The 57,671-nt window shown below is 45.0% G+C and carries 49 protein-coding genes (1 of these 49 only partly in view); 19 read left to right on the top strand and 30 right to left on the bottom strand.

Annotated features, from left to right (window positions below; all coding sequences use genetic code 11):
* From R7Z10_RS15665 to hrpB, 6 genes are all read right to left on the bottom strand, one after another.
* On the bottom strand, positions 1 to 63 hold the beginning of the coding sequence (locus tag R7Z10_RS15665; RefSeq protein WP_005386570.1) for a P-II family nitrogen regulator. The gene continues 276 nt to the left of window position 1, outside the view; only the first 63 of its 339 coding nucleotides appear in the window; the start codon lies at positions 61 to 63; the stop codon falls past the left edge of the window.
* 188 nt (positions 64 to 251) lie between these two features.
* Positions 252 to 620 carry a YacL family protein gene (locus R7Z10_RS15660; protein ID WP_017635908.1) on the bottom strand — a complete coding sequence of 123 codons (369 nt, stop codon included), beginning with the start codon at positions 618 to 620 and terminating at the stop codon, positions 252 to 254.
* Positions 621 to 719: 99 nt separating this feature from the next.
* Entirely contained in the window at positions 720 to 3,317 is a 2,598-nt protein-coding gene (gene acnB, locus R7Z10_RS15655; RefSeq protein WP_005380009.1) for a bifunctional aconitate hydratase 2/2-methylisocitrate dehydratase, read from the bottom strand.
* A gap of 268 nt (positions 3,318 to 3,585) precedes the next feature.
* Positions 3,586 to 5,916, bottom strand: coding sequence for a patatin-like phospholipase family protein (locus tag R7Z10_RS15650; RefSeq protein ID WP_005380018.1), 2,331 nt, complete (start codon positions 5,914 to 5,916; stop codon positions 3,586 to 3,588).
* A gap of 122 nt (positions 5,917 to 6,038) precedes the next feature.
* Positions 6,039 to 8,411 (bottom strand): penicillin-binding protein 1B, encoded by a 2,373-nt coding sequence (gene mrcB / locus R7Z10_RS15645; RefSeq protein ID WP_005380020.1) that lies wholly within the window; start codon positions 8,409 to 8,411, stop codon positions 6,039 to 6,041.
* Positions 8,404 to 10,905, bottom strand: a complete 2,502-nt coding sequence (gene hrpB, locus R7Z10_RS15640; RefSeq protein ID WP_206169861.1) for an ATP-dependent helicase HrpB — start codon at positions 10,903 to 10,905, stop codon at positions 8,404 to 8,406. Before hrpB ends, mrcB begins: the two co-directional genes overlap by 8 nt.
* Positions 10,906 to 10,938: 33 nt before the next feature.
* Here hrpB and sfsA point away from each other — a divergent pair, with 33 nt between their 5' ends.
* The 7 genes from sfsA to panC all read left to right on the top strand — a co-directional run bounded on the left by sfsA (position 10,939) and on the right by panC (position 16,885).
* On the top strand, positions 10,939 to 11,655 hold the full coding sequence (gene sfsA, locus R7Z10_RS15635) for a DNA/RNA nuclease SfsA (protein ID WP_017635909.1): 717 nt from the start codon (positions 10,939 to 10,941) through the stop codon (positions 11,653 to 11,655).
* Positions 11,656 to 11,791: 136 nt separating this feature from the next.
* Complete coding sequence (dksA, locus tag R7Z10_RS15630; protein WP_005386584.1) at positions 11,792 to 12,238, top strand: RNA polymerase-binding protein DksA; 447 nt, start codon at positions 11,792 to 11,794, stop codon at positions 12,236 to 12,238.
* A 95-nt stretch (positions 12,239 to 12,333) separates the two neighbouring features.
* Positions 12,334 to 13,197 carry a tRNA glutamyl-Q(34) synthetase GluQRS gene (gene gluQRS, locus R7Z10_RS15625; protein WP_047102653.1) on the top strand — a complete coding sequence of 288 codons (864 nt, stop codon included), beginning with the start codon at positions 12,334 to 12,336 and terminating at the stop codon, positions 13,195 to 13,197.
* A 102-nt stretch (positions 13,198 to 13,299) separates the two neighbouring features.
* Complete coding sequence (gene pcnB / locus R7Z10_RS15620; RefSeq protein WP_005386589.1) at positions 13,300 to 14,667, top strand: polynucleotide adenylyltransferase PcnB; 1,368 nt, start codon at positions 13,300 to 13,302, stop codon at positions 14,665 to 14,667.
* The gene (folK, locus tag R7Z10_RS15615) at positions 14,664 to 15,149 is read left to right on the top strand and encodes a 2-amino-4-hydroxy-6-hydroxymethyldihydropteridine diphosphokinase (RefSeq protein ID WP_213872707.1); all 486 of its coding nucleotides are present in this window, start codon (positions 14,664 to 14,666) and stop codon (positions 15,147 to 15,149) included. Before pcnB ends, folK begins: the two co-directional genes overlap by 4 nt.
* Positions 15,150 to 15,173: 24 nt before the next feature.
* Entirely contained in the window at positions 15,174 to 15,968 is a 795-nt protein-coding gene (gene panB, locus R7Z10_RS15610) for a 3-methyl-2-oxobutanoate hydroxymethyltransferase (protein WP_005386592.1), read from the top strand.
* Between the two features lie 11 nt (positions 15,969 to 15,979).
* The gene (gene panC, locus R7Z10_RS15605) at positions 15,980 to 16,885 is read left to right on the top strand and encodes a pantoate--beta-alanine ligase (protein ID WP_005380005.1); all 906 of its coding nucleotides are present in this window, start codon (positions 15,980 to 15,982) and stop codon (positions 16,883 to 16,885) included.
* A 53-nt stretch (positions 16,886 to 16,938) separates the two neighbouring features.
* Here panC and R7Z10_RS15600 read toward each other — a convergent pair whose 3' ends face one another.
* The 4 genes from R7Z10_RS15600 to R7Z10_RS15585 all read right to left on the bottom strand — a co-directional run bounded on the left by R7Z10_RS15600 (position 16,939) and on the right by R7Z10_RS15585 (position 21,605).
* Positions 16,939 to 17,868 (bottom strand): Kdo(2)-lipid IV(A) acyltransferase, encoded by a 930-nt coding sequence (locus R7Z10_RS15600; protein WP_149192420.1) that lies wholly within the window; start codon positions 17,866 to 17,868, stop codon positions 16,939 to 16,941.
* Between the two features lie 127 nt (positions 17,869 to 17,995).
* Positions 17,996 to 18,766 carry an ABC transporter permease gene (locus R7Z10_RS15595; protein ID WP_005386598.1) on the bottom strand — a complete coding sequence of 257 codons (771 nt, stop codon included), beginning with the start codon at positions 18,764 to 18,766 and terminating at the stop codon, positions 17,996 to 17,998.
* Complete coding sequence (locus R7Z10_RS15590) at positions 18,767 to 19,684, bottom strand: ABC transporter ATP-binding protein (protein ID WP_005380000.1); 918 nt, start codon at positions 19,682 to 19,684, stop codon at positions 18,767 to 18,769.
* A gap of 250 nt (positions 19,685 to 19,934) precedes the next feature.
* A complete protein-coding gene (locus tag R7Z10_RS15585; RefSeq protein ID WP_005379997.1) occupies positions 19,935 to 21,605 on the bottom strand; it encodes a SulP family inorganic anion transporter in 1,671 nt (556 codons plus the stop codon).
* Positions 21,606 to 21,886: 281 nt separating this feature from the next.
* On the opposite strand from R7Z10_RS15585, the gene can reads away from it, so the two are divergent.
* Positions 21,887 to 22,555 (top strand): carbonate dehydratase, encoded by a 669-nt coding sequence (gene can, locus R7Z10_RS15580; protein WP_005379996.1) that lies wholly within the window; start codon positions 21,887 to 21,889, stop codon positions 22,553 to 22,555.
* 76 nt (positions 22,556 to 22,631) lie between these two features.
* Here the strand turns inward: can and hpt are convergent, their stop codons facing one another.
* Complete coding sequence (gene hpt / locus R7Z10_RS15575; protein WP_005379995.1) at positions 22,632 to 23,162, bottom strand: hypoxanthine phosphoribosyltransferase; 531 nt, start codon at positions 23,160 to 23,162, stop codon at positions 22,632 to 22,634.
* Positions 23,163 to 23,481: 319 nt separating this feature from the next.
* Here hpt and opaR point away from each other — a divergent pair, with 319 nt between their 5' ends.
* Positions 23,482 to 24,096, top strand: a complete 615-nt coding sequence (opaR, locus tag R7Z10_RS15570) for a transcriptional regulator OpaR (RefSeq protein ID WP_005379994.1) — start codon at positions 23,482 to 23,484, stop codon at positions 24,094 to 24,096.
* Between the two features lie 145 nt (positions 24,097 to 24,241).
* On the opposite strand, the gene lpdA is transcribed toward opaR, so the two are convergent.
* The 5 genes from lpdA to ampD form a co-directional block, all read right to left on the bottom strand.
* On the bottom strand, positions 24,242 to 25,669 hold the full coding sequence (gene lpdA, locus R7Z10_RS15565) for a dihydrolipoyl dehydrogenase (protein ID WP_005379993.1): 1,428 nt from the start codon (positions 25,667 to 25,669) through the stop codon (positions 24,242 to 24,244).
* Between the two features lie 267 nt (positions 25,670 to 25,936).
* A complete protein-coding gene (gene aceF, locus R7Z10_RS15560) occupies positions 25,937 to 27,835 on the bottom strand; it encodes a pyruvate dehydrogenase complex dihydrolipoyllysine-residue acetyltransferase (RefSeq protein WP_171345769.1) in 1,899 nt (632 codons plus the stop codon).
* A 19-nt stretch (positions 27,836 to 27,854) separates the two neighbouring features.
* On the bottom strand, positions 27,855 to 30,518 hold the full coding sequence (gene aceE, locus R7Z10_RS15555; RefSeq protein ID WP_318105232.1) for a pyruvate dehydrogenase (acetyl-transferring), homodimeric type: 2,664 nt from the start codon (positions 30,516 to 30,518) through the stop codon (positions 27,855 to 27,857).
* A gap of 48 nt (positions 30,519 to 30,566) precedes the next feature.
* Positions 30,567 to 31,334: a pyruvate dehydrogenase complex transcriptional repressor PdhR gene (gene pdhR, locus R7Z10_RS15550; RefSeq protein WP_005379989.1), complete on the bottom strand. Its 768-nt coding sequence runs from the start codon at positions 31,332 to 31,334 to the stop codon at positions 30,567 to 30,569.
* Positions 31,335 to 31,739: 405 nt separating this feature from the next.
* Positions 31,740 to 32,291: a 1,6-anhydro-N-acetylmuramyl-L-alanine amidase AmpD gene (gene ampD, locus R7Z10_RS15545; protein ID WP_318105229.1), complete on the bottom strand. Its 552-nt coding sequence runs from the start codon at positions 32,289 to 32,291 to the stop codon at positions 31,740 to 31,742.
* Between the two features lie 92 nt (positions 32,292 to 32,383).
* On the opposite strand from ampD, the gene nadC reads away from it, so the two are divergent.
* The 8 genes from nadC to yacG all read left to right on the top strand — a co-directional run bounded on the left by nadC (position 32,384) and on the right by yacG (position 39,586).
* Complete coding sequence (nadC, locus tag R7Z10_RS15540; RefSeq protein WP_206970627.1) at positions 32,384 to 33,271, top strand: carboxylating nicotinate-nucleotide diphosphorylase; 888 nt, start codon at positions 32,384 to 32,386, stop codon at positions 33,269 to 33,271.
* Between the two features lie 263 nt (positions 33,272 to 33,534).
* Positions 33,535 to 33,972: a pilin gene (locus tag R7Z10_RS15535; protein WP_203346929.1), complete on the top strand. Its 438-nt coding sequence runs from the start codon at positions 33,535 to 33,537 to the stop codon at positions 33,970 to 33,972.
* Between the two features lie 11 nt (positions 33,973 to 33,983).
* Positions 33,984 to 35,669, top strand: a complete 1,686-nt coding sequence (pilB, locus tag R7Z10_RS15530; protein ID WP_318105226.1) for a type IV-A pilus assembly ATPase PilB — start codon at positions 33,984 to 33,986, stop codon at positions 35,667 to 35,669.
* A gap of 23 nt (positions 35,670 to 35,692) precedes the next feature.
* Positions 35,693 to 36,916, top strand: coding sequence for a type II secretion system F family protein (locus R7Z10_RS15525; protein ID WP_017635918.1), 1,224 nt, complete (start codon positions 35,693 to 35,695; stop codon positions 36,914 to 36,916).
* A gap of 64 nt (positions 36,917 to 36,980) precedes the next feature.
* The gene (locus R7Z10_RS15520) at positions 36,981 to 37,850 is read left to right on the top strand and encodes an A24 family peptidase (protein WP_025768182.1); all 870 of its coding nucleotides are present in this window, start codon (positions 36,981 to 36,983) and stop codon (positions 37,848 to 37,850) included.
* A complete protein-coding gene (gene coaE / locus R7Z10_RS15515) occupies positions 37,851 to 38,465 on the top strand; it encodes a dephospho-CoA kinase (protein WP_017635920.1) in 615 nt (204 codons plus the stop codon). It abuts the gene before it with no gap.
* Between the two features lie 27 nt (positions 38,466 to 38,492).
* Complete coding sequence (gene zapD / locus R7Z10_RS15510) at positions 38,493 to 39,233, top strand: cell division protein ZapD (RefSeq protein ID WP_005373086.1); 741 nt, start codon at positions 38,493 to 38,495, stop codon at positions 39,231 to 39,233.
* A 158-nt stretch (positions 39,234 to 39,391) separates the two neighbouring features.
* Complete coding sequence (yacG, locus tag R7Z10_RS15505) at positions 39,392 to 39,586, top strand: DNA gyrase inhibitor YacG (protein ID WP_017635922.1); 195 nt, start codon at positions 39,392 to 39,394, stop codon at positions 39,584 to 39,586.
* Positions 39,587 to 40,396: 810 nt separating this feature from the next.
* On the opposite strand, the gene rplS is transcribed toward yacG, so the two are convergent.
* The 5 genes from rplS to ffh form a co-directional block, all read right to left on the bottom strand.
* Positions 40,397 to 40,750, bottom strand: coding sequence for a 50S ribosomal protein L19 (gene rplS, locus R7Z10_RS15500; RefSeq protein ID WP_005379971.1), 354 nt, complete (start codon positions 40,748 to 40,750; stop codon positions 40,397 to 40,399).
* Positions 40,751 to 40,791: 41 nt separating this feature from the next.
* Positions 40,792 to 41,553, bottom strand: coding sequence for a tRNA (guanosine(37)-N1)-methyltransferase TrmD (trmD, locus tag R7Z10_RS15495; protein WP_005385420.1), 762 nt, complete (start codon positions 41,551 to 41,553; stop codon positions 40,792 to 40,794).
* A gap of 27 nt (positions 41,554 to 41,580) precedes the next feature.
* Positions 41,581 to 42,129, bottom strand: a complete 549-nt coding sequence (rimM, locus tag R7Z10_RS15490; protein WP_005379964.1) for a ribosome maturation factor RimM — start codon at positions 42,127 to 42,129, stop codon at positions 41,581 to 41,583.
* A 29-nt stretch (positions 42,130 to 42,158) separates the two neighbouring features.
* On the bottom strand, positions 42,159 to 42,407 hold the full coding sequence (rpsP, locus tag R7Z10_RS15485) for a 30S ribosomal protein S16 (RefSeq protein ID WP_005379962.1): 249 nt from the start codon (positions 42,405 to 42,407) through the stop codon (positions 42,159 to 42,161).
* 209 nt (positions 42,408 to 42,616) lie between these two features.
* Positions 42,617 to 43,999, bottom strand: coding sequence for a signal recognition particle protein (gene ffh / locus R7Z10_RS15480; RefSeq protein WP_005385423.1), 1,383 nt, complete (start codon positions 43,997 to 43,999; stop codon positions 42,617 to 42,619).
* A 224-nt stretch (positions 44,000 to 44,223) separates the two neighbouring features.
* Here ffh and R7Z10_RS15475 point away from each other — a divergent pair, with 224 nt between their 5' ends.
* Both R7Z10_RS15475 and R7Z10_RS15470 read left to right on the top strand, forming a co-directional pair.
* The gene (locus tag R7Z10_RS15475) at positions 44,224 to 45,018 is read left to right on the top strand and encodes an inner membrane protein YpjD (RefSeq protein ID WP_005379950.1); all 795 of its coding nucleotides are present in this window, start codon (positions 44,224 to 44,226) and stop codon (positions 45,016 to 45,018) included.
* Positions 45,019 to 45,142: 124 nt separating this feature from the next.
* The gene (locus R7Z10_RS15470) at positions 45,143 to 46,423 is read left to right on the top strand and encodes an HlyC/CorC family transporter (RefSeq protein WP_005379948.1); all 1,281 of its coding nucleotides are present in this window, start codon (positions 45,143 to 45,145) and stop codon (positions 46,421 to 46,423) included.
* A gap of 67 nt (positions 46,424 to 46,490) precedes the next feature.
* Here R7Z10_RS15470 and luxS read toward each other — a convergent pair whose 3' ends face one another.
* The 9 genes from luxS to R7Z10_RS15425 all read right to left on the bottom strand — a co-directional run bounded on the left by luxS (position 46,491) and on the right by R7Z10_RS15425 (position 57,043).
* The gene (gene luxS / locus R7Z10_RS15465; protein ID WP_017820391.1) at positions 46,491 to 47,009 is read right to left on the bottom strand and encodes an S-ribosylhomocysteine lyase; all 519 of its coding nucleotides are present in this window, start codon (positions 47,007 to 47,009) and stop codon (positions 46,491 to 46,493) included.
* 84 nt (positions 47,010 to 47,093) lie between these two features.
* Positions 47,094 to 47,699: a hypothetical protein gene (locus R7Z10_RS15460; RefSeq protein WP_318105224.1), complete on the bottom strand. Its 606-nt coding sequence runs from the start codon at positions 47,697 to 47,699 to the stop codon at positions 47,094 to 47,096.
* 23 nt (positions 47,700 to 47,722) lie between these two features.
* A complete protein-coding gene (gene gshA, locus R7Z10_RS15455) occupies positions 47,723 to 49,291 on the bottom strand; it encodes a glutamate--cysteine ligase (protein WP_005385430.1) in 1,569 nt (522 codons plus the stop codon).
* 156 nt (positions 49,292 to 49,447) lie between these two features.
* Positions 49,448 to 52,291 (bottom strand): pitrilysin family protein, encoded by a 2,844-nt coding sequence (locus R7Z10_RS15450; protein WP_017820389.1) that lies wholly within the window; start codon positions 52,289 to 52,291, stop codon positions 49,448 to 49,450.
* Positions 52,292 to 52,300: 9 nt separating this feature from the next.
* Positions 52,301 to 52,762, bottom strand: coding sequence for a YqaA family protein (locus R7Z10_RS15445; protein WP_005379938.1), 462 nt, complete (start codon positions 52,760 to 52,762; stop codon positions 52,301 to 52,303).
* A complete protein-coding gene (locus R7Z10_RS15440) occupies positions 52,756 to 53,706 on the bottom strand; it encodes an NADP-dependent oxidoreductase (protein WP_005385434.1) in 951 nt (316 codons plus the stop codon). The genes R7Z10_RS15445 and R7Z10_RS15440 overlap by 7 nt, the downstream gene beginning before the upstream one ends.
* A 123-nt stretch (positions 53,707 to 53,829) precedes the next feature.
* Complete coding sequence (locus R7Z10_RS15435; RefSeq protein WP_005379935.1) at positions 53,830 to 54,960, bottom strand: sodium ion-translocating decarboxylase subunit beta; 1,131 nt, start codon at positions 54,958 to 54,960, stop codon at positions 53,830 to 53,832.
* 9 nt (positions 54,961 to 54,969) lie between these two features.
* On the bottom strand, positions 54,970 to 56,754 hold the full coding sequence (gene oadA / locus R7Z10_RS15430; RefSeq protein WP_318105222.1) for a sodium-extruding oxaloacetate decarboxylase subunit alpha: 1,785 nt from the start codon (positions 56,752 to 56,754) through the stop codon (positions 54,970 to 54,972).
* 31 nt (positions 56,755 to 56,785) lie between these two features.
* Positions 56,786 to 57,043: an oxaloacetate decarboxylase subunit gamma gene (locus R7Z10_RS15425; RefSeq protein ID WP_054579070.1), complete on the bottom strand. Its 258-nt coding sequence runs from the start codon at positions 57,041 to 57,043 to the stop codon at positions 56,786 to 56,788.
* Between the last annotated feature and the right edge of the window lie 628 nt (positions 57,044 to 57,671).

The raw sequence follows: 57,671 nt of genomic DNA, 5'->3' as shown, positions 1-57,671 counted from the left end.
AGCCAATGCTTCTCGTACATCGTCTAATTTAAACGGCTTAATAATGGCATTGATTATTTTCATTGAGTTATCTCCGAAGCTTTCATCCTGAAACACTTCTTATAATCCAATCTACGTGCCAAGTTTTTAAGTTATTGAATAATAAAAACTAACCTCAATTTACATATCTATAAACAAAAAGGGCGCACCATATCGGTGCGCCCTTTTCACAAATTTAAAGCAACGGCAGAGAAGTTACCCAAAACTGTGCATTAAATGTTCAAAAAGTCTTTCCACTGTTCGATAAGTGCCATGAAATCCTCTATCCCACAACTTGCTGTACTTTCTGCATTGTAGAAGTCGAACTCACTTTCCATCTCGACATCATACTCATGGGCTAATGCGTTTTCTTGTACAAGAACTTCGTCGCCCTGAATCATCAAGCTAATTTCCGTGCCTGTAAGGTTATGCTCCTGAGAAGGCGCTGAAAATGACCGCTCAATTAGCTTTTCAACCTGTGCAATCTTCATCGGATCTTTACCAATTTCTTCTTGCAACCAGCGCCCTACAATCTCATGTCCCATGCTACATTTTACATAGTACTCGCCCATCAACGTGTTACGAATGAATTCAAATTCCACCGAGATTGCCTATTTCGTATCAATTTGGTGCGAGTATAGCGAATTGCTCCCATAAAAAAAGCACCTCATGTGAGGTGCTTTTGAATTGTGCATTTCTGATTATGCCGGTTCTTGGAAGATCACTTCGTCCGCTTTCTTGGTGTATTGATCCATTTTATGGAAGTTCAAGTAGCGGTACGTATCCGTTGCCGTAGCGTCGATTTGCTTCGCGTATTCTAGGTATTCTTCTTTGGTTGGAATCTTACCTAGGATTGCACCTACTGCAGCTAGCTCAGCTGACGATAGGTAAACATTCGCACCAGTACCCAGACGGTTCGGGAAGTTACGCGTTGAAGTCGACATTACTGTTGATTTATCTGCAACACGCGCTTGGTTACCCATACAAAGTGAACACCCTGGCGTTTCAATACGAACCCCTGCACGTCCGAAGATACCGTAGTAGCCTTCTTCAATCAGTTGGTCTTTATCCATCTTTGTTGGTGGCGCTACCCAAAGGCGCGTCGCTAACTGGCCATTGAACTTATCAAGCAATTTACCTGCTGCGCGGAAGTGACCGATGTTCGTCATACAAGAACCGATGAACACTTCATCAATCGCTGTGCCTTGTACTTCAGACAACAAACGAGCGTCATCTGGGTCATTCGGTGCACATAGTACTGGCTCATTGATTTCAGCCATATCGATTTCAATCACATGTGCGTATTCAGCGTCTTTATCTGCTTGCATCAGCTCAGGGTTTGCTAGCCACTCTTGCATTGCAGTAATACGGCGCTCGATAGTACGGCGATCACCGTAGCCTTCAGAGATCATCCACTTCAGCATCACGATGTTAGAGTTTAAGTACTCTTCGATCGACTCTTGAGACAATTTCACAGTACAACCTGCCGCCGAACGCTCTGCAGATGCATCAGAAAGCTCAAATGCTTGCTCAACCGTTAGCGTTTCTAAGCCTTCAATCTCAAGGATACGACCAGAAAATTCGTTGATCTTGCCCGCTTTTTCTACCGTTAGTAGACCTTGCTGAATCGCGTAGTAAGGGATGGCATGAACAAGATCACGCAGTGTAATACCCGGTTGCATCTCACCTTTAAAACGAACCAAGATTGACTCTGGCATGTCTAGCGGCATAACGCCTGTCGCAGCTGCAAAGGCAACCAAGCCCGAGCCGGCTGGGAATGAAATACCCAGAGGGAAACGAGTATGTGAGTCACCACCCGTACCGACAGTATCCGGTAGTAGCATACGGTTTAGCCATGAGTGGATAATACCGTCACCAGGACGAAGAGATACACCACCGCGGTTCATAATAAAGTCCGGAAGTGTATGGTGAGTGTTAACGTCTACTGGTTTTGGATAAGCCGATGTGTGACAGAAAGACTGCATGACAAGATCAGCAGAGAAGCCGAGACACGCCAAGTCTTTAAGTTCATCACGAGTCATAGGGCCAGTAGTATCTTGCGAACCTACTGTCGTCATTTTCGGCTCACAGTAGGTTCCAGGACGGATGCCTTCTACGCCACATGCTTTACCAACCATTTTCTGTGCAAGCGTGTAACCCTTGCCAGAATCTGCGATTTCACCTGGTTTGCGGAATACGTCCGAAGGCTCAAGACCTAGCGATTGACGCGCTTTGTCTGTCAAACCACGACCGATGATCAATGGGATACGACCACCAGCACGAACTTCATCAATCAGTACTTCTGTTTTTAGCGAAAACTCAGCTAGAACCTCACCAGTTTCGTGGTTGCAAACTTTACCTTCATATGGGTAAACATCGATAACATCGCCCATGTTGAGCTTAGTTACGTCAACTTCGATTGGTAGTGCGCCAGCATCTTCCATTGTGTTAAAGAAGATAGGGGCAATTTTGCCACCAAGCACATACCCACCAGCTCGTTTGTTTGGAACGTAAGGGATATCATCACCCATAAACCAAAGCACTGAGTTGGTTGCAGATTTACGTGAAGAGCCAGTACCAACAACATCACCAACGTAAACCAATTGATGGCCTTTGTCTTTTAACTCTTCAATTTGCTTGATCGGGCCAATAGTACCCGGTTGATCAGGGTTTATTCCTTCACGCTCGTTTTTAAGCATCGCCAGTGCGTGTACTGGGATATCAGGGCGAGACCAAGCGTCAGGTGCAGGTGAAAGGTCATCCGTGTTCGTTTCACCTGTTACTTTAAATACGGTTAGAGTGACTTTTTCTTCAAGCTTAGGCTTAGAAAGGAACCACTCAGCATCAGCCCATGATTGAAGTACTTTCTGTGCATGCGCATTGCCTGCTTTCGCTTTCTCTTCTACGTCATAGAAAGCATCAAACATCAGCAGCGTATGAGACAGCGCTTTTACTGCGATCTCTGCCAGTGCTTCATCATCCAATAGCTCAACTAGCGGTTCGATGTTGTAACCACCTTGCATAGTGCCTAGCAGTTCAGCCGCTTTTTCACGACTCACTAATGGTGATTTAACTTCACCTTTTGCTACTGCTGTTAGGAAACCCGCTTTTACATAAGCAGCTTCATCAACACCTGGAGGGATACGGTTTTCAAGTAGGTCAAGAATGACTTCTTCTTCACCTTGCGGGGGATTTTTCAGAAGTTCTACAAGTCCAGCAACTTGTTCTGCGTCTAGCGGTTTAGGAACAACTCCTTCAGCAGCACGCTCTTCGACGTGTTTACGGTAGGCTTCAAGCACGACTTTTTCCTCTCATTGCGGTTCCTCCTCTATTATTACTATTGTTAAAGTAAAGGAGTGAACATCCTTGGAAACTTGGCTCTCCATTGCCCTTGTTTTCATTCAATTATGATTGAGAAACAGCGCCGTAGAGGCCAAACTGTGGGCAAAATAATAGCAAATTTAACCTTAAATTAAAATCTTATCATTTTGACCAACATAGCAACTTACGACTAAAGTTCTGCTAATTTTGACCAAATATGCCAAGTTTTTGCTTTCTCATACCCGATTAATTAAACGATGTTCCTACGATCAAATACACAGCATCCAAATCTTGCTCGGTACGACCGTATGCCAACATTATTGGTCCTATTGGTGAGTCAACACCAAAGAAGATGGAGCCAGCATTGTAAAGCGGCGCTTCGTTTAGTTTCAGATCATTATCAGACCAAACACCGCCATATTCGACCGATGCGCCCAGGTAGACTGGAGCTTCAAACAATCCGAAATCATTATCAAACCACTTATATCGGTACACCAAACTGCTGAAAAATAAGTTCTGTCCGATCAGGCTATTTCTTGGGATTCCCGATAGGCTTAAGAAGCCGCCCAACTCTCTGGGATCAAGCGGTAAAGATGAGTTTTTACTCTCTACAAAACTATATTCAGCATGTCCGACTAAAGTATGACGCTGATGACTCACTGCACCTTTAAATCGTGCAGAGATTTCATAAACGGTATCTTCAATAATTTTGTCAGTTTCTAAAAGGCTAACGCCTTGAGGACTTTGATCATGAGACACTAAATATTCGAGATCGACTAAAAGCCCACGAGTCGGAAATGCGAAATCATCAAGTGTATCTAGGCGATAATTGGCAAACAGGCCACGACGTTCAAAATCCAATTTACCAGCAGAAGCCAAAGTAGAAAGCTCAATATCTCCGGTTGAGTAGCGAGCGCCAAATCGAAGTTCTTGCCACAATGTGGGTTGGATACCTATCGCTAACTCTGTTGTAAAATCATCGTAAGTGACCGGAAAAAAGTCATTTACTGACTCTAAATCTGGTGCTTGAGGCTCTGTTAAAGGTAAGTTTCGGCTCTCACTACCATAGGAAATTCGCCCCGAAACAAAAAGTTCTTGGCTAGATAAAACAGGGGAATACAACTCAGCTTCAATCAGCTTATCCGTGCCCATTTCTACGTTGAACGCCAACTCCGCGCCATGAGAGTTTAAATTGGTAAAGTTGGTCGATATTCCTATGCCGTACTGGCTATCTGTATCGAAGTCATCTTCAAGAAAAAATCGGAAGTTGAGATAATTAGGCCCCCACGACTTCTCGTTAACATCAAAAACCAACAATGTCTCACCATCAACCTCTTCAAAGTGATAAGTGATGAGCTCGAACCGATCTAACGCGTAGAGGTTTTCAACGGCTTTCTCAATTTCGGCCGTTGAAATACGACGTCCGGTTTCTAATTCAATACGATTCGTCAACAACACATCGCTGTAGTGCGTGTTATTAACAATCACTATGTCATCAACCACACGCTGATCGCCATAAATCAAAGTTTTACGAACTTCTTGTTTGCGATCGATGTATTTTTGATAGTCCGCATTGGACAAGCGCAACCCTTTCAGCTTGTCTTTTAACTGCTTGGTAATATCGTACCCAGCTTGAAAAGCCCAAGGCATTTTGTCGAACTCGACAGTTTCCATGGTGCCCACATTGGGACGAATATAGATATCTTGAGGTTCAAGCTCGTCCACTTGCTGTTGTGTACTACGACGAACGAGATAGTTAGAGAGTTGGTCCGCGACAGTAAACAGCCCCGTAAATTCATCTTCGGTTTTGTAGTCGGTGCTAATATCGACGGCAATAACGACATCAGCCCCCATGGCGCGAGCCACATCGACAGGCATGTTATTGACGACACCGCCATCGACAAGCATATGGCCATTGAGCTTATAGGGAGGAAGCGCTCCTGGTACAGACATGCTAGCCATCATGGCGTCCACAAGGTAACCATTGCCCAGTACGACTTCTTCTAGGGCAAGAATATCTGTCGCAACAGAACGATAGGGAATGGCAAGATCATCAAAAGAATCGAATCGCCCTAAGTTCCCTGTAGTCTCACGCAATACTCGCAACATGTTCTGGCCTTGCACCACACCCGTTGGTGCTCGTACCTCACCGAATCTTAAGCCGAGGTCGGTATTAATTTGATAGCGGTCTTCATACTCTTTGTCACGAACTCTACGTTGGCTACGGTCAACACGATCTCGATAACCGCTGCCCCAATCGACGGTGTAGATAAAACTCTCGATTTCATCAGCACTCATCCCCGTGGCATAAAGCCCACCCACATAGGCGCCCATACTGGTACCGGTCACAATATCCACAGGAATCTGCATTTCTTCCAATGCTTTTAAAACTCCAATGTGTGCCGCCCCTTTCGCTCCGCCACCAGCGAGCACAACCGCCACCTTTGGTCGAGGTTCCAAGTCATCCGTTTTTGTTAGAGAGTTTGCGAGGGAAACAGAAGGAGTGATCATCAAAAAGGTACTAACCCAAAGCGCAAAGTTGCGAACCGATGGGCTTGATAACAGCTTTTTGAACATTCACTTCTTCCTTTATTGAATATCTGATCAAGTAGGGCGTGCTAGCAGTACTGTACTAACACGCCCTAATATGTACTAAGAATTAATCAGATAAACAAGCTAATGTTGTTGATTTGGCGATGCTACCAATCAAATATGCTATTTAACCAGTTTGATTTCTTCTCACACTGTTGCTTTATCTGACCGGTTTTATCCCAAACCGGCAGTTTGTAATCACTACGGCAGTTCATTTCTAAACCTCCATCAGATGTAGGCTTGAACCCTAATGTGGTGATTTCTCTTGGCCATGGGAGCTCTAAGCGCTCAGGAATACGCTGCTTCAAGTACTCTGCGTACACTCGTAATGCACCACTCGACCCCGTTAGATTCACGGGTTTATTATCGTCGCGGCCTAGCCAAATTGTCGTCACCTCACGACCATCAACACCGACAAACCAACTATCGCGGTTGTCATTACTGGTACCCGTTTTTCCTGCCAATGCAGCCCAACCAAACTGGCTTTGTAAGAAGCGGCCAGTGCCTTGAGCAACCCCTTGTTTCATCGCGTAGGTCGTTAGCCATGCAGCTTGTTCATCCACGGCTCTTGATGAACGAGGCAAGGATTGATACAGCACATTACCTTCCATATCCATGACTGAGCGCAGAGCGGTCAGTTTTGCACGCTTACCTGAATTCGTCAGAGTCTGATACATCTGTGCAACTTCGAATGGCGTCAAAGAAAACGAACCCAAAAACATCGAAGGCACTGGGCGAATTTCGTCTTTGTTCACGCCCAAACGCTCTAAAGTATTGGAGACTTCAGGAATGCCAAGTGCCATACCTAAGCGCACGGTTGGTACGTTGAGTGATTTCGCTAAAGCAATGTAAAGTGGTACATCACCACGATATTTTCTATCGTAGTTGCGCGGCGTCCACACGTTACCTTTACTGCTCTTCAGACTTAACGGCGTGTCGTGTAGCGTCGTGCCTAGGTTGTATTTATCCGGTTGTTCTAGAGCCGTTAAGTAAATCGCTGGTTTCACTAAAGAACCAATCGGACGACTGGCATTGAGCGCGCGGTTAAAGCCTTCATAACCGACACGTTTACCACCTACCATCGCACGGATTTCACCACTATGGCGATCAACGGCCACAGCTGCGGCTTCTAACTCTTTACCACCCCGTTTAGCTAGTTCTGGGATCTTTTTCGCGATAGCTTGTTCCATTTTGCTTTGCGATACTGGGTCCAGAGACGTAAATACGCGCAGTCCGGTCTCTGCCTTAAATCGCTCCCCAACTTTTTCTTTTAATTCAATACTCAATTGTTGGAAATAAGCTGGCTGACGGCTCGCAATACGTGGCTTGCTTTGCGTATCGAGTGGACGACTTACAGCTTGTTCATACTGCTCTGAAGTCAACATGTTTTGCTGCATTAACAGGCGCAGAACGAGATCACGACGCTCTTTCGTTCTCTCAGGGTAACGAATTGGGTTGTAGTAAGACGGTCCTTTTACCATCCCAACTAACATCGCCAGCTGATCGATTCGCAACTCCTGAATTGGCTGCCCAAAATAGTAACGCGACGCCAAGCCAAACCCGTGGATCGCTTCACCTCCACTTTGACCTAGGTACACTTCGTTGAGGTAGGCTTCTAAGATACGATCTTTGCTGTAACGGTAATCCAAAATTAGCGCGATATACGCTTCTCGAACTTTACGCCACAGTGTTTTATCACGAGTCAAAAACAGGTTTTTTGCCAATTGCTGAGTCAGCGTACTACCACCTTGAACAGTACGGCCGGCCTTAATGTTCGCAACCAATGCACGTGCAATCGCCAGCGGTGACACCCCGTCATGTTGATAAAAATCCCGGTCTTCGGTCGCAAGCAGTGCATCCACTAAAATTTCAGGGAACTGATCACGACGTAAGAAAAGACGCTGTTCATCACGGTCTTTCTCCAGCATGCCCAACATCTTCGGTTCTAGGCGCAAGTAACCAAGGTCTCCTCGAGATTCTAAAGACTGAATACGTTGCAAGCCGGAATCAGAGAAATGCAGCATAATGTGACGATCCGGCTCGGGACCATCGGCAAACTCGAATGGACGACGAATCAATTCAATCCGAGTGGAAGAAGAGGAATATTCGCCTGGGTAACGAGGTTGACTCACTTTACGGTAATTCAACACATCTAGCTCGTTGCGCAGTTCTTGGATGGTGATATTCTCACCAGGGCTTAGATTCAAGATACGGGCATAAACCACCGTTGGCAGCTCAAACAGCTGGCCTTCAAAGCGTTCTTTCACCACACTATCTAAGTAAATCCCAACAAACAGCAAAACAGCGGCAAGTGCAACGCCAGCTTTCCAGCTAAACGACCACAGAACTTTCAACCACGAACGTTTCTCGTTAGTCGGCTTTTTACTCGGCGTACGTCGAGTCTGTTTTGCGGTTCCTTTATTGGTTGTACTTTTCTTCGCTGGCGCTTTTTTCGCGCTAGGCTTCTTGCTGTCAGTCATTATTCAATTGTCTTTTTGTTTTCGTTGTTGCTACATGATTGGCAGGATCATCTGGCCAAACGTGTTTTGGGTAGCGCCCTTTCATCTCTTTTTGAACGTCTTTGTAGCTTCCGTTCCAGAAAGCCGCCAAGTCCGACGTTACTTGCAATGGACGTTGTGCCGGTGAAAGCAGTTCAAGCACCAAACGCTTGCGGCCAAGAGCCACCGTTGGGGAACCACTCTCCCCAAATACTTCTTGCATACGCACCGATAATATCGGCTCGTGGCCATATTGGTAACGGATACGCTTCTTTGAACCTGTGGGTAGTTGGTAATGCTCAGGTAACCATTCATCCAGTTGTTGATTGAGTGGCCAACCTAATAGAGCATTAAGCGCTTCGACCAAGTTTATCTTGCTCAGGTCTTTAACCGAGCTGACAGACGTCATGTATGGTTCTAACCACTCCTCTAATGAATCCAGCAAACTGGCTTCATCAAACACTGGCCATGACTGCTCAGGTAACCATTCCACCGCACAACGAATCCGAGCCAACAAGCTCTCCGCTGCCGGTGTCCAGTTTAGACTCTGTAAGCCCTGGCGGCGGACATACGTGAGTAAAGCTTGTGTCATTTTTTCTTTGCCCGGGCTTGGCAACGGCTCGCTTTCAACGACTAGCAGGCCGAGTTTTGTTTGTCGCTCAGCTATTAGACGGCCTCTTTTTTCATCCCAGCCCACTACTTCTTCAGACGAAAATAGCGTATCAAAGGTCGTTCGCAATATATTGACATCCAATTCACATGCCGAATGAATTTGACTTGAGTTAGAATGAGAACGCATTAAGTCAACGGCAACCAAATACTCACAGCCACCTAGCATGTCTTCCTGACGACATTCTGCACCATGACCATTAGCCAAAGTAAATCGCCCAAATTGATTTGTGCGCTGCTGCGCAATGCGATCTGGAAATGCCAAACTTAACACCAGCGGTAATGCATCTTCATCCACGCCTTTCAGGTCAAATACCGTATCCAATTTGTACGCTAGAGATTGAGCACGCTTGAACAACATCGACTTTTTTGGATGAGTACCAACAAGCCAACGATGCAAGCTATGAGCGATATTGGTAACACTCCTCTCTGGCTCTTCAATCAGTGCGACCGCCGTCAAAGCAGCATTTAACATCTTATCACTGTAAGATTGCGCTTTAATTAGCATCGCAGCCGCACGAGGCTCAACGCCTAGTTCATGCGCCTGTTTTCCTTCGGACGTTAATTGCCCTTTTTCCGTCAGTAGTCCCAATGACACCAATAGCTGCTTCGCTTGTTCCAATGACGCATTAGCTGGAACATCAAGCCACTTTAGAGCGTGGATATCACTCGCTCCCCAAAAGGCAAGCTCCATAACTAAACTAGCCAAATCGGAATGCAAAATTTCGGGTTGGGGAACCAGCGGTTGCTGCTTGAACTGGCTTTCAGAATAAAGACGAACACAAATGCCCTCTTCTATTCGTCCCGCTCGTCCTGCACGCTGAATCGCTGAAGACTGTGCAATGCGTGTTTGCTCTAAGCGTGTTAAACCGTTTTTCAAATCAAAGCGGGCAACACGCTCTAACCCAGAATCAACGACGAGGCGAATGCCTTCAATCGTTAGTGAAGTTTCTGCAATGTTGGTCGCTAGAACGACTTTACGCTTACCTTGTTCTGCTGGCGTAATCGCTTTTTGTTGATCTGCAAAACTCAGTTGACCATAAAGTGGGCATACGTCGATATCATCCGCTAAATGAGACAACCGCTCTTCAACTTGTTTTATGGCACCAACACCCGGTAGGAAAGCTAACAAAGATCCAGACTCTTTGTTCATAAGACTTTCTATTGTTTTTGCCATACTCGTAGGTAAATGCTCGTTCACACCTAACGGCTGGTAGCGCATTGCCACATCAAAGCTGCGCCCTTCAGATTCAATGTAACTGGCTTCTGGCAACAACGATTGTAATGCTTGTTGGTCAAGCGTTGCCGACATTACCACCAGCTTGAGATCGTCTCGCAATGCCTCTTGAACTTCTAAACTGAATGCCAAAGCGGTATCGGCATGAATGCTGCGTTCATGAAACTCATCAAAGATCAGTAGATCAACCCCATCCAACTCCGGGTCCGTTTGAATCATCCGAGTCATGATCCCTTCGGTCACGATCTCCAGCTGCGTTGCAGAACTTACCTTTGCCTCACCACGGACTCGATAACCCACGCGTTGACCTACTTGCTCTCCCAATTGCTCAGCAAGATAACGGGCAATGTTACGCGCCGCGAGTCGTCTTGGCTCAAGCATGATGATTTTTCCAGCAACCGAATGATTTAAGAGTAACTGCAAAGGGAAGTAAGTCGACTTACCGGCACCAGGCGCCGCTTTTACGATCACTTGATGTTGATTTTTGACCGCCGTCAGCAACTCAGGCATCACGGCTTCAATCGGCAATTGTGACAAAGGAAATACCTTATGGTGTAATGATGGCAACATTGTACATAAAAAATTTTTTGTCTAAATAAGCAAATGCATTTCACACCCGCTTTAGAGTCCGCCACTCTACTCAAACGCTATAAACGCTTTCTTGCCGATATCGAGCTCGATACTGGTGAAATCCGTACAATCCACTGCGCAAATACAGGTGCAATGACGGGTTGTGCAACGCCCGGAAACAAGGTTTGGTTTTCTACTTCCGACAACCCGAAACGAAAATACCCCAATAGTTGGGAGTTGAGTGAGACCGAACAAGGCCACCGTATTTGTATCAACACCGCGCGTGCCAATCAATTAGCCGTAGAGGCTATTGAAAATAATGTCATTTCAGAGCTTTGTGGTTATGACACACTTCAAACTGAGGTGAAATACGGCAATGAAAATAGCCGAATTGATATCTTGCTCAGCGCAGACGACAAGCCAAAGTGCTATATAGAAGTGAAAAGCGTCACTCTTCTTGATGAGACCGACTCTACTGGACAAGGATACTTCCCAGATGCGGTCACGACTCGGGGACAAAAACACCTGAGAGAGCTCACAGAAATGGCACAAAATGGAAGTAGAGCCATACTTTTATTCACTGTTTTACATTCAGGTATTGAAAAAGTATCCGCGGCGCACCATATAGACGCGAAATATTCACTATTACTCAAACAAGCACAAGACGCTGGAGTGGAAGTTCTCTGCTACAAAGCTGAACTGAGCGATACTGGAATGAAGCTGATTTCCGCTATTGATTTTATCAATTAAGAGAAAAAATGATGTCGTCTTCACATTGACGATAACTTTGCGATTCAGTATTTGCTTGCACCGCCTCTTTTTGCTATAGATACCCGCCTTAAATTGACTGCGTAGCAGTTGACTAGGTGTAAGTAGGAGATGCTGTATGCCAGAATCAAAGAAGAAAACGATAGGCATCCTAGCCATTGCCGGCGTGGAGCCATATCAGGAAAAACCTGGTGAAGAGTACATGTCACCAGAGCAGGTTGAACACTTTACGAAAATCTTAACAGCTTGGCGCGACCAGCTAAGAGCTGAAGTGGATCGTACTGTTCACCACATGCAGGACGAAGCAGCAAACTTCCCAGATCCAGTTGACCGCGCCTCTCAAGAGGAAGAGTTCAGCCTAGAACTGCGTAACCGTGACCGCGAACGCCGTTTGATCAAGAAGATTGAAAAGACTTTGGATAAAATCAAAGAAGACGATTTTGGCTTCTGTGAGTCTTGTGGCGTAGAGATTGGCGTTCGCCGTCTTGAAGCACGTCCAACCGCTGACCTTTGTATTGACTGTAAAACACTTGCAGAAATCAAAGAGAAGCAAATGCAAGGTTAATCACCCAGCATTATGATTGTTGAAGGGAGCTCAGGCTCCCTTTTTGTTTTGGCTATCTTCGCACCCTATTTGTTTACTAAATTCGAGATACACGCATGACACGCTATGTAGGTCGATTCGCCCCATCTCCTTCTGGTCCACTGCATTTTGGTTCACTGATTGCCGCTCTTGGCAGTTATTTTCAAGCGAAAGCACAAAACGGAGCTTGGTTAGTACGTATTGAGGACTTAGACCCACCAAGAGAAATGCCAGGTGCAGCGCAACTTATCCTAGAGGCACTCAAGGCCTATCAGCTGCATTGGGATGGAGAAGTGGTATACCAGAGCGAACGTCACGACCTTTACCAAGCTCAAATAAACAAATGGCTCGAAAATGGAGAAGCCTATTATTGCCAATGTACTCGTAAGCAAATTAAAGAGCATGGCGGTTTTTATCCTGGCACTTGCCGCGATAAAAACTTGAAAGACGGCGCGATTCGCCTAAAAATGACCAAGCCTGTCGCTCATTTCCTCGACCAAAAGCAGGGAACCATTACGATTCCAGAGCAACTCGTTAATGAAGATTTCATTATTAAACGTCGAGATGGATTATTTGCTTATAATCTTGCGGTAGTATTAGACGACATCGACCAAGGCGTCACAGAAGTCGTGCGAGGTGCAGACTTAATCGAGCCGACAGGGCGTCAAATTAGCCTGTACCAAATACTTGGTCAGCCTGAAGTTAGCTACTTGCATTTACCATTGGCGATGGACAACAACGGCAATAAATTGTCGAAACAAAATCACGCGACGGCTATTGATATAGATACACCAAAACCTACTCTATTGCGCGCCATGACATTTTTAGGTTTCGAGATACCTGAAACCGTAAGGGCGGCCAACATAGAAGATATTCTTCGTTGGGGCTGCGAAAACTGGCGGTTGGAACAGCTTCCAGCAGAGATCGAGATCACACCGTGATTCTCAAATGGCATTGTGTAGGCTATCATTAGCCGCAAATTAGGCCCTAGAGGCGTATAAAACTAACCAAAGCAAGATTGGATTAAACCCAGTTATTGCCAGATGCACATGAATACAAACGACTATACACCAAGCGAACCTGCCACAATTCCAGAGCTCGCTCTCAATGTAATAACTCGTGAAGAGCACAACATTTCGCGTAAGCAGATCAGTGATAATGCGCTGAAGGTACTGTACCGCCTAAATGGTGCTGGTTTCGATGCTTTTCTTGTGGGTGGCGGGGTTCGAGACTTACTGCTTGGACAAAAACCAAAAGATTTTGACATTGCGACCAACGCAACGCCGGAACAGATCAAACAGCTATTTCGTAACTGCCGTTTGATTGGTCGCCGCTTCCGCTTGGCTCATATTATGTTTGGCCGAGACATCATTGAGGTTGCGACATTCCGTGGTCACCACCAAGAGCAAAAGAATAAGAGCATTTCTCAGCAATCAAAAGAGGGTATGCTGCTGCGTGACAACGTCTACGGCACCATCGATGAAGATGCTGAGCGCCGTGATTTCACGATTAACTCGATGTACTACAACATCGCAGATTACTCGATTCACGACTACGCACGTGGTATTGAAGATTTAGAAGATCGCCTAATTCGACTGATTGGTGATCCAGAAACACGCTACCGTGAAGACCCTGTGCGCATGCTGCGTGCGGTTCGTTTCGCGGTAAAACTAGACTTCGATATTGAAGAAGACACCGCAGCGCCAATCGAACACATGGCACCGTTGCTCGGTGACATTCCGTCAGCGCGTCTTTTTGAAGAGTCACTCAAATTATTGCAATCCGGTCATGGCTTAGAAACCTACCACCTACTGCGTGAGTACAACCTATTCCAACAACTATTCCCGACGATTGCAGCGCACTTTACAGAAGATTACTCCTCTCACACTGAGCAGATGTTGGATCTTGTCCTAGATTCTACCGACATGCGCATCGAAGATGGGAAACGCATCAATCCAGCATTTATGTTTGCTGCAATGCTGTGGTACCCACTGTGTGCGAAAGCCGATGAACTGATGGAAGAGCGCAACTTAGGCCATTACGACGCCATTATGGAAGCGAGCAACATCATTCTTGACGAGCAAGTTCGCACAATTGCCATTCCAAGACGCCACACGGCAACCATTCGCGAGATTTGGCAGTTACAGCTTCGTCTTCCACGACGTAACGGTAAACGTGCATTCCGTCTTATGGAGCTCAATAAATTTAGAGCTGGCTTTGATTTTCTTGAAATGCGCGGTGAAATTGAAGGTGGTGACACTCAGAAGCTTGCCAAGTGGTGGGAAACTTTTCAAAATGCAGGCCGAGAAATGCGTCAAGCAATGGCTGCCGACTTAGACGGTCAATCACCGAAAACAGGCCAGCGCCGCCGTAAAACTTATCGCAAGAAAAAGAGTAAGCCCAAATCATGATTACAGCGTACATTGCGGTAGGCAGTAACTTGGCTGATCCTGTCAGCCAAGCGAAGCAAGCGATTGAAACATTAAAAACGCTGCCTAAATCAGAGTTTGTTCAAGCTTCTTCGCTATACAGCAGCACGCCAATGGGGCCACAAAACCAACCGGATTACATCAATGCGGTTGTGTCTATTAACACCAGTTTGACGCCTATTGAATTGCTCAATTGCACACAAGCCATAGAGCAAGAACAAGGGCGTGTCCGTAAAGACGAACGCTGGGGACCAAGAACCTTGGACCTCGACATTGTGCTTTATGGCAATGAGGTGATTAATTCCGAGAGGCTGATCGTTCCTCATTATGGAATGAAAGAGCGTGAATTCGTACTCTACCCTCTTGCGGAAATTGCACCAAGTTTACAACTCCCTGATGGGACCGAGGTCTCTAAACTACTGGAACAAGTAGATAGAAACGGCCTCAGTATCTGGCAGTCATAGCCAACTCCTAGTAAGGATAAAACCATGAAAAAAATGACCATCAACGACCTAATCAAGTGGAAGCAAGAAGGTCGTAAATTTGCTACTTCAACCGCTTATGATGCGAGCTTTGCCCAACTGTTTGAAAGCCAAGAAATGCCAGTACTTCTTGTTGGTGATTCTCTAGGTATGGTTTTGCAAGGTCACAACGATACTCTGCCAGTAACGGTCGATGATATCGCTTACCATACTCGTTGCGTACGCGCTGGTAGCCCAAATTGTTTGTTGATGGCAGACATGCCATTCATGAGCTACACCACCCCAGAGCAAGCTTGCGAAAATGCGGCTAAACTGATGCGTGCTGGTGCCAATATGGTAAAAATTGAAGGTGGTGACTGGCTTGTCGACACGGTGAAAATGCTCACTGAACGATCAGTTCCAGTTTGTGCTCATCTTGGTTTAACTCCTCAAGCTGTTAATATTTTTGGTGGTTACAAAATCCAAGGTCGCGATCAAGAAAAAGCAGACCGCATGGTAAAAGACGCATTAGCGCTGCAAGAAGCAGGCGCTCAAATCGTCTTACTAGAATGCGTACCAGCTGAGCTTGCTGAACGTATTACGCAAGTGCTTGACGTTCCTGTTATCGGTATTGGTGCAGGTAACGTAACAGATGGTCAAATTCTCGTAATGCATGATATGTTTGGTATTTCTGCCAACTACATGCCGAAATTCTCCAAAAACTTTCTTGCTGAAACAGGTGATATGCGCAAAGCCGTTACTAAATACATTGAAGATGTAGCCAACGGTGTATTCCCAGACGACGCTCATACCATTGCCTAGAGGATAAATGCATGCAAACTTTTGCGGAAATCTCAGCAGTTCGTGAACACCTTAAAACCTTTAAACGTGAAGGTCGTAAAGTGGCGTTTGTCCCTACCATGGGCAACCTTCACGAAGGCCACTTAACTTTAGTGCGTAAAGCACGCGAATACGCTGATATCGTTGTCGTAAGCATCTTTGTTAATCCGATGCAGTTTGATCGTGCAGACGATTTAAATAATTACCCACGCACGCTAGAGGAAGACTTAAGCAAGTTAACCTCTGAAGGGGTCGATGTGGTATTTACGCCAACACCAGAAGTTATCTACCCTGAAGGTCTGGATAAGCAAACCTTCGTCGATGTCCCTGGCCTATCAACAATTCTCGAAGGCGCGTCTCGACCAGGTCATTTCCGTGGCGTGACGACGATTGTGAATAAGCTGTTTAACATCGTACAACCGGATGTCGCGTGCTTCGGCGAGAAGGACTTCCAACAACTTGCTGTTATCCGCAAGATGGTTGATGACCTAGCAATGGACATTGAAATCATCGGTGTACCAACCGTACGTGAAATGGACGGTTTAGCAATGAGTTCACGCAATGGCTTGCTTACGCTGGACGAGCGTCAACGTGCGCCTGTACTTGCTCGTACAATGCGTTGGATCAGCAGTGCCATTCGCGGTGGCCGCGATGACTACGCATCGATCATCGAAGATGCAAGCGACCAACTTCGAGCTGCAGGTCTGCACCCTGATGAGATCTTCATTCGTGATGCTCGTACATTACAAGTGATCACACCAGAAACGACACAAGCTGTCATTCTGATGTCTGCGTTCCTAGGCAAGGCTCGTCTTATCGATAACCAAACGGTAGATATGGTTGTCGAAGCGAAGGAAGAAGCTGAATCTAACAATACAAACTCAGAGAGCGCAGAGTAAGCTCTGAGTCATAAAAGTAAAAAGGTCGACTCTTAGTCGACCTTTTTTATACTCTACGTATAGACGCAATCTAACCCTTCAGGGCGAGTTTTAAACCGCTTGTGCAGCCACATCCACGCTGGAATATCACGTTTTATCATTTTCTCAAGCTCTTGGTTCAAGATGCTTGCCGCTTTAACCGCATTACGTCTCTCGAAACGCTCGCTAATGTCTTTTCCAATGTACAGCGTGTAATGGTGATTTTTACTCACTGTAACGCCAGATATAACCGCGCACTTTGTTGCATCAATGAGAACACTAGACCCGACTGTACTCGCCGCTTGTTCAACAGCAAAAAACGGCGCAAAAACAGAATGGCTAACGCCATAATCATGGTCGGGCAAATACCAAAGTCGATGACCACTCTTCAGAACTTTGAGCATTGATTTCACGTCTTTTCGATCAATCATTTGATGTCCAAAACGAGTTCGACCTCGATGTTGAATAAACTCATAAGCAGGATTCGAATTTGGGCGATAAACGCCATAGCCTTGGGCAAACTGGCTAAAAATACGAGCGGTTATCTCCAAGTTTAAATGGTGACTGCACACCACCAACACACCACGTCCATTCTTTTCCTCAGCGAGTAAACGATCTTTTCCAACAATAGAGGTTATCCGACGTATCCGCCAATCTGGCCAAAACCAAGCGATACCGGTTTCGATGATCGCCATACCAGTATATTGAAAGTTTTTTCGTACTACGTCCTTACATTGCCAATCCGTAAAATCAGGGAAACACAGCTGGAGATTACGCAGAGCGATCTTGTATCGGCGCTTCATTACATGCATCGCAATACAGCCGATGCTTCTACCTAAGATTCGCAATACTACGTATGGCAGTACATTAACAAGAATCGCTAAAGATCCAAATGCCAACCATACAGACCAATATTTGGGCTTAAGTAACTGATAGGAGAAAGGCGGCGGCGGGACAATATTCATAGGATCACTCATTTATTACAAATGATTGAAACCTACCATGATAAAAACCGAAAAATTGTAAGGGTATGTATTGTTATGCACGCGAAAGAGCAGCGTGAATCGCCGCTCTTTGCTTTATGAGAATGGCTTAGCTTCTTAGCCCAATCCCTTTGGTTACTAGATAATGCGCAATGGCATACAGTGCAACAACAAATACTGCAAGTACACTAAATGAAGTGACAATGCCCACATCCGAGACACCTAAAAAGCCGTAGCGGAACGCATTCACCATGTAGACGATTGGGTTGATCTTAGAAACGCCTTGCCAAAATTCAGGCAGCAGACTAATCGAATAAAAGACTCCTCCCAAGTAAGTTAAAGGAGTCAATACAAACGTAGGGATGATCGAAATATCGTCAAACGTTTTTGCGTAAACCGCATTGATCAAGCCACCGAGAGCAAATACCACCGACGTCATGAAGACAGTCGCGACAATAATGCCCCAGTGCTCCACTTGCAAATCAACGAACAAAAGTGACACACAAGTAACAATTGCACCGACCAACAAACCTCGAGTCACGCCGCCCATCACGTAGCCAGCAATAATCACATAGTTTGGTACCGGTGCCACCAGCAGTTCTTCAATGTTCTTCTGTAGCTTTGCACTAAAGAATGACGACGCCACGTTCGAGTATGAGTTGGTGATCACCGACATCATGATCAAACCTGGAACAATGTACTCCATGTAACTAAAGCCGCTCATCTCACCAATTCGAGAGCCAATAAGATTGCCGAAAATGATGAAGTACAACGTCATCGTAATGGCTGGCGGCACTAAGGTTTGCACCCAAATACGTGTAAAGCGAGTGACTTCTTTGCTCAGCAAGCTGCGAAATGCCGTCCAATATAAACCGTACATTTAATTACTCCCCTCTCTTACAATGCTGACAAACAACTCTTCAAGTCGGTTGGCTTTGTTACGCATTGAGAGAACTTTAATGCCATGCTCTGTTAACTGACTGAATACCGAATTCAATCCTTGGCTTTTATCTAGTTCTATCTCTAAAGAGCCATCAACAATACTTTGTCGATTAACACCTTCAAGCTCAGGCACCTCGACTTCTGACTCAATATCCAAGATAAATGTCTCGACGCTTAGCTTACCTAGTAACGCCTTCATGGTGGTATTTTCAATCAGCTCACCACGATTAATAATGCCGATATTTCGACACAGCATCTCCGCTTCTTCTAGGTAGTGTGTCGTTAAAATAATCGTAATTCCTTGCTCTTGGTTGATCTCTTTCAGAAACCCCCACATTGAGCGGCGTAGTTCAATATCCACTCCAGCCGTTGGTTCATCTAAAATGAGTAATTGCGGCTCGTGCATCAAAGCTCTTGCGATCATTAAACGACGCTTCATCCCACCGGATAGGTTACGAGCACGCTCTTGGCGTTTTTCCCATAAATCCAATTTTTTCAGGTATTTTTCTGCTCTTTCTTTGGCTAATACTTTAGACACACCGTAATAGCCAGCTTGCTGCATCACAATTTGCTCAACGGTTTCAAACTGGTTGAAGTTGAACTCCTGTGGCACCAAGCCTAAATTCTGCTTGGCCAATTCGAGGTCGGTATCAATGTCATAACCGAAAACTTTCGTCGTTCCGGAGGTTTTATTCACTAAGGAGGAAATGATGCCAATCGTGGTCGATTTTCCTGCACCATTGGGACCCAGAAGCGCGTAGAAGTCACCCTTTTTCACTTGGAGACTTATACCTTTTAACGCCTCAAAGCCACCTGCATACGTCTTGCGCAATTGTTCAATTTCTAATGCGTACATAAGGTCTTGATTGCCGTTTGTTTGTGATTACTAATACCGACTCATATTTAGCAGCGGTTTACTACAAAATCGCCTTGGGTATCGTACTGGAGGTCCATCAGTTTATCGTTGAATAACGATGATTACAAATAAACCTTTCGATAATATTGGAAATATAACCCTTACCTCGTAAAGGTTATCTCTAAGTAAGACAAAATAGAGCATAAAAAAACGCAACAGGAAACTGTTGCGTTTTTAACTGTCAGAATGATTACGCCGTTATGCGCTGATACTGGTCTGCCTCAACATGTGCCACCGCCGCATTCAATGCTTCGTAACGGAATTGGTACATATTTTCATCCGGGACAAGGTCAATCACATGGAATTTCTCTAGCTGTTCTCGTGTTCGCTCATTCGGGCATAATAAATACACGGCACAATTGGCATCGAGAGCATCCTTAATCGCATTCTCTAACGCCAAACCGACGGTTACATCAATCATTGGTACATCCGTAAGATCGAGAATCATCACGTCATAGTCCGAAATACTAGAGTGCTGACGTGAAATGGCTTTAGAAACACTAAAGATCATCGGACCGGAAAGATAAAAGAACAGCACTTTACCATTAGCACGATCCAACAAACCACGCTCGCTGTCAGTCAGCGGCACATCATCTTCATCCGCGTCGCTGATCGCTTTTACTTGTCGCGCCTGCTCTCGGCTCAAACGCTCGATGATGATAATGTTCGAGATAAAGACGCCTAAACCCACCGCAACGATAAGATCAACGAATACTGTAAGCAACATAACGCCATACATCACCGCCATTCCGGAAAAGCTTACCTTATGTGCCCTCTGAATAAAGCTCCAGTCTAGGATGTTAAAGCCAACATACACCGCAATGCCTGCTAACACAGCCATCGGGATTGGCTCTGTTAATCCGCCAGCAACCAGTACAACCAACGCCAACATTAGTGCACGAATCACACCAGATAATGGCGAACGAGCCCCAACTTGGATATTCGTTACCGTCCCCATGGTAGCCCCCGCCCCCGGCAGCGCACCAAACAAGCCTGAGATCATGTTAGCTAACCCTTGACCTCGCAGCTCTTTATCTGAGTCGTGTTCTTTACGAGTTAATGAGTCACCGATAACCGCCGTTAACAAAGTATCAATACAACCTAATGTGCCTAGCACTAATGCATCAATGACCATCTCGACAAACATATCTGTGTCAATATAAGGGGCGACGAGAGAAGGTAACCCAGCAGGAATTTCACCGATACGACGAATATCTTCTGTATCAAAGAGAATCACAGACAATAAAGTCACCGCGACCAATGCCACGAGCTGTGCAGGAACGTATTTACGATATTGCTTAGGGAAGAAAAAAAGAATCCCCAAAGTCAGTAGTCCCAAAAACAACTCACTGAACTTAAGGTTAGAAATGGTCTCCGGCAAAGCAGATAACGTTCCGAGTACTCCCCCTGAAGGCGCAGCATGCCCCATCAAAGGCGATAACTGCAGAATGATAAGAATCACACCTATGCCAGACATAAAACCGGAAATAACGCTGTAAGGCATCAAGGTAACGTATTTACCCAGTTTTAATGTCCCCAATAGGATTTGGAACGCGCCAGCCATCATGACAACCGTGAAAGTCATAGCCATGCCCGTTTCTGGGTATTTCGCCATCATACTGGTTAATACTGCGGTCATGATTACCGTCATTGGCCCTGTCGGTTCTGATATTAACGTATTAGAACCACCAAATAACGAGGCAAACAAACCGACCATTATTGCCCCCCAAAGGCCGGCCTCAGCCCCGGCTCCGGATGCAACACCAAACGCTAACGCCAGAGGGAGAGAGATAATCGCCGTGGTTACCCCGCCAAATACATCCCCTTTGAAATTGATATCTTCAAAACGACTACCGAACACTGCTGATTTTCCCTGCATTCAATTTTAAAAAGTAAAATATCACTACTTTAACGAGCTAGGCGAAAATTTAAACCATAAATAGATTAAGGCTAAATTCACACCACAAATAGTTTCACCAGATTTTACTTTTTTCTTAATGAAAACTAGTCAGATGAGTCCTATCTGACGAATATTTAACGAGATCGAAATTGTAACATTGTGTATAGTTACAACACTGATCGCTTGCATGTGCACACAAACAGCAGCAGCGATTTTGTCTTTTAAGGGAAGTAGTTTGCAAAATGCCGGAAATAAAACAGTTATTTGAAAACAATTCGAAATGGTCTCAAGAGATCAAATCTGATCGACCTGAATACTTCGCAAAACTCGCTGAGGGGCAAAAGCCTGATTTTCTTTGGATTGGCTGCTCTGATAGCCGCGTTCCTGCCGAGCGACTAACCGGGCTATACTCAGGTGAACTCTTTGTTCATCGGAATGTTGCAAACCAAGTTATCCATACTGATCTCAACTGTCTATCTGTCGTCCAGTACGCCGTAGACGTTCTTAAGGTTAAACACATCATTGTCTGTGGACACTATGGATGTGGTGGCGTAAATGCAGCCATTGATAACCCTAAGCTAGGTCTTATTAATAATTGGCTGTTACATATCAGAGATATCTATTTCAAACACCGCACATACCTAGATCAAATGCCGCAACAAGATCGAGCGGATAAACTAGGCGAGCTTAATGTTGCAGAGCAAGTGTACAACTTGGGTAACTCAACCATCCTGCAAAACGCTTGGGAGCGTGGGCAAGATGTTGAAATTCATGGTGTGGTATACGGAATTGAAGATGGTCGCTTAGAGTACTTAGGCATTCGTTCTAACTCTAAGGAAACCGTAGAAGCGTCTTACCAGAAAGCTCTTTCGACGATTCTAAATACAGACAACAAGCTCCTTTGTCGCTAAGTCATATCTAAAAGTTGAACGAAAAACGCCCATCTTAGATGGGCGTTTTTTATATTTTTAATGCTGAACTCAATGATTATTCTTGAGGTACAACTTTACCGATGTATGGTAAGTGGCGGTATTTCTGCGCGTAATCAATACCCACCCCAACGACAAATTCATCTGGAATTTCGAAACCAATCCAATCCACAGGAACATTCACTTCACGACGAGATGGCTTATCTAGGAGCGTACAAATAGCGATAGACTTCGGCTCACGTAGCGAAAGAATCTCACGGATTTTATTTAGTGTGTTACCAGTGTCAATGATGTCTTCAACAAGCAGAATGTCTTTACCTTTGATGTCATCATCCAAATCTTTCAAGATACGAACGTCACGTGAGCTTTCCATCGTATTGCCGTAGCTTGACGCAGTCATAAAATCAACTTGGTGAGTCAGTTCGATAGCACGTGCCAAGTCTGCCATAAATACAAATGAGCCACGCAATAAGCCTACCAACACAAGATCTTCACTACCTTGATAACGCTCTGTAATTTGTTTGCCTAATTCACGAACTCGCTCCTGAACTTCTTGCTCAGAAATCATGACTTCTATTGTATGTTTCATACTGTGCTCAATCTAAATTTGTGGGTTGAGGTAAGTCGCACGCAAACGATCACCTAATCTTACGGCGTGTAGTGTATCACCACGTTCATTGGGTTGAAAGTCGCATCCTGTTGCCAAAAAATCTTGGAAGAAGGTCTTAGTTTTATAAAGTTCATAGCTAAATTTATCAATAATAATGACATTACTGTATATAAATTGTTCTACAGATGTTGACCTTGTGCATATGCACCATTACACTCATCACTGCTTTAAGCAACTATTAAAATAATCAATTAGGGGGTTACCCCCAATATCAACTCAAATGGCAAGGAAAATGGATATGGACTCAATTGCAAAGAGACCTAGAACTAGGCTTTCTCCAATTAAGCGTAAGCAACAGTTAATGGAAATCGCATTGGAAGTATTTGCGCGCCGCGGCATCGGTCGTGGTGGTCACGCAGATATCGCAGAAATTGCTCAAGTTTCTGTGGCGACTGTTTTTAACTACTTCCCTACACGCGAAGACTTGGTGGATGAAGTTCTCAATCACGTCGTACGTCAGTTCTCAAACTTCCTATCTGATAACATAGACCTAGACTTACACGCACGTGAAAACATCGCCAATATTACTAATGCGATGATCGAGCTTGTCAGCCAAGACTGTCACTGGCTAAAAGTATGGTTCGAGTGGAGTGCTTCAACACGTGACGAAGTATGGCCATTGTTTGTTTCAACTAACCGCACTAACCAGCTGCTAGTACAAAACATGTTCATTAAAGCAATTGAACGCGGTGAGGTGTGTGACCAGCACGATTCAGAACACTTGGCAAACCTGTTCCACGGTATTTGTTACTCACTGTTTGTCCAAGCGAACCGCGCTAAAGGTGAAGCGGAACTGAAACATCTAGTGAATTCATACTTAGATATGCTTTGCATTTACAACCGTGAACACTAAAGCTTAACTCGTGATATATGTCAGCCCACCGTTTGGTGGGCTTTTTATTGTCTACTGTCAGATCAGCACACATTTATATTTCTATATAACAAGCATAAAAAAACCGCTGCACTGCAGCGGCTTCTATCATTCAGTCAGAAAAAGCTTACTTCTTCTTAACTGCTTTTTTGTTTGGCAGGTCAGTGATTGAACCTTCAAATACTTCAGCAGCTAGACCTACAGACTCGTGTAGAGTTGGGTGAGCGTGGATAGTCAGAGCGATATCTTCTGCATCACAGCCCATCTCAATTGCAAGGCCGATTTCACCAAGTAGTTCACCACCGTTAGTACCAACGATAGCACCACCGATTACGCGGTGAGTTTCTTTGTCGAAGATTAGCTTAGTCATACCGTCTGCGCAGTCAGATGCGATTGCACGACCTGATGCTGCCCATGGGAATGTTGCTACTTCGTACTTGATGCCTTCTTCTTTCGCTTCTTTTTCAGTCTTACCAACCCAAGCCACTTCTGGCTCAGTGTACGCAATTGAAGGGATAACTTTAGGGTCGAAGTAGTGCTTCTTACCAGAGATAACTTCAGCAGCTACGTGACCTTCATGCACACCTTTGTGAGCAAGCATTGGTTGACCAACGATATCACCGATCGCGAAGATGTGAGGAACGTTAGTACGCATTTGCTTATCAACGTTGATGAAGCCGCGCTCGTCAATTTCTAGACCCGCTTTTTCACCGTCGATTAGCTTACCATTTGGTACACGACCGATAGCAACTAGAACCGCATCGTAACGCTCAGCTTCAGCTGGTGCTTTCTTGCCTTCCATTGAAACGTAGATACCGTCTTCTTTTGCTTCAACTGCTGTTACTTTCGTTTCTAGCATTAGCTTGAACTTGTCTTTGATACGCTTAGTAAATACTTTAACGATATCTTTGTCTGCTGCAGGAATTACCTGGTCAAACATTTCAACAACTTCAACTTTAGAACCTAGAGAGTGGTAAACCGTACCCATTTCTAGACCGATGATACCACCGCCCATGATAAGCAGTTTTTCTGGCACTTCTTTTAGTTCAAGAGCGTCAGTAGAGTCCCAAATACGTGGGTCTTCATGCGGGATAAATGGCAGTTTGATTGGACGAGAACCAGCCGCAACGATTGCGTTGTCAAAGTTAACAACTGTTGGCTCACCTTCGCCTTCTACAAGGATAGAGTTAGGGCCAGTGAACTTACCGTAACCGTTAACTACTGTTACGTTACGCATCTTAGCCATACCGCTTAGGCCGCCAGTTAGTTGGTTAACAACTTTTTCTTTCCAGATGCGGATTTTGCTGATGTCTGTTTGAGGCTCACCGAACACAACGCCGTGGTCAGCCATCGCTTTCGCTTCTTCAATTACTTTAGAAACGTGAAGCAGTGCTTTAGATGGGATACAACCCACGTTCAGACATACACCGCCAAGCGTGCTGTAACGTTCAACTAGTACAGTTTCAAGACCTAAGTCCGCACAACGGAATGCAGCGGAGTAACCAGCAGGACCAGAACCAAGTACAACAACTTGGGCTTTAATTTCTTTGCTCATTTTGACCTCTTGTAGTCATTATCCCTAACAGGCTGAGTGGGTATCGATTTTTTATGTTTAAGAGAGATTTGTTTTAAACAGTTATTTTCAGACCGCTAACAGTTTACAGAGATGTTAATGGTGTGAAAAGTAAATCAATTTAGCCTGTGAGCTAGACAACAATTCGATTGTGAAAACCCTGAACGAAGCAAGGCTGATAACCAAATTGTCGGTAATTATGATTAGCAGAGGCGGCTAAGTTGCCGCCTCTCATTCATCTAATTTCTATTACAGAACTAGACGACGAATGTCAGATAGACATGAGTTTAGGTAAGTGATGAAGCGCGCACCTTCAGCACCATCGATCACACGGTGGTCGTATGATAGAGACAGTGGAAGTTGTAGACGCGGTTCGAACTCTTTACCGTTCCATACCGGTTTCATTTCTGACTTAGACACACCTAGGATACCAACTTCTGGCGCGTTTACGATTGGAGTAAATGCCGTACCGCCGATACCGCCTAGGCTAGAGATAGTGAAACAGCCACCTTGCATGTCAGCCGCAGTTAGCTTACCAGCACGTGCTTTCTTAGAAACCGCCATTAGCTCTTCAGATAGCTCGTAGATGCCTTTCTTGTTCACGTCTTTAAATACAGGAACAACTAGACCGTTTGGTGTATCTACCGCGATACCAACATTCACGTATTTCTTCAGAATTAGGCTCTCACCGTCTTCTGATAGAGAAGAGTTGAACGCTGGGAACGCTTCAAGCGCTTTAGCTACCGCTTTCATGATGAACACAAGTGGTGTGATCTTCATGCCAGTGTCTTTCTTCGCTTCAATCGCGTTTTGCTCTTTACGGAATGCTTCAAGAGCCGTGATGTCTGCGTTATCCCACTGTGTAACGTGCGGGATCATTACCCAGTTACGGTGTAGGTTTGCGCCAGAGATCTTCTTAATGCGAGATAGCGGTTGAACTTCTGTCTCACCAAACTTGCTGAAGTCCACTTTTGGCCATGGTAGTAGACCAAGAGCCGCGCCGTCGCCTTTGCCAGATGCTGCTGCACCTGCGCCAGACTCAAGACGCTTAAGTGCATCTTTCACGTAAGCTTGAACGTCTTCTTTTAGGATACGGCTCTTACGACCAGAACCTTTAACCTTAGAAAGATTAACGCCAAATTCACGCGCTAGACGACGAACAACTGGAGACGCGTGAGCGTACTCATCGTTTTCTTTGAAATCGCCAGTCGCTGCTGGAGCTGCTGCCGCTGGAGCTTCTGCTTTAGGAGCCGGAGCTGCAGGTGCTGCCGCTTGAGCTGGAGCTGGAGCTGCTGCAGGAGCAGGTGCTGCACCCGCCACTTCGAATACCATGATTAGTGAGCCAGTAGACACTTTGTCGCCAGCTGCAATCTTGATTTCTTTAACTGTGCCAGCGAATGGTGCAGGAACTTCCATAGAAGCTTTGTCACCTTCAACAGTGATTAGAGATTGCTCTTCTTCCACTGTGTCGCCAACCGCAACCATGATCTCAGTAACTTCAACTTCGTCGCCGCCGATATCTGGAACGTTCACTTCTTTTGCCGCAGACGCTGCTGGAGCTGCTGCCGCAGGAGCTTCAGCTGCCGCTGGTGCTGCTGGAGCGCCTGAACCTGCTGTTTCGAATACCATGATAAGTGAGCCAGTCGATACTTTATCGCCTGCTGCAACTTTGATCTCTTTTAGAGTACCTGCGAATGGCGCTGGAACTTCCATAGAAGCTTTGTCGCCTTCAACAGTTAGAAGAGATTGCTCTTCTTCGATGCTGTCGCCAACGGCAACCATGATTTCAGTAACTTCTACTTCATCACCACCGATGTCTGGTACGTGAACTTCTTTTAGTTCTGCCGCTGCTGCTGGAGCTGGAGCTGCTGCTGGAGCTGCTTCTGCCGCAGGAGCAGGTGCAGCGTCAGCTGCACTCTCGGCTTCGAAAATCATGATTAGAGAACCAGTAGAAACCTTGTCGCCTTCTGCAACTTTGATTTCTTTAACGATACCCGCTTGAGAAGCAGGAACTTCCATAGAAGCTTTATCGCCTTCAACTGTGATCAGAGATTGCTCTTCTTCAACCTTGTCGCCAACGCTTACAAGAATCTCAGTAACTTCAACCTCATCCGCACCGATGTCTGGTACATTAATTTCGATTGCCATTTCTTATCTACCTTCTTAATTAAGCGTATAGCGGGTTTGTTTTCTCTGTGTCGATGTCGAATTTCTTAATTGCTTCTGCAACTACAGATTTCTCAACTTCGCCACGTTTCGCTAGTTCAGTTAGCGCTGCTACTACTACGTAACCTGCGTTCACTTCGAAGTGACGACGTAGGTTTTCACGGCTGTCTGAACGACCGAAGCCATCAGTACCAAGAACTTTGAAAGACTCAGCAGGAATGTATGCACGAACCTGCTCTGCGTAGTTCTTCATGTAGTCAGTTGCTGCGATAGCAGGTTCAGTACCCATTACTGTTTGGATGTAAGGTACTTTCGCTTCCGCTTCTGGGTGAAGCATGTTGAAACGCTCTGCATCTTGGCCATCGCGAGTTAGTTCGTTGAATGACGTTACAGAGTAAACATCAGAAGCAACACCGTAATCTTCGCTTAGGATTTGAGCTGCTTTACGTACTTCATTCATGATAGTACCAGAGCTCATTAGCTGAACTTTCGCTTTGTCGCCCGTGTAAGTTTCTAGCTTGTAGATACCTTTACGGATGCCTTCTTCAGCGCCTTCTGGCATTGCTGGCATTGCGTAGTTTTCGTTCATTAGCGTTAGGTAGTAGAACACGTTTTCTTGTTCTGGACCGTACATGCGACGGATACCGTCTTGCATGATTACAGCTACTTCGTACGCGAACGTTGGGTCGTAAGAAATACAGTTAGGAACCGTACCCGCCAAAATGTGCGAGTGGCCGTCTTCGTGCTGTAGACCTTCACCGTTCAACGTTGTACGACCCGCAGTTGCACCTAGTAGGAAACCACGTGCTTGTTGGTCACCAGCCATCCACGCCATGTCGCCAACACGTTGGAAGCCGAACATTGAGTAGTAGATGTAGAACGGAATCATTGGTAGGTCGTTTGTCGAGTATGAAGTCGCAGCAGCAACCCATGAAGACATAGCACCTAGCTCGTTGATACCTTCTTGTAGAACCTGACCTGAAGTCGCTTCTTTGTAGTAAGAAACAACGCCACGGTCTTCTGGTGTGTATGTTTGGCCGTGCGGGTTGTAGATACCGATTTGACGGAACAGACCTTCCATACCGAATGTACGTGCTTCGTCAGCAATGATAGGAACGATGTTCTTACCAATGTTCTTGTTCTTAAGTAGAACGTTTAGTGCACGTACGAATGCCATAGTAGAAGAGATATCACGCTTCTGTTCTTCTAGTAGTGGCTTGAATTCTTCTAGCTCAGGAACGATGAATTCTTGAGTGAATTTTGGTAGACGCTGTGGCGTGTAGCCGTGTAGCGCTTTACGACGAGCGTGTAGGTATTCGTACTCTTTTGAACCTTCTTCAAGTTTCAGGTACGGAAGTTCTTTCACTGCTTCGTCAGTTAGGATGTCTTGAAGACCTAGACGATCACGTAGGTGTAGTACGTGAGTCATGTCCATCTTCTTAACTTGGTGCGCGATGTTCTTACCTTCAGCCGCTTCACCCATGCCGTAACCTTTAACAGTCTTAGCTAGGATTACTGTTGGACGACCTTTAGTTTCTGCCGCGTTTTTGTATGCCGCGTATAGCTTAGAAGACTCGTGACCACCACGCTTAAGTGCGAAGATTTCGTCATTAGTCATGTCAGCAACAAGTGCAGCTGTCTCTGGGTACTTACCAAAGAAGTGCTCACGTACGTACGCGCCATCTTTTGATTTGAATGTTTGGTAGTCGCCGTCGATCGTTTCATTCATAAGCTGTAGAAGCTTACCAGTCGTATCTTTAGCTAGTAGTGAATCCCAGTTGTTACCCCAGATTACTTTCACTACGTTCCAACCAGCACCTTTGAACAGACCTTCAAGTTCTTGAATGATCTTACCGTTACCCATTACAGGGCCATCTAGACGCTGTAGGTTACAGTTGATTAGGAAGCATAGGTTATCTAGTTTCTCACGCGCAGCAAAAGAGATAGCACCACGTGATTCTGGCTCATCCATCTCACCGTCACCTAGGAACGCGTAAACGCGCTGCTCTGAAGTATCTTTAAGACCACGGCCTTCTAGGTACTTAAGGAAACGAGCTTGGTAGATAGAAGCGATTGGACCTAGGCCCATCGATACTGTCGGGAACTGCCAGAATTCAGGCATCAGTTTAGGGTGCGGGTATGAAGGAATACCTTTGCCGTCTACTTCTTGACGGAAGTTGTCTAGCTGCTCTTCAGTTAGACGACCTTCAACGAATGCACGTGAGTAGATACCTGGTGAAATGTGACCTTGGTAGTAAACTAGGTCGCCACCATCCTTCTCGTTTGGTGCACGGAAGAAGTGGTTGAAACATGTCTCGTAGAACGCAGCAGAAGACTGGAAAGACGCCATGTGGCCGCCTAGCTCTAGGTCTTTCTTAGATGCACGTAGAACGATCATGATAGCGTTCCAACGAATAATTGAGCGAATACGACGCTCAAGTGTTGTGTCACCTGGGTATGCTGGTTCTTGGTCTGCAGGAATCGTGTTGATGTAGTTAGTTGTGATACCTGTTGGCATATCAACACCGTCTAGACGTGCTTTATCTAGAACTTGCTCTAATAGGAATTGAGCACGCTCTAGACCTTCTTCACGTACAACTGACTCAAGCGCTTGTAGCCATTCTTGAGTTTCCAGTGCATCTACGTCATGCTTCATATCAGACATGGCGATCTATCCTTCTGTTGGTTGGATCTACTTATTTAAGTAACGCTCTTACGAGTCATTACCCTGCTGAATTCGACGTAGAGAACGCTCTCGTCGAGACTCTTCTCGAGTCAAATCCAACAATGTTTCTTCGATGTAAGCCAAGTGCGAGTGGGACATTTCTCGCGCCTTTTCAGGCTGACCAGAAACAATCGCATCCACGATATTGGCTCGGTGTTTACTGACTTTCTCGACCGCTTCTGGGCGGCGACGTAGTAATTTAAAATTTTGTAGAATATTTTGCTCAAGCAAAGGTGCTAAGCTTCGAACAATGTGCAACAAAACCACGTTGTGCGCGGCCTCTGTCAAAGCGATCAAAAATTGCATTACTTCCGCAGATTCAGCTTCGATATCGTTGTTTGCTTGCTCTTGGCTAATGCGCTCAAGGCAACCTTGAATACGCGCAAAATCTTCTTCGGTACCACGTAAAGCTGCAAAGTAGGCTGAAATTCCTTCCATCGCATGACGAGACTCAAGCACATCAAGCTGGGTTTCAGAATGACTAGACAACAAATTCAACAAGGGATCTGAAAAGCTCTTCCAGATATTCTCACTTACGAATGTTCCGCCACCTTGGCGACGAGTCAACAAACGCTTCGCTTCCAAGCGTTGAATGGCTTCTCGGACTGAAGGACGAGACACATCGAACTGTTTTGCCAGTTCACGCTCTGGAGGCAGTTGTTGCCCCGGAGACAATGTTCCTTCCACTATCAACCTTTCTAACTCTTGTTCTATAACATCAGAGAGTTTTGGCTGACGAATCCTTTGATAAGCCATAATTTATTGTTCTTCTACTCTTGCAGGTAATTGGTAATACCAATTTTAAGTTGGTGCAGAAATTAACATAATTAAAACGCCACTGTCCAGCCGAAAATTGACCTAAATCATAGAACGAGCTTACTTCCAACACTCTGATAACAATCGACTGTTAAAACAGCAATAGAATTGGTATGACCAATTACATAAAGCATACAAATGGGAAGTCGACGTGCTAGCAGTTTTGGAAAAGAAATACAGAAAATGACAAAATCATCAGTCTATTTATTCACCAAAACGGCATGTACGAGCGTAAAAATGTAGTTAACTTTTAACAATCATTAATATTTCTGGTATCAAAAAAAGGCATACCTGATCGTATGCCTTATTTATTTCGCTTTTTTGAATTTACACTTTCGCTACAAATCAACGCTGTATAAGCAGTCTATATTTCACCCAATCAAAGCTTAGACCAGGATCGCTTTTTCTCAAGGGCGCAATATATTGATGACCGGTAATTCGTGGCGGGGTGATTTGAGGATAAGATTGCATAATCACCTCAGTGATCTCTGCAAGTGATTGATATTGCGCTTCTGTGTAGGCAGTAAATTCTGTCCCTTCAAGCTCGATACCAATGGAATAATCATTACAACGCTTCCTGCCCGCGAAACTGGATTGACCGGCATGCCATGCTCTATCGAGAAAAGAAACAAATTGAACAACCTCGCCGTTTCTTTTAATCAAGCAATGTGCAGAAACGCCCATTTTGTGAATAACTTCAAAAAATGGATGTGCATTTGGGTCTAGCTTGCCAGTGAAGAAGTCCTCAATATACGTTCCACCAAACTGCCCAGGAGGCAAACTGATGTTGTGTACCACCAGCAGAGAGATGTCGTTTGTATCAGAGCGAGCATCAAAAAATGGTGACGGAACATGCTTTGCCTGTGTCAGCCAGCCATTCTCGATAATTGGGCGCATATCAACCTCTCTACTTTGCAAATTAACTGCTGAAATTATTGACACCGGAGAGTATCATTCGTTGCCATCTCCCTTTCAAGACAAGATTTGCGATGAAGAACACACACAACATTCAAGAACGCCTAGAATACCTTAAACAACAACTCCCTTTAGAGATCACTCGCTCTGTCGCTGATACCTTAAAAGAAGATCTAGGTGGCAGTGTCGACGCAGATAACGACATTACTGCATCTTTGATCCCTGCCGATGCGGTTAATACCGCAACGATTATTACTCGTGAGCATGGTGTGTTCTGTGGTCAAGCATGGGCTGATGAAGTTTTTAAACAGCTCGGTGACAAGGTCAGTATTGAATGGCACGTAAAGGACGGCGATAAAGTCGAGCCTAACCAAACCCTTTGCACGCTGACAGGCCCTGCTCGTGACTTGTTGACTGGTGAACGTAACGCAATGAACTTCATCCAAACGCTGTCTGGCTGCGCAACAGTTACCGCAGAGTACGCTGAAAAAATCGCGCATACTGAGTGCCGTCTACTAGACACACGCAAAACCATTCCTGGTCTGCGTAGCGCACTAAAATACGCCGTGACCTGCGGTGGTGGCTTTAATCATCGCATCGGTGTGTTCGACGCTTACCTTATTAAAGAAAACCACATTATTGCTTGTGGTGGCATCACTCAAGCCATCCAAAAAGCGAAAGAGCTTAACCCAGGCAAACCGGTAGAAGTAGAAACGGAAAGCTTAGAAGAGTTGAAACAAGCGATAGAGGCTGGTGCCGACATCATCATGCTCGATAACTTCACAAAAGAAATGATGCGTGAAGCCGTAGCGATTAACGCAGGTCGTGCCGCTTTAGAGAACTCCGGCAACATTACGCTAGAGACCATCGCAGAATACGCAGAAACCGGTGTCGATTACATTTCGGTAGGCGCGTTGACTAAGCATCTAAAAGCGATGGATCTTTCGATGCGCTTCAAATAATAAAAGCAACACAATCTCAATTACTTCAACTAACTCAGTGAGTTGTGAGTAACTAATCATTTAAAAGGGCCAATTGGCCCTTTCTTTTTATCCACTAAAAAAAATAGTACTACTCGCAAAACTCTGCATGCGATATGCAACTTTTCACCAAAGAGTTTTATCTCACTCGAGAGCCCATCCCTTCCCCATTTTCAACCCACCTTAACTCTCCATAATCTTTCGCCAATGCAAGAGCATTATTAATTTTTAGGAAAGGGTTAAAAATGAAAAACAGTAAACAGAAAAAACAACAGGGTTTTACTCTGATTGAGTTAATGATTGTGGTGGCGGTAATTGGTGTTTTAGCTGCAATTGCAGTTCCACAATACCAAAAATATGTAGCTAAAAGTGAGGCAGCGTCTGCACTAGCATCCATCACTGGGCATAGAATAAATGTTGAAACTTATGTTGTTGAAAATGGCTCATTTCCAACAGCAGCCCAGCTACCAGTTCCGACTTCTCCACTTGGTGTAATTAGCTATACAGCTTCAGCTTCAGGAGCAAGTACGTCGTCAGGTGCAATAAAATTCACATTTAATAGCACCGGTGTAAGTCCAGACGTTATCAGTAAAGACGTTACTCTAGGGCGTGATGGAACAGGTCAATGGAACTGTACCTCTGGCATTACTGCTACAGGTGTAAAGCCTAAAGCATGCTCGTAAGAAGTTAAGCAGTGCTAACTAACCTCTCCACGGTTCTTCGCCAAAAAGGGTTACTGACTTTTTCCCAAGAAGAATCGTTAATAGAGCAAGTCAAAGCTTCTGGCATTTCGATGCCAGAGGCTTTACTCAGTTCTGGATTATTTACATCAAGCGAACTCGCTGAGCACTTAAGTTCTCTCTTTGGTTTAAATCAGCCCGAGTTATCTCAGTACGAGTATGCTTCGCTTTGTCAGCAACTTGGCCTTAGGGAATTAATCACGCGGCATAACGCACTCCCACTCCAGCGTACGTCTTCAACGTTATTATTAGCGGTTGCCGACCCCACCAACCAACAAGCAGAAGATGATTTTCGCTTTGCCACTGGTTTACAGATTGAATTGGTGTTGGCGGATTTTCGTCAACTCAGCGCGGCAATTCGACGCTTATATGGTCGTTCATTGAGTCATGAGAAGTCCGGGTTAAAAGAGATCAACCAAGAAGAGTTAGCCAATCTGGTTGATGTGGGCGCAGATGAAATCGACAACATTGAAGACTTGAGCCAAGATGAGTCTCCTGTTAGCCGTTACATCAACCAAATTCTGTTGGACGCTGTGCGCAAAGGCGCATCCGATATCCACTTTGAGCCTTATGAAAAGATGTACCGTGTGCGCCTACGCTGTGATGGCATCTTAATTGAAACACAGCAGCCACCAAGCCACTTAAGTCGCCGCTTATCCGCTCGTATCAAAATCCTCTCTAAACTTGATATTGCAGAGCGACGTTTACCACAAGATGGGCGTATTAAGCTCAAGTTGAATCAAGACACCGCAATTGATATGCGTGTATCCACGCTACCGACTCTATTCGGAGAGAAAATTGTACTACGACTGCTCGACAGCAGCTCTGCGTCATTGGATATCGACAAGCTTGGTTATAGCGAACAACAAAAACAATTGTACTTGGATGCGCTGCGTCGCCCACAAGGCATGATTCTGATGACAGGCCCAACCGGGAGCGGAAAAACCGTTTCTCTGTACACTGGGCTGAGTATCCTCAATAAGCCAGAAATCAACATTTCCACGGCAGAAGACCCAGTAGAAATTAACTTATCGGGCATTAACCAAGTTCAAGTTCAGCCTAAGATTGGTTTTGGTTTTGCCGAAGCCCTGCGCTCTTTCTTACGTCAAGACCCGGATGTGGTAATGGTCGGTGAGATTCGTGACTTAGACACTGCGGAAATCGCCATAAAAGCATCGCAAACCGGTCACTTAGTACTTTCAACCTTGCATACCAATTCTGCAGCTGAAACGGTGATTCGTTTATCAAACATGGGCGTAGAAAGCTTTAACTTGGCCTCCTCTCTTAGTTTGATTATTGCCCAGCGCTTAGCCCGTAAACTGTGCTCGGTCTGCAAGCAACCACAAGAGCTTACCGTTCAGTTGCAACATCTCAGTATTCAAGCAAGCGACAACATTTTTAAAGCCAATCCCGATGGATGCAATGAGTGTACCCATGGTTATTCCGGCCGAACGGGGATTTATGAAGTGATGCGCTTTGATGAATTTCTTTCCGAAGCGCTTATTAAAGGCGCCTCTGTACATGAACTAGAAAAACTCGCCATCGCAAATGGTATGAGCACGTTACAAATGTCGGGCATAGAAAAACTCAAACAAGGGATCACAAGTTTTAGTGAACTACAGCGCGTACTTTATTTTTAATCCTTTAATCAGCAGTCACATCCATGAAAAGCACTACACCACAACTTAAAAACTTCCGCTGGAAAGGCATCAACAGTTCAGGCAAAAAGACATCTGGGCAAACCCTCGCGATGACAGAAATTGAAGTACGCGAGCGTCTAGACGCACAGCACATCAAGATCAAGAAGTTAAAGAAAAGCAGTATCTCGTTTCTCACTAAACTCAGCCATCGCGTGAAAGGCAGAGACATCACGGTGTTTACCCGTCAGATTTCGACGATGTTGATAACCGGTGTGCCCTTGGTTCAGGCTTTAAAATTGGTATCAGAGAATCACAAAAAAGCAGAGATGAAATCCATTTTGATGAGCGTGACACGCGCCGTTGAAGCAGGGACGCCCATGTCAAAAGCCATGCGCACTGCAAGTGAACACTTTGACCCACTCTATACCGATCTTATCGCCACAGGTGAGCAATCCGGTAACTTAGCAGAAGTGTTCGAGCGCTTAGCCACCTACCGAGAAAAAAATGAACAACTCCGTGCGAAAGTGATCAAAGCACTGATCTACCCAGCCATGGTAGTGCTAGTAGCGTTAGGCGTGTCGTTTATCATGCTCACCAAAGTCATTCCCGAGTTTGAAAAAATGTTTGTTGGTTTTGGTGCTGACTTACCGTGGTTTACCAGGCAAGTATTAGATCTTTCCGCCTGGACACAAAACTGGAGTCCGTTTATCGCACTAGGCTCCATTAGTTTATTCATTTCGGCGAGAATCCTCTCTAAGCGTTCAGATTCTTTTCGCTTAATGCTCAACCGCTCTGTGCTTAAATTTCCTGTCCTGGGCCCTGTATTATCAAAAGCCGCTATCGCCAAATTTAGTCGAACACTCGCCACAAGCTTTACAGCGGGTATTCCAATTCTAACCAGTTTAAAAACCACATCAAAAACCTCAGGAAACTTACACTATCAACTCGCCATAGAAGAAGTTTACCGTGATACCGCCGCAGGTATGCCAATGTATGTTGCCATGCGTAACTGTAATGTGTTCCCTGAATTAGTGTTACAAATGGTCATGATCGGTGAAGAGTCTGGTCGACTTGACGATATGCTCAATAAAGTTGCAACGATCTACGAGTTTGAAGTCGACAACACCGTCGACAACCTTAGTAAAATTCTAGAGCCGCTAATTATCGTATTTTTAGGTATCGTTGTTGGCGGATTAGTGACAGCAATGTACTTGCCAATCTTTAACTTAATGAGTGTATTGGGCTAGAATGAGCTGTTAACTCCTTTAAAACAGCATCTTGCTGATTTCACTCATCGCTCAAGAGACAAATATGGAAGTATTCCAGTACTACCCTTGGCTATTCGTTGTGTTTGCCACCATCTTCGGTCTGATCGTGGGTAGCTTCCTCAATGTGGTTATTTATCGACTACCTAAAATCATGGAACTAGAATGGCGACGCGAATGTGCCGAGTCATTTCCTGAATACAAAATAGAACCTCCTAAAGAAGTGCTGACCTTGAGCGTCCCACGCTCCTCCTGCCAGAAATGCGCAACACCGATACGTATTCGCGACAACATTCCTGTGATTAGCTGGCTGCTTTTAAAAGGCAAATGTCACAACTGTCAGACAACCATTAGCACACGCTATCCACTGATTGAACTGCTCACTGCATTCTGCTCAGGCTTTGTCGCTTACCACTTTGGTTTTAGTTACTTTACCGTTGCCCTACTCTTTTTCACTTTTATCTTAATCGCTGCAACATTTATCGATCTCGATACTATGTTGTTACCTGACCAATTAACATTACCATTAACTTGGGCTGGCATTGCCTTAGCATTAGTCGAAATAAGTCCTGTTACTCTACAAGATTCTGTCATTGGTGCTATTGCTGGTTACCTATGTCTCTGGTCCGTTTACTGGGGCTTTAAGCTACTTACTGGTAAAGAAGGAATGGGATATGGTGATTTTAAACTACTAGCAGCACTAGGGGCTTGGCTAGGTTGGCAGTCACTGCCGATGATCATTCTACTTTCTTCTGTGGTTGGCATCGTATTTGGCATCATTCAACTACGCTTGCAAAAGCAGGGAATTGAAAAAGCTTTCCCTTTCGGTCCTTACTTAGCAATTGCTGGTTGGATAAGCTTAATTTGGGGCGAGCAGATTTTAAACTGGTACTTTACTTCAGTTCTAGGAGTGTAAATGGCTTTGGTTATTGGTTTAACAGGTGGTATCGCTAGTGGAAAAACAACCGTCGCGAATCTGTTCAAACAACAATTTAAAATCGATATCGTCGATGCCGACATTGTAGCAAGAGAAGTTGTCGAGCCAGGTACTCCCGGCCTAAACGCGATTATTGAACACTTTGGTCACGATATCGTTCGTGAAGACCAAACTTTAGATCGCGCAAAGCTGAGAGAAAAAATCTTTTCGAATTCAGATGAAAAAGCATGGCTCAACGCACTGTTGCACCCGATAATTCGTGAAAAGATGATCGAAGATTTGCAGCAAGTCACTTCAGAGTATGCGTTACTTGTGGTGCCGTTGCTCGTAGAAAACAAGCTAGATAGTTTGTGTGATCGCGTTCTTGTCGTCGATGTAGAACCGAATACACAGATATCTCGCACGATGAAACGAGACAATGTGAGTGAAGATCAAGTTCGCGCCATCCTTGCCTCTCAAGCATCAAGAGAGCAAAGGCTCGCGCTTGCAGACGATGTGGTTAAGAATAATCCAAGTGACCCTGATCTTTTGCTTCAAATCACAGATTTGCACGAAAAGTACCTAGCCATGTGTAAGAAAAATCTGCGAAAATAGGAACGAAACTCACAAAGGCTTATGTCGATGACCACGCACAAATTTGAACATCCGTTAAATGAGAAAACTCGTATTTATCTAAGAGTGGAGTCTCTGCTGCGTCAGGCTCACTTGGCCTCTGGGTTTAGCGAAAATCATCAGTATCAACTGTTTTTCCGTGCGTTATTCGATATGGTTGAGATCTTCGAACAAATCCAACTGAAAAGTGAACTGGCTAAAGATCTTGAGAAGCAGCGGCTGTCGTACCGCCATTGGCTCAATGTTGATGGTGTCGATCAAGACGCATTAAATACCCTACTACAAGAGATAGATGTCGTTCATAGCCAACTAATGGGTGCTGAACGTTTTGGCCAAGCATTAAAAGAAGATCGCTTCCTAAGCTCTATCCGTCAACGCTTTAATCTACCGGGTGGTTCATGCTGTTTTGATCTGCCAGCATTACACTACTGGCTTCATCTACCTATTGAACGTAAAAAGCGTGATGCACAACAGTGGCAAGCAAGCTTAAAGCCCTTATCTGATGCGCTTTCGTTATGGTTAAAGCTCACTAGAGAGACCGGACATTTCAAAGCTCAAATCGGTCGTGCAGGTTTCTTCCAAAGTGACGCTGATGAAGCCAACATTCTAAGACTTCACATCCCAATGGAATATGGCGTGTATCCTATGATTTCAGGCCATAAAAACCGCTTTGCGATCAAGTTCATGTCGTTTGAAAACGGTCAAGCGTGCACACAAGATATTGAATTTGAACTTGCTGTGTGCAGCTAAGACGACACTACGCCTCGCCTCCATAATCTAAAATTCAACGCTTTATTGCGCTTATATTTGATAAAATTTCGTAGCAGCAATAGCGCGTTGAATAAGCCATCTTTAATTCGTTTAGGTATACTACCCTTTAACACCAATTAGTAATGGGACGCTCAACTATGTCTAAAGTTACCATCGTTCAATGTCCACAATGTGGCGCCGACGTAGAATGGGGAGAACAAAGTCCTCATCGCCCTTTCTGCAGTAAACAATGCCAAATGATTGATTTTGGTGAATGGGCAGATGAAGAAAACACCATCCCAGGCGCACCCGATATGTCCGATAGTGATGGCTGGTCTGAAGATCAGTACTAAATTAAGACCTAGGGTAAAGGAAGATCCTAGGTTCCTTCTTGGGGAATCTGAATCACGCTCCTTCGTCGCTGTCCAGAATGACGAATTTTAACCGCGGTACCCTGTAATCTTTGGCTATCAATTCCCGTCATTCAGAGGAGCCATAGCGAAATCAAGAACCTACTCATAGCAAGAATACTGTTGGACAACTGAAACACTAGCATTCTCAGCGAGTAGATTTTTAACCACGCTCCTTCGTCGCTGTCCAGAATGACGAATTTCAACCGCGGTACCCTGTAATCTTTGGCTATCAATTCCCATCATTCAGAGGAGCTATAGCGACATTAAGAATCAACTAACAGCAAGGATGAAGCTAACAACGTAAACACTTGCATGCTCGACTAGTAGATTCTGAATCACGCTCCTCCGTCGCTATCCAGAATGACGATTTTTAACCACGGTACTCTATAATCTTTGACCATCATTTCCTGTCATTCCGAGGAGCCATAACGGCATCAGGAATCTACTCATAGCAAGGATGAAGCTAACAACTTAAACAATTGCATGCTCGACTAGTAGATTCTGAATCACGCTCCTTCGTCGCTGTTCAGAATGATGAATTTTAACCGCGGTGCCCTGTAATCTTTGGCCATCATTTCCCGTCATTCCGAGGAGCCATAGCGACATCAGGAATCTATTCACAGCAAGACAGAGGCGTGGAGTGTACGTCAGTGCAGGTCGGGTGAAAAGAAACGAGCAAGCTAATTACACAAATAAAAAAAACGGAGCCCTAAAAGGACTCCGTTTAAGATGAGAACGCTAGTTATAGCATTACTTCTTAGCAAGTTTCTCTTTGATACGAGCAGACTTACCAGAACGCTCACGTAGGTAGTACAACTTGGCACGACGTACTGCACCACGGCGTTTAACTTCGATGCTATCAACGATTGGAGAGTGTGTTTGGAACGTACGCTCAACACCTTCACCGTTAGAGATCTTACGTACAGTGAAAGCAGAGTGTAGACCACGGTTACGGATTGCGATTACAACGCCTTCGAAAGCCTGTAGACGCTCACGGTCACCTTCTTTTACCTTAACTTGAACTACAACAGTGTCACCTGGTGCAAATTTAGGTAGGTCTGATTTCATTTGCTCTTCTTCAAGAGCTTTGATGATGTTACTCATTTTTTAAATTCCTAGAATAAACTGATACTAAATAAATTAGGTTACTTTGCGTTATGTTCTTTAATGGCTTTATGCTCATTAACAAACTCAGCAAGTAATTGTTCCTGTTCGTCAGTCAGAGCTAGGTTTTCCAGGAGCTCTGGTCTTCTTAGCCAAGTACGGCCCAACGACTGCTTGAGTCGCCATTGACGAATGTCCTTGTGATTGCCTGACATCAGTACAGCTGGTACCTCTTTGTCATCCAATACTTCTGGACGCGTATAGTGAGGGCAATCTAACAAGCCATTTGCAAAAGAGTCTTCTTCTGCTGACGCGAAATCCCCTAGTACACCCGGAACAAACCGAGAGACAGAGTCGATTAACGTCATGGCTGGTATCTCACCACCCGTCATCACAAAATCACCAATCGACCATTCTTCGTCGACTTCAGATTGAATGATGCGCTCATCTACCCCTTCATAACGACCACAAATCAGAAGCAAGTTCTCATTCGTTGCCAGTTCTTCCACTCCTTTCTGGTCGAGCTTGCGACCTTGAGGAGAAAGGTAGATGACTTTCGTCTTGCCCGGTGAGGCTGCTTTCGCGGTATGAATGGCATCGCGCAAAGGCTGAACCATCATTAACATACCAGGGCCACCACCGTAAGGTCGGTCATCGACTGTGCGATGTTTGTCGTGAGTGAAATCTCTAGGATTCCAAGTCTCAATCGACAAAAGACCTTTTTTAACCGCTTGACCTGTTACTCCAAAATCAGTAACAGAACGGAACATTTCTGGAAAAAGGCTAATAACGCCAACCCACATGTTTATCTCGCTCTGTAATTTTGGAGATTAGAATCCAGGATCCCAGTCAACTTCGATCCGTTGAGCTTCGCGATCAACATTAATGATCACTTGCTCTTCAAGGAACGGGATTAATCGTTCCTTCTGCCCGAAAGCATCTTTAAGATTTGCTTTAACAACCAGAACATCGTTTGAGCCAGTTTCTAGCATGTCAGTAACAACACCTAGATCGTAACCTTTAGTGGTTACAACTTGCATCCCAAACAATTCGCGCCAGTAGAACTCATCTTCTGACAATTCAGGAAGTACCGCAGGGTCAATAGCAATTTCAAAGTTCGTCATTAGATGCGCGTCTTCACGAACATCCATGCCTTCCAGCTTAGCCACCATACCTTTGTTATGGCGCTTCCAGCTTTCTACTTTGTACTCAACCCACTTGCCCTTTTGGTTAATGTACCAAGGGCTGTAATCGAAAATGCTTTCAGCATTGTCTGTGTAGGAAAAAACCTTAAGCCAACCACGAATGCCGTAAGTAGCACCAAACTTGCCTACAACAATCTTTTCGTTGCTCATTGTTTCTTTACCTTTCATCGACATAAACTAGTTTCTACTTTTCAAGTAAAAAATTAAGCCGCTTTTTGAGCGTCTTTAACTAGCTTAGCAACACGGTCAGATACTGACGCGCCTTGACCAACCCAGTGGTTAACGCGGTCTAGGTCTAGACGTAGACCTTCTTCTTGACCTTTAGCAGTTGGGTTGAAGAAACCAACTTTCTCGATGAAACGGCCAGTTGCAGCGTTGCGGCTGTCCGCTACTACGATTTGATAAAATGGACGCTTTTTAGCGCCGTGACGTGCCAAACGAATGGTTACCATGTCGTCCTCTTTGCTTTCTCAAAAATAAAATTAACCCCAAAAACCATTCAAGAAATTAAACAGTTTGGGGTCTCGTGCCAAAATAAAGCTCCGGAATTTTACTCTTCTCCCGGAGCAATGCAAGGAGTTTAGTTACTTTTTCACCAACATAAATTGAATTTAAAGTTTGTGACGTACCTAACACCCTGAATCTATGCGTGATCGATTAATTAACGACCAAATGGGTTGAAGCCACCGCCACCCCCCATGCCGCCCATCATGCCTTGCATGTTGCGCATCATGCCTTTCATGCCACCTTTTTGCATCTTTTTCATCATTTTCTGCATTTGGGTGAACTGTTTTAGTAAGCGGTTTACATCTTGAACCTGCACACCAGAACCAGCCGCGATACGCTTCTTGCGCGAGCCCTTGATAATTTCTGGGCGTTGACGTTCTTTCATTGTCATGGAGCTGATGATCGCTTCCATCTGTTTGAACATCTTGTCATCGACTTTATCTTTCACATTGTCTGGTAGCTGGGACATTCCTGGAAGCTTATCCATCATCCCCATCATGCCGCCCATGTTTTGCATCTGGCCTAGCTGTTCACGGAAATCTTCAAGGTCGAAACCTTTCTTCTCTTTGAACTTCTTCGCTAACTTTTCTGCCTTTTCTTGGTCAACGTTGCGTTGTAGGTCTTCAATCAAAGACAGAACGTCACCCATGCCAAGAATACGTGAAGCAACACGATCTGGGTGGAACGGTTCTAGCGCGTCAGTTTTTTCACCGACACCCAAGAATTTGATTGGTTTGCCCGTGACATGGCGTACTGAAAGTGCCGCACCACCACGAGCATCACCATCAACCTTAGTTAGAACTACACCGGTAAGAGGTAGCGCATCGCCAAAGGCTTTTGCTGTATTTGCTGCGTCTTGACCCGTCATGGCGTCAACAACAAATAGCGTTTCTACTGGGTTGATAGCTGCGTGAAGATCTTTGATCTCCCCCATCATCTCTTCATCAATTGCCAAACGACCTGCGGTATCGACAATAAGTACGTCGTAGAATTTTTTCTTCGCATGGTCAATCGCTGCATTGGCGATATCAATAGGCTTTTGGTCTGGTGATGATGGGAAGAAGTCAACACCGATGTCTGATGCCAGTGTTTCAAGCTGCTTGATTGCCGCAGGACGGTAAACGTCGGCAGACACAACCAAAACTTTCTTCTTGTCACGTTCTTTTAGAAGCTTAGATAACTTACCTACCGATGTGGTTTTACCCGCACCTTGTAGACCTGCCATAAGAAGCACAGCAGGTGGTTGAGCGGCAAGGTTTAGCGCCTCATTCGACTCACCCATTACGGCTTCAAGTTCTGTTTGAACGATCTTGATAAATTCCTGACCTGGAGTCAGAGATTTAGAAACTTCTACGCCCACTGCTTTTTCTTTAACGCGGTTCACAAATTCACGAACGACCGGAAGCGCAACGTCAGCTTCAAGTAGAGCCATTCGGACTTCACGTAGGGTTTCTTTAATGTTGTCTTCGGTCAGACGACCTTTGCCACTGATATTTTTCAGCGTTTTGGATAATCGATCCGTTAAATTCTCAAACATCTTTGTCTCTTCGCTAAAATGGCGATTAATTAGTGTGAGTATACATTAGCCAAGGTCTGAGTCATACCCGTACCGCTGTCCTATTCTTGTCTCTATTTATATATGGTGCGGTAACTTATTAATTTCAATATCTCATCTCTCACGATTGATGTCGGATATAACGTAGCCCCAAAGTGTAATGCAAGGTATAATTTCTCCATCGTGCACAATAATATTTAGGATTCATGGATAGCTTAATAGCCATCGCGGCCGCCATACTTTATGTCTTGGCGATTGCGACCATCATACCCGGACTCTCACAACAGTCAGGAATCAAAGCAAAAACAGTGTTTGCTAGTGCTGCCTGTGCGCTTGTTTTTCATGCGTGGATTTTGAGTGATCTGATTTTTGATGGTTCAGGTCAAAACCTGAGTATTCTCAACGTGGCTTCTTTGATCAGTTTTATTATTTCTCTGGTCATGAGCCTTGCTATGTTGAAAAACCGACTGTGGTTTTTATTGCCTGTCGTTTATAGCTTTGCTGCCATCAATTTATCTGCTGCCACATTTTTGCCAAGCACGTTTATAAAGCACCTAGAGAATGACCCTAAGCTACTCATTCATATTTCATTTGCGCTCTTCTCATACGCGACTTTAACTATCGGGGCACTCTATGCGCTTCAGTTGGCTTGGCTGGATCACAAACTGAAAGCAAAAAAATCTTTGGCGATTAACCCAAACCTGCCGCCTCTATTAATGGTGGAGCGTCAACTCTTCAAAATTATTTTGATCGGTAACTTATTGTTAACTGCCACGCTCATTACTGGCTTTGTCTTTGTGCAGGATATGTTTGCCCAAGGTAAGGCACATAAGGGCATTCTTTCTTTCATCGCTTGGGTGGTGTACTCAATACTACTTTGGGGTCACTATCAAAAAGGCTGGCGTGGTAGAAAAGTCACATGGTTCGCTGTTGCAGGAGCAACACTGTTGACTCTGGCATATTTTGGCAGTCGCTTTGTAAAAGAAATCATCTTGAATTAAGGAGCTCTAGGGCTCCTATCCTTTATATTTTAGGCTAGATAAAATACAGTACGCCTTAACTCTTTGACTTAACGGACTTACTCAACCGTTATATAACCCAATACTTACAAGGAACAGCAACGTTTTGGACGACATCTCTACGGGTATCTTGTTTGCGCTACTCGCGTGTCTTATCGTCATATCAGGTTACTTTTCCGGTTCAGAAACAGGGATGATGTCTCTGAATCGTTATCGCTTAAAACACTTAGCCAAAAACGGGCATAAGGGTGCTAAGCGAGTCGAAAGACTATTAGACCGTCCAGATCGTTTGATTGGTCTTATTCTTATCGGCAACAACCTCGTTAATATTCTCGCGTCTGCTATCGCAACCATTATTGGTATGCGTTTGTATGGTGATTTAGGTGTCGCTATCGCAACCGGTGCACTAACTATGGTTGTATTGGTTTTTGCCGAGGTTACCCCTAAAACAATTGCAGCGCTTTACCCTGAACGTGTGTCCTACGCGAGCAGTATATTATTGACCATACTGATGAAGTTACTGTCGCCTTTAGTGATGCTTGTTAACTTTATTACGAATGGCTTTATCCGCTTACTTGGTGTAAGAGCGGATCACTCAGCAGAAGATCATCTTAGCTCCGATGAGCTGCGTACGGTGGTAAATGAAGCTGGCGGTTTGATCCCTCGCCGACACCAAGACATGCTAGTGTCTATTTTAGATCTTGAGCACGTCACCGTGAACGACATTATGGTCCCACGCAATGAAATTACCGGTATTGATATTAACGACGACTGGAAATCCATTGTTCGCCAGCTAACACACTCACCACATGGACGCATAGTTTTCTATCGTGACCAAATTGATGAAGTGGTTGGCATGCTGCGCTTGCGTGAAGCTTATCGTCTGATGTTGGAAAAGAACGAATTCAACAAAGAAACGCTATTACGTGCTGCTGATGAGGTCTATTACATCCCAGAAGGCACACCACTGAACGTGCAAATGTTGAAATTCCAACGCAACAAGCAACGTATCGGTCTGATCGTGGATGAGTACGGTGATATCATCGGTCTAATCACTCTTGAAGATATTCTGGAAGAGATCATTGGTGAGTTCACGACGTCAATTTCTCCAAGCCTCTCTGATGAAATCAGTCCTCAAGGTGACGGAAGCTTTCTTATTGAAGGCAGCACCAATATCCGAGATATCAACAAAGGCCTGAAATGGGATTTACCAACGGATGGCCCGAGAACGCTAAACGGGCTCATTTTAGAACACTTGGAAGATATTCCTGAGAGCCATCTAAGTGTGAGAGTAGCGGGTCACCCAATGGAACTTGTTGAGATTGAAGAGAACCGAATCAAGCTCGTTCGTGTTTATCCGAAGAAGAAAAAATCGACATCCAAATAACCAAAAGAAAAGCCTGACTCATGTCAGGCTTTTTACTTATTGGGGCAATATGCTTCTTAATGAGCACCTAGTCGATGCGCAACTCTTTTAACATCGACTCAGGCAAAGCAAGTTCATCATTTTTGTTCACCGAAACACCAGCATCCAAAATGTTCTTTGCGATCTGTTGTGCTTCTTTTAAAGAGTGCATTGCTGCCGTGCCGCATTGGTATTCGTTAAGTTCAGGGATCTTATTCTGACTTTCTACCTTCAGCACGTCTTCCATTGCTGCAATCCAAGCATCTGCGACTTGCTGCTCTGATGGTGTGCCAATCAGACTCATGTAAAAACCTGTGCGGCAACCCATAGGCGAAATATCGATGATCTCAACAGAATCACCGTTTAGGTGATTACGCATAAAGCCTGCATAAAGGTGCTCTAGGGTGTGAATACCTTTTTCAGAAAGAATGTCTTTGTTTGGCGCAGTAAAGCGTAAGTCGAAAACAGTAATCGTATCCCCTTTTGGGGTCTGCATGGTTTTCGCCACTCGCACTGCCGGTGCATTCATACGAGTGTGGTCCACGGTAAAACTATCGAGTAAAGGCATTACATCTCTCCTGATTGTAACTCCAGTACCTTTCGGTAATGGATAAATGTCATTCATCCCTACAGCACATGAACTGACTGTGGGCTAAAAGAACCAGCTGCTGTTGTCTTCTAATTCCTGACGACATTGCTTCAGCTGCCAGCCATAAGTTTTCGCTGTTTGTTCAACACGTCGAGCGACTTTGATTAAACTAGGCTTTCGATTATAAGTACCTCGCTTATACCCACCTCGCCCTTCATGATAAGTCAGATACTGGTTATAGGGATCCCATAATGAAATCCCTAGCTGACGCCGTGTTTCATGAGTATACCAACCGACAAACATCATAGAATCATCGAAGTTGGTACGAGAGCCACCCTGACCTGTGGCATCTTGGAAGTCTTCCCAAGCAGGGTCTTGAGCTTGAGCGTAACCATACGCACTGCTGACTCGTCCCCAAGGAATAAACCCTAGCAAATAATCTTTAGGTGGTTTTGCATCGTGCCGAAAGCTGCTTTCTTGTTTAATGATGGCCATAGCGACATGAATAGGGGTCCCCCATTCATCTTCCATATCTTTGGCATCATCGTACCAACCGGATTTCTCTCGGAATATCTCGCATAAGTTATTCTGCTGCTTTGGCGGTGCCGTAGCACAACCTGCAAGTAACACGCTTCCAAGTACCGCTACTACTGACGACTTAATGTTCAACCGCACCAATCCTTAGTTAGTCATTACTGCTTCAGGTAAGCAAAGTAATCTTCCAAAAAATCATCAAAAGAAAGCGTGTCACTCTGCTCTGCTTGCTTTTGTTTTTCCACGGACGACGCTACTTCCGTTTCCATCGTATCTTGTGAATAGTACTGATAACCGTGAGCTAGGTTTTCATCACGGTACTTCATACCAAGAGTACAACCAACTTTACCTAGCCCACCCAGCTCTTTCGTTAGCTCTAATAGTTGACCAGAGATCGTTAGTTCTGGGTTATCAATCCATGTCTCGAGTTGATTACACACATCTTGGTATGCACTGCCACCAGCGGTCATATCCATTTGCTGTGCTATTTGACGTAACTCGACGAAAACTCGGTGTGCCCAATCTTGTAGAGATAGACGCTCACCTTGGCAACCAATTTGCAGCATTAGACCTTTTTCACGGCCAGAAACAATGACTTTATTCCAGTTATCGCGCCAACACTCTAATTCACAGTTATCCATAGGGTCTGAGTCTGACAAGGCCGCCCAGGTAAGGAAGAGATCCAAGAATCGTACTTGCTCTTCATTTAAGCCCACTGCGCTGAATGGGTTAACATCTAGAGAACGAACTTCAATGTATTCGACACCACCGCGTCGTAACGCATCTGAAGGCTTCTCACCACTTTTCGATACACGTTTTGGACGAATCGGAGCGTACAGTTCATTCTCAATTTGTAAGATATTGGAATTAAGCTGGCGGTATTCACCATCCACTTTTACCCCAATTTTCGCAAACTCTTCTGATGGGTGGCGAATCGCATCACTCAAACCATCGAGGTATTGGTCAATGCTGTTAAAACCAATTTTCAGCACACTTTGAGCACTATTGGTATAGCCAAGATCGCTCAAACGCAAAGACGTCGACTTCGGCAAATATAATGTCCCGCCAATCTTCTCGAATGGCAGATCGGTTTCACGACCTTGAATAAAAGAGCCACATAACGCTGGTGATGCACCAAAGAAGTAGGGAATCATCCAGCCAAAGCGGTAGTAATTACGGATCAACGCAAAGTACGCATCAGACTTAGCATCTTGGCGGGCTTGTTCATCTTGCTCGCCATAGAGCGCATCCCAAAATGTTTCAGGAAACGAGAAGTTAAAATGGACACCTGAAATAATTTGCATCAGGCTGCCATAGCGACGCTTTAGGCCTTCTCGGTACAGCGTTTTCATTTTCGCTGCATTCGAAGAGCCATACTGGGCTAACTGAATATCATCCTCTGAGCCTACGTAGCAAGGCATTGATAGTGGCCACATTTTCTCTTCACCCATTTTGGTTTGAGTGAAATGATGGATATCTTTCAGCTGTGCCATCAGTTCTGGAATTTCATGTGACACAGGCGTAATGAACTCTAACAATGATTCCGAAAAATCCGTTGTGATCCATTGATTTGTGAACGCAGAGCCTAACCCTTCAGGATGAGGAGTTGTAGCTAGATGTCCATCCTGACGATAGCGCAAAGTTTCTCGCTCAACACCGCGTCCAAACTGCTTAAATACTTCGGGGTTTGATGCAACTTTTTTTAGTCGCGCAGCAAAATCAGTCAAAATGAGGTTCGCTTATATTGGGAGCAGGACACTTGTTACATAACACAAGTGTAAGCTAAGTTATTGATAGTTAATGCATCTAGATAAATAACCCACGAAAAGTTGCTTATCTAGATGAATAGCGGAGAAACGTTTCTCCGCTATTAAATGTGTACTCTATCGAATGATTTCAAGCTCTTCTACGTCTTTCCCCAACTTTTCTAATTGAGGACGCAACGATTTAGCATCACCAACGACGATAATTTGATAGTCATTTGGATCAAACCATTTCTGAGCCAGCGCATTCAACGTCTGCTTATCGACTTTTTCTACGATAGCGTTTCTTTGCTGCAAGTAATCATGATCGAGGTTGTACTTAAGAATATCACTGATGAGCTCCGCTTTTTGTGTTGGCGTTTCATATTTCAGTGCATCTTTTTGACCGACCGCTTGACGCATAAATTTCATCTCTTCATCAGTAATACCTGACTGCGAGTATTCATTTAGCTCATTTTCCATCTCAATGATCGAAGCAACCGTTGCATCCGCTCGTACTTGCGCGGTGAAAACCACCGAGCCTGTTTCTGGATTACCAGAGAAATATCCGTAAGCACCGTATGTGTAACCCTTGTCTTCACGTAGATTTTGGTTGATGCGGCTATTGAAGTTCCCAGCTAAGTTGAAGTTTGCCAGTTGGCTTAGGTAAAAATCGCCCGTTGCGTCGTAAGGCATACCTTGACGAACCATCATGACCACACTTTGCGGCGCTCCTGGTTTATCAACAAGATGGATCTTTTGCTCACCTAATGCAGCAATGCTTTGCGGTGCATACAATGGCGCAGCTTCATCTTGCCAGTTTTTCCAGAACGTCAGTTGCTGCTCAATTTCCTGTTTATTGATGTCACCAACAACGACGATTTGCGCACTTTGTGGCGTGTAATGCTTCGAGTAGAATTCACGGACATCATCCAACGTTAATGCACTGACACCTGCTTGCGTGCCGTCTTTTGGTCGAGCAAAAACCGAATCCCCATAGAGCACCTGGCGACTCGCTTGTGACGCCATCCAACTTGGATTTTGGTGCTCATATACCAGGCCTTCTAGCGCTTGCATTTTTACACGCTCGAAATCATCTTGATTAAATGCAGGAGACAGCAACATCTCTTCGACAATTTTTAACGTCGGCTCTAAGTTCTTTTCTAGAGCAGAAACACTGATGTTTGTTGTATAACCTGTGGCATTAACAGAGATAACACTACCCAGTTTATCAAGCTCAGCTTGAATCTCTTCGACACTGCGTTTCGTTGTACCTTCTTGCAACATCGCAGCGGTCAATTGGGCAAGACCTTCTTTACCCTTTTCAACAAAACGTGTCCCTGCAGGTAGACTAAATTGCATCATCACCGTCGGCGTTTCATCGCTAACTGCACCAAGCAGCTCTGAGCCATTCTTGAAATGTAACTCGTACAGCTCTGGCATCGTCGCTTTCACTGGTTCTCCTACTGGCGGTTGCACTGAGCGATCGAAGTTATCGGTCGCACGACGATACGCCAATTGGTCATCGGAAATCTTCTCATATTCTGGCAACGTACGCTTTGGTGTCACAAAGGTCGCAGGTTTTACGACAAGGTCTGTTTTTCCTTTTGGGACCACGCTTAGGGTCACTTTGTTCTTACCTTGGATAAAGTCCGTATACGCTTTTTCTACCGAAGTCGGCGTAACTGCACGGATTTGTTCAAGCTGTTGCTCAAGACGATCAGGATCGCCGAAAAATGTCTCGTTGGAAGCCAACTGAGTCACTTTACCTTTAACGCTTTCTAGCGCAAAAATAGCATCCGCTTCCGCTTTACCCTTCAACTGCTCAAGGCGATCTTCTGTCACGCCTTTTTCCGCAAACTGATTCAGTGATTGTAAAAGCTCGTCGTACAGTTTTGATAGGTCGCCTTTGTCTCCAGAATCGCCCATTGCGTAAACGTAAAAGTTACACGCCAGTTCAGCACAGTCATGGAATGAACCAGCATCGACCGCTTTTTGAGTCTTCACTAGGTCTTGATAGAGCACGCTGTTGGTACCGCCACCCAATACTTCTGATAACGTGTCGAGAGACGCTTGGCTTTCTTCGCCGTTGTAGGTTGTTGGCCACGCGATCATCACCATAGGTTGTTGAATACGATCTTCTAGAGTGATGTATTTATCTTCTTGCAGTTTTGCAGGTTGTTTCGGCGCATTTTCAACCTCAGGACCACGAGGAATCGAACCGAAGTACTTATTTACCCACTCTAGAGTTTGTTCAACGTCTAAGTCACCACCGATCGTGATAGTCGCATTGTTTGGGCCATACCAACGCAAGAAAAACGCTTTGAGGTCGTTCACATCAACACGATCAAGATCTTCAACATAACCAATGGTTTGCCACGAATACGGATGACCTTCAGGATATAGCGCTTCGGACATGCGCTCCCAAATTAAGCCATAAGGACGATTATCGTAACGCTGAGCTCGCTCATTTTTTACAGTCGAACGCTGAATTTCAAATTTGCGTTGAGAAACCGCATCCAACAAAAAGCCCATACGGTCAGACTCTAACCACAGCATTTTCTCGAGCTGGTTAGCAGGGACAGTTTCAAAGTAGTTAGTACGATCGCGGTTTGTTGTACCATTTAACGTGCCGCCAGCCTCTGTGATGATTCTGAAGTGCTCTTGGTCACCAACGTTCTCTGAACCTTGGAACATCATGTGCTCAAAGAAATGCGCAAAACCAGACTTACCCACTTCTTCACGAGCTGAACCAACATGGTAAGTCACATCCACATGGACCAATGGGTCAGAATCTTCAGGAGCTAAGATCACCGTTAAACCATTATCGAGTTTATACTTTTGGTATGGAATCTTAACTTTGCCTTCTTCAGCTTTCGATGACTCAACGAAAGTTACCCCTTTCGGCAGTGATGAAACTGGCGTATTTGATGCACAGCCCGTGATCACCAACAGTGAACACGCGCCAACCCAAAACATCTTCATGTACTTTCCTTAAAATAATCCGAGATAGATGGCCGCAAGTAAGCTATACCTAGCAGCCTTTCCTAAAAATATTAAAATCACGCAAGGCAGAAACTTCATTCTTAGCCACCCTGCGGCTAAACACAGCGGGTCTCCTATTACAGGTAACCAGCTAAAAAATAATCCCCAATAGCCATACTTAGAGAGCCACTTTAATGCGGTATGACCGTGCTTTTCCTCTTGTGCTTTGTTGGGAATCCACAAGCCAAGCCAATAATTTGTTAAGCCACCAAGCGTATTACCGATAGTAGCGACCATAACAATTGAAGAAACGGAGTATTGATTTAATGAGAGAGTGGCAACTAAGCCCGCTTCAGAACCACCAGGCAACAACGTGGCACTGAGAAAACCGGTCATGAAAAGCACCCATAATGCTGAATCTGAAAACCAAAGCGCTAAACTTTCAAAACTCGTGTTAAATGCTTCTAGCATGTCATATCAAGCAACACCTTGCCTCTGGTTCTTCCTGATTCGACCTGCTGGTGAGCACCAATGACATCACTCATAGGATAAACCTGTTGAATTTCAGTCTTCAGTAAGCCAACGCCGACCATATACAACAAGGTATCTAACTGCGCAGGGTCTGGTTCAACCAACATGCCACTAGCCTCAAAGCCTAGGAGTTTGGCTTTTTCACAAATCAGCTCAGCTGTGATGGTTGGAACGGTGATGACTCTCGCATTGTCTTTCAAGCATTTAAGCGCATCTAACGCAGCATCTCCGCCTACTAAATCAATCAAAACATCAACATCTTCCACACGTTCTGACACTGGTGCAAATTGATAGTTCACTGCATGAGCACCGAGCGTCGCAAGGTAGTCTAGATTTCGTTCACTGCAGGTTGTAAAGACTTCCGCTTTCGTCGCGATCGCAATTTGTACCGCGAGGTGTCCAACACCACCGGCTCCAGCGAGGATAAGTACGCGATCGTTTTCCGTCACATTAGCCTTACTGAGAGCTTGTGCCGCAGTTTGTCCCGCCAACGGTAATGCAGCAGCTGCCTCTAAAGTGACAGAGCTAGGAACATGACTTAACTCAGTTTCTGGAACACATATGTATTGGCTGTAACCACCGCCTCGAACTGGGAAACCAATAAATCCAGCCACCTCATCACCTTCATTAAAACGTGATGCCCCCTCTCCACAAGACATCACTTTTCCTGAGATGTCGTAACCTGGCACCCAAGGTAAATTGTCCTTATTCTGCGCTGCCGCCCAACCGAGCCCAGCTCGAGTTTTGACATCAATAGGATTTACGCCTGAAAAAGCGACTTTTACTAAGACTTCACCAGGCTGTGGTGATGGTGTAGAAGCATGTTGAATCGCGAGTACGTTGGCATCACCAAACTCAGTGATAACGATCTGTTTGTGTTCCATAAACCATTCCCTGCAAGAAAACAAAAAGGGATGCGAAAGCATCCCTTTGACTATAAACCATTTTGTTAACCTAAGTTAATCGTGATTTTGTAAATTGGTTGATCATTCCATTTTCAATAATGTCTAACCAACAAGTGCTAACAATATACCAGCCGCAACGGCTGAACCCAGCACACCAGCAACGTTTGGTCCCATCGCATGCATTAACAAAAAGTTTTGCGGGTTAGCTTGTAAACCAACTTTGTTTACGACTCGCGCGGCCATTGGTACCGCAGAAACGCCAGCCGCACCAATAAGTGGGTTGATGTCTTCTTTCGAGAACTTGTTAAGCAGTTTCGCCATCAGGACGCCCGCACCAGTACCGATACTAAATGCAACTGCGCCTAACCCCAAGATACCTAACGTTTCTAGGTTCAAGAACTGCTCAGCTTGCAGCTTAGAACCAACACCAAGACCTAAAAAGATAGTCACTATGTTGATCAATTCATTTTGAGCAGTTTTCGATAAACGATCGACCACACCAGCTTCACGCATCAAGTTACCCAAACAGAACATACCAACCAATGGCGTAGCTGAAGGTAAGAACAGAATCGTCATCAGTAATACAGCAAGCGGGAAGATGACTTTCTCCCATTTACCAACATGACGAAGCTGAGCCATCTTGATTTGACGCTCTTCCTTGGTTGTCAGTGCTTTCATGATTGGTGGCTGGATGATCGGCACCAATGCCATATAGCTGTATGCCGCGACTGCAATCGCACCTAGCAGATCTGGAGAGAGCTTACTCGCTAAGAAAATCGCTGTTGGCCCATCAGCCCCACCGATGATCGCGATAGACGATGCATCCGCCATGGAAAACTCCATGCCAGGTACATAGTTGAGTAAAATAGCGCCAAACAGTGTTGCAAAAATACCAAACTGCGCAGCCGCACCTAACCACAACGTTTTTGGGTTTGCGATCAAAGCACCAAAGTCGGTCATCGCGCCCACACCCATGAAGATCAATAGCGGGAACACACCCGATTCAATCCCAATGTAGTAAACGTAGTAGAGCAAGCCACCAGGCTCAGTAAAGCCAGCATTTGGAATATTCGCCAAAATAGCACCGAAACCAATCGGCAATAACAGTAAAGGTTCAAATCCTTTTTTAATTGCCAAAAACAGCAAGGTACAACCAACCAGCATCATACAGATTTGGCCGAACTCGAAGTTAGCGATCCCTGTTTCTGCCCAAAGGGTTAACAATCCGTCCATGATACTCCCTTACGCCAGGCTCAACAGAGGCGCACCTACTGTGACAGCATCGCCTTCTTTAACGTTCAGCTCTTGAACCACACCACCACGCGCCGCTCGTACTTCAGTTTCCATTTTCATCGCTTCAAGGATGAGCAATACATCGCCTTCAGCTACCTCAGCACCAGGTTGAACATTCACTTTGAAGATGTTACCTGCAAGAGGAGCAGGTACCGCTTCTGCTGAAGCATTAGAAGGTGCGCTAGGTGTAGCCGATTTTGCCGGTGCATTAGAAGGAGCAACAGATGTCAGTTCACCTTGAGGGCCAACTTCCACCTCATACACCTGCCCGTCAACACGTACACTATAAGTTTCTACACCACCAGTTGCTGGTTGAGCTACAGGTACAGCAGGCTTCGCAGCTTCTAGCGTTGGTGCAGGCTCAAATGCTTCTGGGTTTTCACGATTCTTAAGGAACTTAAGCCCAACTTGAGGGAAAAGTGCATAAGTGAGTACGTCATCAACACGCTCACTTGCTAGCTTAATGCCTTCTGATTTCGCTTTCTCCATCAGATCAACCGTAAGCGTCTCCATTTCAGGCTCAAGTAAATCGGCAGGACGACAGGTAATTGGCTCTTTACCATCAAGCACTTTCGCTTGCAGTTCTGCATTTAACTCGGCTGGCGCTTGACCGTACTCACCTTTCAATAGGCCAGCGGTTTCCTTGGTAATACTCTTATAGCGCTCGCCAGTAAGAACGTTAATCACCGCTTGCGTACCGACGATCTGTGAAGTTGGAGTCACCAATGGAATGAAACCAAGATCTTCACGTACACGAGGGATCTCTTCTAATACTTCATCAATGCGATCCGCAGCGCCCTGCTCTTTCAACTGGCCTTCCATATTGGTCAGCATACCACCAGGCACTTGAGCAATCAGGATGCGTGAATCGACTCCTTTTAACTGGCCTTCCCACTTCGCATACTTCTTACGTACCTCACGGAAATATGCGGCGATATGTTCCAGTTGCTCGAGTTTCAAATTGGTATCTCGCTCGGTGCCTTCTAGCATAGCGACTACCGTTTCAGTCGGTGTATGACCGTAAGTACAACTCATTGAAGAAATCGCAGTATCGAGAATATCAATACCGGCTTCTACTGCTTTTACCGCTGTTGCTGTAGACAGCCCCGTTGTTGCATGACAATGAAGTGCCAATGGCACATCACAAGACGCTTTGATACGCGTGATAAGCTCTTCCGCTTCATATGGCTTAAGTAAGCCAGACATATCTTTAATACACAGCGAGTGGCAACCTAAATCCTCTAGGCGTTTTGCCAAGTCAACCCAAGTGTCTGCGTTATGCACTGGGCTCGTTGTGTAAGACAACGTACCTTGAGCATGCGCACCAACATCAACCGTTGCTTTCACGGCTTTCTGGAAGTTTCGCACGTCATTCATTGCATCAAAAATACGGAATACATCCATGCCGTTAGCATGCGCGCGTTCAACAAACTTCTCTACTACATCGTCGGCATAATGGCGGTATCCTAAAAGGTTTTGACCACGCAGTAGCATTTGCATTGGTGTATTAGGCATCGCTTTTTTTAGTTCACGTAAACGCTCCCAAGGGTCTTCCCCTAAGAATCGAATACAAGAATCAAATGTTGCACCACCCCAAGTCTCTAGAGACCAGTAACCAACCTTATCCAACTCAGCTGCGATAGGCAGCATATCCTCAATACGCATACGCGTAGCAAATAGTGATTGATGGGCATCACGAAGGACCACATCAGTAATAGCTAGTGGTTTAGACATGCTCTTAAACTCCTTTTTAATCCTAGTTCGGCTACTTCGCGAATGAGGCGCGATGTTTATGAATCGCAGCCGAGATCGCCGCCACTACTTGTGGACTAACAGCTGAAGAGGTTGATTGAATATTAGTGTTTGTTTTTGGTGCTACGATCGGCTCTGGTACTTCTTCTGGTACCAATTTCGACATTAACCGAACGAGATAAACAAGAATAGTGAGGAAAATAAATACGACCGCCATCCCCGTTAGCATCAGGGTGGCCGCATCTACTAGCAGGCTTCCTATATTAGTCATGTTGCTTCCTTTCTTTGTCATCCTGACAACGTGCAGGACTTTAATAGTGTCAAATCCCGACCCATGGATTATCTCGATTGGTTAAATTTTGTCAATTTTGTTTAAGGAAGGTTTGTAGTAATCCTGATAAATGATTATTTATTCACTACCCAGATCACAGTTCATGACAAAATAATCACTTCAAATCGCTATCACCTTACGAACAGAGTAAAGGAGGACATAAATAAAAACTGCGATTTAGATTTCAAAATCAAATCGGGACTCACGCAGTAAAAACCAACAAAAACAAAAAGATGAACAAAATTAACAATCAATAAACAAATAACAAACAAAGTAACTACATGAGAGTAATTGAAATGAAAAATGGAAGTCAGTGTATAGGAGGGATAATCAGGATGATTTCACACGATGCGACAGAAGCTTGATAGCAAATTGCTTAGATACGCACATATTCGCTTTTAAAAAAGAGGAACATAGGCTCTAGTGATCCTACGCCATACTCCAGATGTCTAGATACAAAAAAGCCTCGCAATTGCGAGGCTTTTTCAATGAGTGGCGCGTCCTGGAGGATTCGAACCTCCGACCGCCTGGTTCGTAGCCAGGTACTCTATCCAGCTGAGCTAAGGAC

The organism is Vibrio sp. Vb1018 (assembly GCF_033338775.1).
In the GTDB taxonomy this organism is placed as follows: domain Bacteria; phylum Pseudomonadota; class Gammaproteobacteria; order Enterobacterales; family Vibrionaceae; genus Vibrio; species Vibrio alginolyticus.
Note: the sequence above shows the minus strand (reverse complement) of the source record. Positions and strands in the feature narration are given on the sequence as shown.

Bases quoted from the DNA above. Each gene is read 5' to 3' on its own strand.
- R7Z10_RS15650 (WP_005380018.1), bottom strand. From the start codon at position 5,916: ATGTTCAAAAAGCTGTTATCAAGCCCATCGGTTCGCAACTTTGCGCTT.
- mrcB (WP_005380020.1), bottom strand. From the start codon at position 8,411: ATGACTGACAGCAAGAAGCCTAGCGCGAAAAAAGCGCCAGCGAAGAAA.
- hrpB (WP_206169861.1), bottom strand. From the start codon at position 10,905: ATGTTGCCATCATTACACCATAAGGTATTTCCTTTGTCACAATTGCCG.
- sfsA (WP_017635909.1), top strand. From the start codon at position 10,939: ATGCATTTCACACCCGCTTTAGAGTCCGCCACTCTACTCAAACGCTAT.
- dksA (WP_005386584.1), top strand. From the start codon at position 11,792: ATGCCAGAATCAAAGAAGAAAACGATAGGCATCCTAGCCATTGCCGGC.
- gluQRS (WP_047102653.1), top strand. From the start codon at position 12,334: ATGACACGCTATGTAGGTCGATTCGCCCCATCTCCTTCTGGTCCACTG.
- pcnB (WP_005386589.1), top strand. From the start codon at position 13,300: ATGCACATGAATACAAACGACTATACACCAAGCGAACCTGCCACAATT.
- folK (WP_213872707.1), top strand. From the start codon at position 14,664: ATGATTACAGCGTACATTGCGGTAGGCAGTAACTTGGCTGATCCTGTC.
- panB (WP_005386592.1), top strand. From the start codon at position 15,174: ATGAAAAAAATGACCATCAACGACCTAATCAAGTGGAAGCAAGAAGGT.
- panC (WP_005380005.1), top strand. From the start codon at position 15,980: ATGCAAACTTTTGCGGAAATCTCAGCAGTTCGTGAACACCTTAAAACC.
- R7Z10_RS15600 (WP_149192420.1), bottom strand. From the start codon at position 17,868: ATGAATATTGTCCCGCCGCCGCCTTTCTCCTATCAGTTACTTAAGCCC.
- R7Z10_RS15595 (WP_005386598.1), bottom strand. From the start codon at position 18,766: ATGTACGGTTTATATTGGACGGCATTTCGCAGCTTGCTGAGCAAAGAA.
- R7Z10_RS15590 (WP_005380000.1), bottom strand. From the start codon at position 19,684: ATGTACGCATTAGAAATTGAACAATTGCGCAAGACGTATGCAGGTGGC.
- can (WP_005379996.1), top strand. From the start codon at position 21,887: ATGCCGGAAATAAAACAGTTATTTGAAAACAATTCGAAATGGTCTCAA.
- hpt (WP_005379995.1), bottom strand. From the start codon at position 23,162: ATGAAACATACAATAGAAGTCATGATTTCTGAGCAAGAAGTTCAGGAG.
- opaR (WP_005379994.1), top strand. From the start codon at position 23,482: ATGGACTCAATTGCAAAGAGACCTAGAACTAGGCTTTCTCCAATTAAG.
- lpdA (WP_005379993.1), bottom strand. From the start codon at position 25,669: ATGAGCAAAGAAATTAAAGCCCAAGTTGTTGTACTTGGTTCTGGTCCT.
- aceF (WP_171345769.1), bottom strand. From the start codon at position 27,835: ATGGCAATCGAAATTAATGTACCAGACATCGGTGCGGATGAGGTTGAA.
- aceE (WP_318105232.1), bottom strand. From the start codon at position 30,518: ATGTCTGATATGAAGCATGACGTAGATGCACTGGAAACTCAAGAATGG.
- pdhR (WP_005379989.1), bottom strand. From the start codon at position 31,334: ATGGCTTATCAAAGGATTCGTCAGCCAAAACTCTCTGATGTTATAGAA.
- ampD (WP_318105229.1), bottom strand. From the start codon at position 32,291: ATGCGCCCAATTATCGAGAATGGCTGGCTGACACAGGCAAAGCATGTT.
- nadC (WP_206970627.1), top strand. From the start codon at position 32,384: ATGAAGAACACACACAACATTCAAGAACGCCTAGAATACCTTAAACAA.
- R7Z10_RS15535 (WP_203346929.1), top strand. From the start codon at position 33,535: ATGAAAAACAGTAAACAGAAAAAACAACAGGGTTTTACTCTGATTGAG.
- R7Z10_RS15525 (WP_017635918.1), top strand. From the start codon at position 35,693: ATGAAAAGCACTACACCACAACTTAAAAACTTCCGCTGGAAAGGCATC.
- R7Z10_RS15520 (WP_025768182.1), top strand. From the start codon at position 36,981: ATGGAAGTATTCCAGTACTACCCTTGGCTATTCGTTGTGTTTGCCACC.
- coaE (WP_017635920.1), top strand. From the start codon at position 37,851: ATGGCTTTGGTTATTGGTTTAACAGGTGGTATCGCTAGTGGAAAAACA.
- zapD (WP_005373086.1), top strand. From the start codon at position 38,493: ATGACCACGCACAAATTTGAACATCCGTTAAATGAGAAAACTCGTATT.
- yacG (WP_017635922.1), top strand. From the start codon at position 39,392: ATGTCTAAAGTTACCATCGTTCAATGTCCACAATGTGGCGCCGACGTA.
- rplS (WP_005379971.1), bottom strand. From the start codon at position 40,750: ATGAGTAACATCATCAAAGCTCTTGAAGAAGAGCAAATGAAATCAGAC.
- trmD (WP_005385420.1), bottom strand. From the start codon at position 41,553: ATGTGGGTTGGCGTTATTAGCCTTTTTCCAGAAATGTTCCGTTCTGTT.
- rimM (WP_005379964.1), bottom strand. From the start codon at position 42,129: ATGTCGATGAAAGGTAAAGAAACAATGAGCAACGAAAAGATTGTTGTA.
- rpsP (WP_005379962.1), bottom strand. From the start codon at position 42,407: ATGGTAACCATTCGTTTGGCACGTCACGGCGCTAAAAAGCGTCCATTT.
- ffh (WP_005385423.1), bottom strand. From the start codon at position 43,999: ATGTTTGAGAATTTAACGGATCGATTATCCAAAACGCTGAAAAATATC.
- R7Z10_RS15475 (WP_005379950.1), top strand. From the start codon at position 44,224: ATGGATAGCTTAATAGCCATCGCGGCCGCCATACTTTATGTCTTGGCG.
- luxS (WP_017820391.1), bottom strand. From the start codon at position 47,009: ATGCCTTTACTCGATAGTTTTACCGTGGACCACACTCGTATGAATGCA.
- R7Z10_RS15450 (WP_017820389.1), bottom strand. From the start codon at position 52,291: ATGAAGATGTTTTGGGTTGGCGCGTGTTCACTGTTGGTGATCACGGGC.
- R7Z10_RS15445 (WP_005379938.1), bottom strand. From the start codon at position 52,762: ATGCTAGAAGCATTTAACACGAGTTTTGAAAGTTTAGCGCTTTGGTTT.
- R7Z10_RS15440 (WP_005385434.1), bottom strand. From the start codon at position 53,706: ATGGAACACAAACAGATCGTTATCACTGAGTTTGGTGATGCCAACGTA.
- R7Z10_RS15435 (WP_005379935.1), bottom strand. From the start codon at position 54,960: ATGGACGGATTGTTAACCCTTTGGGCAGAAACAGGGATCGCTAACTTC.
- oadA (WP_318105222.1), bottom strand. From the start codon at position 56,754: ATGTCTAAACCACTAGCTATTACTGATGTGGTCCTTCGTGATGCCCAT.
- R7Z10_RS15425 (WP_054579070.1), bottom strand. From the start codon at position 57,043: ATGACTAATATAGGAAGCCTGCTAGTAGATGCGGCCACCCTGATGCTA.